This window comes from Methylobacterium sp. WSM2598 (genome assembly GCF_000379105.1).
Taxonomy (GTDB): domain Bacteria; phylum Pseudomonadota; class Alphaproteobacteria; order Rhizobiales; family Beijerinckiaceae; genus Methylobacterium.
Genome location: NZ_KB900609.1, coordinates 3407100 through 3460710, shown reverse-complemented (window position 1 = coordinate 3460710; position 53611 = coordinate 3407100). Strand labels below are relative to the sequence as shown.

Sequence of the window (53611 nt, the reverse complement as noted above, 5' to 3'; positions counted from 1 at the left end):
CTGTGCAAGGTGGTGAAGGGCACGCCCGAGAGCCAGCCTGCCAGGCGCCACTGCAGGCCCCCGAAGCTCAGGGTCCAGATCAGCCCGATCAAGCGCCGCCGGAGGGCGAGATCGGGTTTGCGCCCACGGCGATGCACGCCGACCCGCTCGTGCTCCATGGCCTCCAACTCGGCCTCGACGGCGAAGACGAACACCTTGATGTCGGCCAGGGCGTCCCAGCCCTTGCCGCGGCAGGACCGGGGGACACGGCGGGGACAAGGTGCGAGTGGACTGGTGGTGTTCGGAGTGGGGGTGGGAGGCATCAGCCCGATATGGTGAGCCGGATCTCGACCACGTTCTCCTATGGATCGGAGCCGCCCCTACCGCTCAGCTTCATTTCGCGTACAGCCTCTAACTGGGAGCGCCTTCTGGTGAGTTTTACTTATCAGTTGCTACGTAGCCAATTCGGTGACGACCCACTCAACCAGCCAAGACCACTTTCAGGGTGCGACATTAGTGCTGCCAAGGCAATGGCGCGCGAGCTGTTCGTTGGTGCGCTGATTGAGGCGCGACAGCGAAATGGTTGCGACGTGCCTTTAGCCATCAGAGTTCTGGATGGACATAAAGAGGTATACCGCTGGACCTACCGCGAGGAAGCGGACAGGCCGGAAAGGCGAACGTCATGATCATTCACCACAAATTTACCCTCTTTGTGTGTGCGATACGGCCTTACGCTTGATATCTGCCGCGGCTTCGCTGAACTATACTGAGACCAGGGAACAGCGGACCGGAGCCAAAATCAATTCCGAATTGACCCCGGCCCGCTGGCGCCGTCCAACAGTCAGTTTGAAGGAAGGCGAAAGGCGACGCGGGCGCGCTACCTTCGAACCTTCGTGCGACCCTCATGACAGTGCCGCTCCCGGTCTATTGCGTACCCCAGGCGGTATGGCGGCCTGCGGCGTAGGTTTGGTGGCGGGGTAGACGCCAGTCACAGTCTGGCGCCGTGGTGTCGAGGCGTCCGTTCAATCGGCGGAAGCCCACGCCATGGAGTTCGTTGGAACTTTGGGGACCGAAGACCTTCGACGATTAACACAGGATAAGTCCGCAGAACCTCTTGCGCAGAAACCGGCGTAATCGGGAACTTACCTCCAGCCTCAGCTTTTACGGTCAATCGCGGGGGACCTGCCCCGGCCAGCGAGTGAGGCCTTCGTGAAGAGGCTCGCACTAAGGACCTGCTTCCTCCTCAGCTTCACGCTTCCGATCCTGGCGCACGCGCAGGAGCCCACCCCTTCGACGATGCGGGTTCCGGCGGGCTCTCCGGCCCAGGAGCATCCCAGCCCTCCTGCGGCTGCAGCACCCGCGGACGATGGCCAATGGACAATGCCGGCCAAGAACTTCGCCAGCACGCGCTACAGCGAACTGGCGGAGATCACGCCGGAGAACGTCAAGAACCTGCGTGTCGCCTTCACTTTCTCAGTCGGCGTGAACCGCGGGCAGGAGTCCTCGCCTCTGGTGGTGGGCGGCACGATGTACGTGCTCTCGCCCTATCCCAACATCCTCTACGCGCTCGACCTCGCGAAACCCGGCGCGCCGCTCAAGTGGCAATACAATCCTAAGCCCGAGGCTGCCGCACAAGGGGTCGCCTGCTGCGATGTCGTGAATCGCGGGCCGACCTACGCAGACGGGCACGTCTTCTTCAACACGCTCGACGGCAACGTCGTCTCGGTCGACGCTGCAACCGGCCAGGAGGCCTGGAAGACCAAGGTCGGCAACATCCACGTGGGCGAGACCATGACGATGGCGCCCCTCGTCGCCCACGGCAAGGTCTTCGTCGGCAATGCGGGCGGCGAGATGGGGGTGCGTGGCTGGATCCAGGCCCTTGACCAGCAGTCTGGCAAAGTCGTCTGGAAGGCCTTCAACACCGGGCCCGACAAGGATGTGCTGATCGGATCCGACTTCAAGCCGTTCTACGAGTCCGACAAGGGACAGGACCTTGGTGTGAAGTCGTGGCCACCCAATGCCTGGGAACAGGGCGGCGGCACGGTCTGGGGCTGGCTGTCTTACGATCCGGACCTCAACCTGATCTACCACGGTACCGGCAATCCCGGACCCTGGAACGCCGACCAGCGCCCCGGCGACAACAAGTGGACCTCCGGCATCTTCGCGCGCGACGCCGACACCGGGCAGGCGCGCTGGTTCTACCAGTGGAGCCCGCACGACCTCTACGACTGGGACGGCATCAACGAGCAGATCCTGCTCGACATGACCTGGAAGGGACAGCCCCGGAAGGTGCTCGTGCGGCCGGAGCGCAACGGCTACGTCTACGTCCTCGATCGGACCAGCGGCGAAGTGCTCTCGGCCAAGCCCTTCCACCCGATCACCACCACCACCGGCGTCGACCTGAAGACCGGGCGTTTGCAGTACATCCCCGAGAAGAAGCCGCAGGTGGGCAAGGTGATGCGCGACATTTGCCCGAACGCGTCTGGGGCCAAGGACTGGAGCCCCTCCGCCTATTCGCCGAAGACCGGCCTCCTTTACCTGCCGCATACCAATCTCTGTATGGACGAGGAGCACATGCAGGCGAACTACATCGCCGGCACGCCATATCTGGGGTCGGAGACGCGGATGAAGGCGGGGCCGGGCGGGAATCGCGGCGTCTACACCGCCTGGGACGTCGCGGGCGAGCACGCCGCGTGGTCGATCAAGGAGGAATTCCCGGTCTGGAGCGGCACCCTCGTCACCGCCGGTGACGTCACCTTCTACGGCACCATGGACGGCTGGTTCAAAGCCGTGAACGCCCGCACGGGCGAGGTGGTGTGGCAGTTCAAGACCGGCTCGGGGATCATCGGCCAGCCGACGACCTACCGCGGTCCCGACGGGCACCAGCACGTCGCCATCCTGTCGGGCGTCGGCGGCTGGCCCGGCGTCATCGTCTCGGCGGACCTCGACCCACGCGATGGCACCGGGGCGTTGGGATTCCTTAACGCCATGCGCGACCTGAAGCAGGTCACGACCAAGGGGGGCATGCTCTATGATTTCGCCCTTCCGTAGGCTTGCCTGGTTGGCCTGCGGCTGGGCCGCAGCCCTTTCCTGTTCTGGTGCCGATGCCCGCGAGCTGCGCGTCTGTGCGGACCCGAACAATATGCCATTCTCGAACCTGAACGGGGAGGGTTTCGAGAATCGGATCGTGGAAATCGTCGCCCGCGATCTCGGCGCCATCGTGACTTACACGTGGTGGGCCCAACGCCGCGGCTTCCTGCGCAACACCATCCTCGCTGGCCGCTGCGACCTCGTTCCCGCGGTTCCGGTCGGGCTCGAAGCCTTGCGGCCGACTCGGCCCTACTACCGTTCTACCTACGTGTTCGTATCGCGTCCGAATGGCCCCTCGGTCGGATCCCTCGATGACTCGAACCTGACGCGCATGACCGTCGGCGTGCAGCTCGCCGGCAATGATGCAGCCAGCACGCCGCCCGCACAGGCGCTCGCCCGTCGGGGCATGACCGAGAACGTGCGCGGGTACCTCCTGACGGGTGACTACGCGAGGCCGAACCCGCCCGCCCGGATCATCGACGCGGTCGCGAGGGGCGAGATCGATCTCGCCCTCGCGTGGGGACCGATGGCTGGCTACTTCGCGGCGCGCGCGAACCCGCCGCTCCGGGTGACACCGATCGAGCCTGTCATCGATGGGCCGAAAGGTCCGATGGTCTTCGACGTTGCCATGGGAGTGCGGCGGGAGGACGAGGACCTTCGCCGAGAAATCGGCGCAGCGCTCGAACGCCACCGGGCCGAGATCGACGCGATCCTCCTCCAGTACGACGTGCCCCGTCCGGACGGCGGGCATCGAATCGAGGCGGGCGGGCCATGAAGCGGCGCATGTCCACGTTGGCGCTCGCCGTGCTCTCCCTCTCAGCCTGCCAGAGGGAGGATCGCGAAGCGCGCCCGAGCCCCATCGGATCGGAATCGCGGGAGCAGGTTGCCCTCGTCGATTTGTCGCCGGGCGAAGCGCACCCGACAACCCGCACGAGCGGCAAGGCCCAGGAGTTCGAGGGCAACGCCTACCACCTGAGCCAGGGCAAGAAGCTCTTCACCTGGTTCAACTGTAGCGGCTGCCACGCCCAGGGCGGCGGCGGCATGGGACCCGCTCTGATCGACGACCTCTGGATTTACGGCGGGTCGATCGAAAACATCGTGCAGACTATCCGTGAGGGGCGCCCGAACGGGATGCCGTCATTCCGCGGGCGCATCCCTGACGATCAGATCTGGGAACTCGCCGCCTACGTGCGCTCGATGAGCGGTAATGTGCCGTCGAGCGCGGCGCCTTCCCGCAGCGACAGCATGCATCCGCATCCGTCCGAGAACCGGACCAGCCCGAGCCCACCGGTCTCGGGCGGGATCGTTCCGCCTTCAGGGCAGATGCCGCAATGATCCCGCGGAGGAGTGCTCGGCGCATCCTGGCCCTCGGCCTCGCCGCACCGCTCGCGAGCTGTAACTTCGTGCAGTCCCCCCTGAGCCCGGTCAGCCCGCAGGCGCGGGACCTGCTGTGGCTGTTCTGGCTGTTCACCGCCGTGCTGGCGGCAATCTGGCTGGCCGTGATGCTCGCCCTCGTCGCGAGCTTCCGGGCGAGGCGGGCGGAGGGAACCGACCCGCTGGCAGCCGATCCGCAGCGCGAGCGGCGCGCGACCGCGCTCGTGACGGGGCTGACGGTCGCGACGGGTCTCGTCGTGCTGGTTCTGACCGGTCTGAGCTACGCCGGGCAGCGCCGGCTGTTCGACGATGAGGCGGCCCAGGTGACGATCCGTGTCATCGGGCACCAGTGGTGGTGGGAGGTGCAGTACGAGGACCCCGAGCCGAGCCGCGGCTTCACCACCGCCAACGAGATCCACGTGCCGGTCGGGGTGCCGGTTCAGGTGAAGCTCGAATCGACCGACGTGATCCACTCCTTCTGGGTCCCGAGCCTGATGGGCAAGCAGGACCTGATCCCGGGGCGGAACAACGCGATCCACTTCACCGTCGAGCGTCCCGGGATTTACCGTGGCCAATGCGCCGAGTTCTGCGGGATGCAGCACGCCAAGATGGGCTTGCTCGTGATTGCCGAAGACGAGGCGGCGTTCGCGCATTGGCGGGACGGTCAAGTCGCGCCGCGTCCGGAGCCCGCGAGTGATGAGACCCGGGCGGGCGAGGCGGCGTTCGTCGCCGCGCCCTGCTCCATGTGCCACCAGGTGCGCGGCACCGCCGCGGCCGGCCGCAACGGTCCGGAACTCACTCACGTGGGCTCGCGCCGCACGCTGGCCGCCGGCACCCTGCCGATGAGCCGGGGCAACCTGGCCGCCTGGATCGTGGATCCACACGGCATCAAGCCCGGGGTGAACATGCCTCTCGTGAAACTCGACCCCGACCAGTTGAACACCATCTCGGCCTACCTCGAGGGGCTCAAATGAGCGATGCGGCGTCCGCGACTAGCGACCTGCGCGACACGAACCTCGACGGATCGACACTCAGCTCGCGGCTCAGTCGTGTTTGGGGCACCCGGCGCGGTCTCCTTGGCGCCCTCAGCACGGTCGACCACAAGATCATCGGCCGCCGATACATCGCCACCGCCTTCCTGTTCCTGTTCCTCGGCGGCCTCACCGCCCTGGTCATGCGCCTGCAGCTCGCGCGGCCGGAGAGCGGGCTCGTCGGCCCCGACACCTACAACCAGCTCTTCACGATGCACGGCTCGACCATGATGTTCCTGTTCGGCGTGCCGATCGGGGAGGCCATGGCGGTCTACCTCGTGCCGCTGATGGTCGGCACCCGCAACATCGCGTTCCCGCGCCTCAACGCCTTCTCCTACTGGGTCTATGTGTCGGGCGGGCTGTTCCTCTGGATCTCGTTCCTGCTCAACATCGGCCCCGACGTCGGCTGGTTCGCCTACGTGCCGCTCTCCGGCCCGGAATACTCGCCCGGCAAGCGCGCCGACACCTGGGCGCAGATGATCACCTTCACCGAACTCTCCGGCCTCGCCGTGGCCATCGAAATCATCGTGACGGTGCTCAAGCAGCGAGCGCCCGGCATGACGCTCGACCGCATCCCACTCTTCGTCTGGGCGCTGTTCGTCAACTCCTTCATCATCGTGTTCGCGCTGCCGGCGGTGATGATCGCCTCGACCTTCCTGATTCTCGACCGGCTGGTCGGCACGCACCTGTTCAACCCCGCGGAAGGCGGCGACGCGCTGCTCTACCAGCACCTGTTCTGGTTCTTCGGGCACCCGGAAGTCTACATCATCTTCCTGCCGGGCACCGCCTTCGTGTCGGCGATCATCCCGACCTTCGCCCGGCGCGAGATCTTCGGCTATCTCGCCCTGGTCCTGTCCCTGATCGCCACCGGCTTCCTGTCATTCGGCCTGTGGGTGCACCACATGTTCGTGACCGGGCTGCCCCAGCTCGGGGCGGCCTTCTTCACCGCCTCCAGCATGATGATCGCGATCCCGAACGGGCTGCAGATCTTCTGCTGGATCGTCACGCTCTGGGACGGGCGGCCGCTCTGGCGCACCCCGCTTCTGTTCGTCTGCGGCTTCTTCTTCGTCTTCGTGGCGGGCGGGCTCTCCGGCATCATGCTCGCCTCGGTGCCGATCGACACGCAGGTCCACGACACCTACTTCGTCGTCGCGCATTTCCACTACGTGCTGATCGGCGGCAATGTCTTCCCGCTCCTCGGCGCGATCTACTACTGGTTCCCCAAGTTCACCGGACGCCTGCTGAGCGAGCGGCTCGGCGCCTGGAACTTCTGGCTCGTCTTCGTGGGCTTCAATGTCGCGTTCTTCCCCATGCACATCAGCGGCCTGTTGGGCATGCCGCGGCGCGTCTACACCTACGGGCCCGAGATGGGCTGGGGCGACCTGCAGCTCCTGTCGACGGTGGGGGCGCTCATCCTGTTCGCGGGTTTCCTGGTCTTCCTCTGGAACGTCGTAGCGAGCCTGCGCGGCGGCGACATCGCCGGCCCGAACCCCTGGGGGGCCGGCACCCTCGAATGGGCGACGGCGTCCCCGCCTCCTCCTCAGAACTTCGACCGCATCCCGCTCGTCACGCACCGCGAGCCCCTCTGGGCGGAGCGCGGCCGCCTCCCCGTTGTGACAGGCCTGAGCGTTGGCCACCGCGAACTGGTGGTCAGCAGCGTGGCCGAGGCGGAGCCCCAGTTGCGCGAGACCTCGCCCACTCCCTCGATCTGGCCGCTCGTGGCGGCGCTCGCGGTGGGAGCGACCTTCATCGCCTCGATCTTCACACCCTACGCGGTGCTCTGGGGGGCGCTGCCGATCGCGGCGGCACTCACCGGCTGGTTCTGGCCCAAGAACACGCCGGAGGACGAGGAATGAGTACACTGCGGACCGAGGCAAGACCGGTCCAGACTGACGCTCCGCGGGTGACCCGGGACATCTCGGCGCTCCCAACCTACGGCTTCGGCCCGACGAGTCCTATGTGGTGGGGCACGCTCGGGTTCTTCGTCGTCGAGGGCACCGGGTTCGCGCTTGCGCTCGGCACCTACTTCTACCTCGTGCAGCAGAACCAGCAGTGGCCCCTGGCGCCGGCGCCGCCCGACCACTGGGCCGGAACCCTCAACACCCTGCTGCTGCTCGCGAGCCTGTGGCCGAACCGGGTGGCCGACCGCAACGCCCACGCGCAGGACCTTCGGCGCGTGCGGCGCGACCTCGTGGTCATGTCGCTTGTCGCGCTCGCAGCGACCGCCCTCCGGATCTACGAATTCACGGGCCTCGGCGTGAACTGGGACCAGAACGCCTACGGCTCGATCACGTGGGTGCTGCTCGGCCTGCACCTGACACATCTGATCACGGATGCGGGCGACACTCTGGTGCTCACCGCCCTGATGTTCACGCGCCACGCGACGGGCAAGCGCTTCAGCGACGTCAGCGACAACGCCTTCTACTGGTACTTCGTCGTGCTGTCCTGGTTGCCAATCTACTTGGCCGTGTACTGGCTTCCACGCTGGTGAGGGTGCAATGCAGAGCTGGCTGACGAGAGGATTGCCCTCCGCCGGAATCTTCGCCGGCCCGGCGGCGTGGCTGGTGAGCACGCAGGCGAACTACGCGCTCGCTCCCTGGAGCTGCGCACACCGGTTCCCGGTCATCACACTCCTCGCGGCGGTGCTGGTCGCGGTCAGCCTGGCCGGCAGCTTCTCCTCTTGGTGCGCCTATCGTTGGTCGCCCGAAGCCGACGAGACCACCGTGCCAGCCCCGGACGGGTCGCGCGCGGCCTCCCTCGATTCGCCCGAAGGCGGGCGTCCTCACCGGCTGATTGCCGCGATCGGCGTATTGGTCTCACTCTTGTTCGCCGTTGTTGTTGCGCTGCACGGTGTCGCCGGCTTGGTGTTCAGCGGGTGCGAGCGGTGACCCGGTCCGCAGCCTGCGGCACGAAGGATGGGCGCGCCCACGCAGCAGGCGTCGCCGTGTTCACCGCGGCGCTCATCCTGCCGACCGGCGCCTCGGCCCACGGCGGTGATCTGGGCGAGCTGTGGCTGAGCGGTCCCGCCTGGACGAGCGACCTGAGGGTGATCGTCCCGCTCTACTGCAGCGCCATCCTGTTCCTGGTCGGCACGGCGCGCCTGTGGCGGCGGGCCGGTCACGGCCGCGGCGTGCGTCGCTGGCAGGTCGTCTGCTTCTGGAGCGGATGGACCGTCCTGGCGCTGGCCCTGTTGTCGCCGCTGCACTGGCTGGGCGAGCGCCTGTTCACCGCTCACATGGTCGAGCACGAACTCCTGATGGTCATCGCTGCCCCTCTCCTCGTACTCGCCCGTCCGGGAAGCACGATGCTGTGGGCCCTTCCTGCGCCCTGGCGGCCCTACGCTGGCGGGGTCATCCGCCTGCCGGTACTCGGTACCGGGTGGCGGCTCGTGCGGACGCCATTCGCGGCGACGCTGCTCCACGGGGTGGCGCTCTGGGCCTGGCACATGCCTGGCCTCTACGATCTCGTGCTGGTGAGCGCCCTCGCGCATTGGCTTCAGCACCTCAGCTTCCTGCTCTCCGCGCTCCTGTTCTGGTGGGCCCTGCTGCTGGGGCACGTCCGAAGCCGCGGCTATGGGGCGTCCTTCCTCTACCTTTTCCTGACGAGCCTCCACACGGGCCTGCTCGGGGTCCTGCTGACGGTCTCGCCGCGGCTCTGGTACCCGCGTCAGGTCGCGGCGGCAGCCGAGTGGGGTCTGAGTCCCCTCGAGGATCAGCAACTCGCTGGTCTGGTCATGTGGGTGCCGGCCGGGCTGGTCTACGCAGTGGCCGCCCTGACCTTGGCAGGGCTTTGGATCCGGCGCTCAGGACTGGAAGCAGCGAGGCAAGCCCATGCGGCTTAGATGGATCGCGCTCCTCGCCTCGGCGGCGGTTCTCGCCACTGGTGGCATCGTCACTCACCGGATCGAGCAGCATCGTCAGCGGGTCGAGCTTGCCAGGAACCTGACCGGGGGAAACCCCGACCGCGCGCCGGAGCTGATGATCACCTACGGCTGCGCTGGCTGCCACGAGATTCCGGGACTTGCGGGCCCTCGGGGGCGGATCGGCCCACCCTTGGGCACTGTAGCCGAGCGCGTCTACATTGGCGGGGTCGTGGCGAACACGCCCGAGAACCTCGTGCATTGGATCGTCGATCCGAAAGCCCTCGCCCCCCGGACAGCCATGCCGGTCACGGGTGTTTCAGAGGTGCAGGCTCGGGATATCGCAGCCTATCTATACACTCACCGATAGATGGATGCCTGTGGCACAGGTGGGCAGCCAGGCCTGCATCCTGTGCTCGTCATCCCTGCGTTCCGAGAGCGAGCGTCCGCATAGCACTCGAAAGCGGTCGTCCCAAACGCAATGGCTGAAGGTCTGGAAGGGGTCACTCTCACCCGTTGGAATTCAGCTTGGCGGTTGACCCGTCAGATGTCCGTGCCGGCGGCTCCCGCCACGTAGATGAAGAAACGGAGCGGGTCGGCGGAGAAACGGAACGGCACGCCGATGGAGCCATCTAAGCAGTTGACTAGACATCGTTATTTAGGAGGCCGAGGAAGGCCCGCGGACTGCGCCCCTCCAGGTGGATTAGAGGACACCGAGGCGGCGCAGCCAGGAGGGATGACCGTGCTGGCAGGTGCCATCGGGCAGGACCGAGCAGCCGTCAGTTGCCGCAGCGAGCCAGCCGATGAGGTAGCTGGCGAAGGGTGACGAAGTCGGGCTCAGGCACCGCTGGTGCGGGCCAGGGTAGGCCCGTTGTGGGGTCGTGCGTCAGATGCGGGACGAGTTCATCGTCGGCGTCGGTCTGAAGCTGATCCGGAAAGGGATGGAGCGTCATATAGTGATCCTCCCGGCGGCTTGGGCTTCAGCGGCGTAGGCGGAGAGGGGACGGTTGGCACGGAAATGAATGTCACGTCCGACGGGTAGGCGAAGGCGGCCCCGGAGAGCCGCGAGTTCAAGCAGGTCGACGTAGCCGAGTTCGGGACAGCCCAGGCCGAGGTCAGAGGCCAAAGGCCCGAGTGGGCTCAGTAGGGTCGAGTTCGGTCAGGAGCCAGGTGCCGGGGCCGTCCGGCATGAAGAGCTTCAGGACCGGAGGCGGATCGGTCTCCTCATCTCGGGCGGTACGACGGCCGTTGGCGAGGAGTTGCTGACGAAGGCCAGCGGTGAGGAGTGGCCGGACCATCAGCGCACCTCCTGGGTCGGATGGCGAGGCGCCGATGAACGGGCTTTTGTTCGAGGCGAGGAAACAGGAGCCTTGCCCTTGGACCTCCGCACCGGGCGCACTTCTGCCACGCCTGATGAAGGTGCTGTCGCGGGTGCAGCAGGTCGTCGTTGCTGCCGAGCCGCGGGTCCGACCTTGTCCGATGAAGTGATGACAGTAGGCGGCACCGCCTCACCGGCCGGCGTTGCTGATGAACGGGGTGGCAGCAGAGCCAGCGGTGCCCCGGCAGGCGGCGGATCCCGATCGGGTGTGGGGGGCTCAGCCAAGACGAGGTCCAGGACAGGCCGGAGATTGAGGTAGCGGTGCCAGAGATAGCCTGCTTCCGCGCCGCCGCCCGCCTGCGCCAGGGCGGAGACGAAGGCCTCGAGCGTGAGGGCGGAGAAGCCGGTGATGGCCGGCGATGTACCGGCGCGATCGATGAGCTGGGTCGCGTAAATGCTGGTGGCGGCCGACACGCGCCGGTTCAGCCGGGGAGCGAGGGCGAGGAGGTGCGCCCTCGGCGTGACGCCGTGACGAACGGCGAGTTGCGCGAGGAGGTGCAGGCGCCAGAACTGCTCCAGCAGCGTGGAGCGGAGCGCCGGACTGTCGGGGTTATGATGAAGGGCAGCCTCGCGGCTGGCCTCGTCGTAGCGGGGGCGGTGCGTAGCGGCCGCCCCGGTGCAGCCTTCGCCGTATTTGACCTCGATGAAGATGGTGGCCCTCTCCCCTTCCGGCGTGATCACCGCGACCGCGGCGTCGAAGGCGGTGCCGTCGTCGAGGTAGCGGGGGTCGTGTCGGCCTGGTGAGGTTTCGAAGCGGATCGCGGTGACGCGATCGACGAAGTCCGGCAGGAGCTGCCGAAAGACGGCGGTCGCGAGGTCGAGGTTGAGGGCCAGCGGGGCGAACAGATTGTACGTGAGCGCCTCGGAGCTGAGCAGGTTCCGATGAAGCCGGTCGTAGTGGACGAGGGCGCCTTCTTCCCTGAGAACGAGAGTGCGGCGGACGAAGGCGTGCACGACAGGGCTAATGAAGTTCAGGCCGCGGGCGGCATCGGTCGGCTGGAGGGCGGAGCCGAGGACGATGGGAGGGAGGTTGCGGTTGCCGCCGGGGCGATGAAGGCCGGCAGGGAGGCCCAGCTCAGCTTCTCGCCAGACTGACTGGCGCAGGCGGGCGGCGGCGCGGAAGCGGGTGTCGCCGACGATGAAGCAGGTGTGCTGACGAAGGAGCGGCTCCGGAACGAGGGGGGCGCGGATGAGCGAGCTTGTGCTGGCGGGCGATGGGCTGGCAACGTTAGGAGAAGTGCTGTGGTCCATGAGACTGGCCTCGGGCTGCAGGTAGGTACAGCCGGAGGTTCAGCGCGGCAGGAGCGAACTTGCGGGCGCCGAGACGAAGGTCGACGCCGGCGGCGCACAGGTATTCAGGCGGTAGGAGGACGCTGGGAGTGGAGGTTGGGAAGTACGTCGGCAACTGGAGCGTGGCGGCGTATGGACGGAGTGGCTGTGGAGGAGAGTGCTTCCCTATGGCTCGCTCGGCTACCGAGACAGGGGCTCCGTGGTCACCTTCCGCCCGATCATCTCACCCACCGGGGCTACAGGGGTTGTGGATGTATGTAGCTCGCCAACCAGCGGGCGCGTAGGCCGTTATAGACCTACACCCCCAGCGTTTTGTCTGGCTGCGTGCGAAGTTCGCGCTCGGGGTTAGGCTACGAATTGTCCTCCGTGTGCGAGGAGTCCGAGATAACAGGCTCAAACTCTGTGATCATTTGATCGCGTTTAGGGCGCTTTCGCAGGTGTCCGCGCACCTTGACTAAGGCACCATTCAGTATGCGGCCGTCGGCGTTTAGGCGGCCAAACATATCTGCAGGAATATGGCAGGCCACCTGTTTGCCCCTTGTGGAGCGGTACACGAAATACTTGCTTGGGACGTTGACGATTTCGATGCGGCCCGTTTCGGTGACTACCTGACGCTCAACGCGCTTGAATGCCCGGTGAATCGTAGTTCCAGCCTTTTCGTCTACGACCAGTGCACGGGTGATAGATGTTGATCTTCCGGAAAACTCGACTTGCTTGATCCGGTTCTCGTCCGACGGAATGATATGCTGGATGTTGTCGAGAAGGGAAAATCTCTCTTCCGCTAAACTGTCCGCGACTTGGCCAGTCGAAGCCTGGACAACCAGTTCTTCCACTTCATCGAAAAAACTCTCGCGCTGACGAGCAAAAGACGAGCGAGCCGCTTCGACAGATACTGGCGCGTCAGATGTTCTTTGTTTGAGGCGATTGGCATTGATAATTGGCTCGTCTAAAGTCAGAACCAAACTGCCTGGAACGGTTTTTGCGGGAAAATCGAAGGTTACGCTCTTTGCTCCCGATAAAAAGACCGGGCTGAGGAAGCGTCTAGCAGCATCATACGACTCGTTTATGAGCTTTTTGAGTAGAGAGAATGGAACACTGCTGGACTTTAGATCTGGTCCTACAAACGCCATTGAGAAAAATGCGTTAACTTGCTCAACGCTATTTGGACTTTGCCCGAGATAAGAGTATAGCGACACCCCTCGCCTGGGGAGCAGCCTCTCCGGCATGTTGTCGTTCGAGCACTGCCAGTAACGAACTACTGAGAGATCGCTCAGCGTCTCTATTATCCACGCGTGTTGCCGATTTAACGCTCCTCGGACAGATATCCTGCCAGATTTAAGTGCGCTGATGATGTCTACTGACGTTTCGACGGCTATATAGAAATGCGATCCTCGCCGTTGTCCAACTTTATGGAAAAGTGCGTTAAAGAAGCCAAATTTTGCTGTAAACGTTAGAGGGCCGTCGAATTCATAGAGAATTTCCTCCGGATCCAGAGGGAAGGTTGTCCAAGCAGGAAGCGCCGGTTCCTCGACAGACCACATGGTTAAGTCTCCGGCCCCAGCGGGTCGTCATCCTCTCCCGGTTCCGGTTCCAGAACCATGACGAATTTACCCGAGATATCGAGCTGATGCACCTTCCAGAAGGTGGAATGCTGTGGCTGCTTCTTGGAGGGCGTCGTCAGAATCTCGCCGTCGGCTGGGGCGAGATTCCCCATGACGATATAGCTTTCGCGGAAGTGTGCGTACGTTGCACGGCCGTGCTCTGCGGCTTCGATGCTTTGCCAGACAGAGCAGCCCCAGTTCTTGCACCTGTTAGACTTGGCACCACTCTTATTAGTCTCGATGTCTGATTCGAAGTCTGCTGCAGTGGCGGGAAAATTGCTGACTGCCTTGTAGATGGTGCCTGCAGGTTCTGCTCCATCCAGCGGGCACCCGTCAGGCATGTCGGGATGGTAGGCGTAGGGGGATGAACTCATTCTTCGTCGCCTGTGAGGCCATTGGCGCGGCCATACAGGAGCGCACGTCCGGCAGCAACCTAGCCGCTCTGGAGCTTTTGTTCGTGACCGAGTGAGTTCACAGCGAACGGCTCTTTGACCGACTTACGATGCATCCTGAAGGCCTCCGACTGGTTCAGGACACTGCGCTTGAAGCCGAACTCACCAGGCAGAATGGCCGCAGCTGGTCAGCTATCCGAGTGATTCGGTCCCTCCAGGCCAGGGGCTGAAGCCAGCGCTCCGGAATGGCGGCGGCGCCGTATAGAGCGCCAGCGAGTTGACCAGCGACTGCGCCGACCGTGTCGGCGTCCTCGCCGAGGTTTACGGCAAGGATCAGCGCGTCCTCGAAGCTGGTGGTGGTGCCCACGGCCCAGAGCGCGGCTTCGAGTGTGTCGATGACGTAACCGGATGAACGGAGCTGGTCGCGTGACTTCTGGCGCCAAGACCCGGCGGCGATGGCGGCGACGGCCGAGTCGCTGGACCAGGTGCGGGAGCGGAGTACGTCGGGCTGGCCGAGGATGGCTTCGCGCAGGAGCTGGACGAAGTAGGCACAAGCCTCGACGGCCTGCGGGGCGGCATGTGTGACCCGACTCTGATCACGGGCGAGCTGATCGGCGCGCTCGGGGTCATTAAGGGAGAAGAGCGCGACGGGTGCTAGGCGCATGAGGCTGCCGTTGCCGGCGGAGCGCGGGTGAGTGGAGCCGGCGTAGGGCTGGCCGGTGCGGACGAAGCGGGCGAGTGCCTCACTGGTGGTGATGCCTATGTCGAAGCAGGTGTCGGTGCAGCTGTAGGCGCCGTTTTGCCACCAGCGGACGAAGCGAGTGGCGAGATCGTGCGGGTCGAGGCCCGAGCAGTCGATGAGGCTGTCGGCGAGGGCAAGCGCCATGGCGGTGTCGTCGGTCCACTGCCCCGGTTCGAGGTCGAAGGGGCCGCCGCCGAGCATCTCGGTGTGCAGGGGCTGGGTGTCGCGCTCGACGAACTCCAGCGTACTGCCGAGGGCGTCACCGACTGCGAGGCCGAGGAGTGTGCCTTGGGCACGGCCGAGGACTGCGGGGGATGTGTCAGCGGCTTGGGTCACAGGCTGCGTCCTTTCGAGCGGGGGCAGCGAGAGCTTCACGGCCATGGCTGGGAAGTTGCGCGCTAGCCGCCGTTGATGAAACGGAACAGAGTGCCTTAGAAACGGAGCGGCCTGTGAGTAAGTTGCTGAGCTAGATGATGTAACGGGCGCGCCGAACACCGGAGCGCTTGAGGTTGGGTGGTCGTCCCTCAGAATGATGGTGTCCGAAGTCAACGGCGTCAGGTTTGGGCCTGCGCCAAGCATCATCGAGGAACGACCATGAAGCAGTATGCCGGGATCGACGTGTCTCTGGAAGCCTCATACGTCTGTGTCGTCGATGCTGAGGGGAAGATCGTCCGCGAAGCGAAGGTGCTGAGTGAGCCTGACGCCCTGATCAGCTGGTTCGCCGAGCATCCCGTGGCCATGGAGCGGATCGGATTGGAAGCCGGGCCGCTGTCGCAGTGGCTCTACGCGTCCATGAGCAGGGCCGGCTTGGCGGTGGAGTTGCTGGAGACCCGCCACGTGCGCGCAGCCTTCAAGACCATGCCGGTGAAGACCGACAAGAAGGACGCCCGCGGCATCGCTCAGCTGATGCGGCTGGGTTGGTTCCGCCCGGTGCACTGCAAGTCGGTCCCGGCGCAGGAGGTCCGTGCGATGCTGACGGCGCGCAAGCTGGTGCAGGGCAAGCTGCACGATATGGAGATGAGCCTGCGCGGGATCCTGCGGGGTTTCGGGCTGAAGGTCGGCGCCACGACGCCGAAGACCTATCCGGCCCGGATACGGACACTGGTCGACGGCCATCCCGCTCTGGAGATGATCGCGACCGCGCTGCTGAAGGCGCGAGAGGTGCTCGCTGAGGAGCTCCGCGGTTTTGAGCGTCGGGTGCGGGCTATGGCGCGCCAGGACGAGAGGGCGCATCGCTTGATGACAACACCCGGCGTGGGCGTCGTGGTGGCGCTGACCTTCGTGGCGGCGGTGGACGATCCGCAGCGGTTTCGCTCATCACGAGCGGTTGGACCCCACTTTGGCCTGACGCCCAAGAAGTATCAGTCCGGCGAGACGGACTACACGGGGCGGATCTCCAAGGTCGGCGACGCTGGAGTGCGCACCGCCCTCTATGAGGCGGCCAATGTCATCCTGATGCGGCCGGTGAAGGGATCCGACCTGAAGACCTGGGCCTTGAGCGTCGCCAAGCGTGCAGGTCTGCGCAAGGCCAAGGTCGCCCTCGCACGCAAGCTCGCGGTCGTGCTGCACCGGATGCTGCGCGACCAGACCTCTTTCGTCACTCACAAAGCTGCGCCTCTGGCCGCCGCTTAGACCAGGAGAGACGACACACTCTTCGGGTGGGCTCATCACCATCAGCCCCCCCGAGGCCGAGTCCCTTCGCCGGGACGATGGATCCGGTCAGGCCGTTCAGTGCACAGCAGCGCCGACGAGGTGACTGCGCGACCCTAGATAGGCCAACCGATCCTCAGCAGACATCATCAAGCAGCAGCCCTGCGCTGACTGCGGACAGAAGCAAGCCTCCGGCGAAGAGATGACGCTCAGAAGGGATTGACACCAATGCCCGTTACAGAAGTGCACTGACGCCTTCAAAAGGTACACCGCACGGAGCGATTTTCTCTGCAGCTTCAGCCGGTTAGCAGCCGGGCATCTGATGCGAATGTCGGCGTTTATGCACTAGCCGACGAAGTTGATGGCGCCGCTTACGCGGCGCACCACTGCGCTTATGGCCAACCTGAATAAGGTGATCGGCAGCGATCCTGGCGTGAGATGAAATAATCTTGGCATTATTGCTGGTTTGAGTCCGATAGACTGGATATTGATGCGCGCTATGAGAAAGAAAGCTGCGAACTCGAGATAAATTCAGGACTGCATGAGTCTTTTTTCGGCCCGTTTGGCTCCGCAGCTCTGTACCGATTTAGGGAACGTACGGTTCCCGCTGCCAGCGCGAGGCGACCTCGCCGAGTTGAGCCGGCGTTACGGGCTTGCCCAGGAACACGGCGTTTCCGGGCAGATCGTCAGGCCCAGGCGGCGCCGCGGCTGAGACCAAGACGATGCCCGTCGCAGGCCAGCGCCGAGCGACTTCGTGAGCCAGAGCGATGCCGTCCATGTCGCCCGGCATGCGCACGTCGGTGACCAGGAGTGCCACCTTCGCCCCGTCCTCCAGGTACCTCAGGGCGTCCCTCGCCGAGGAGCCCTCCAGCACCTCGTAGCCGCGCTCCTCTAGCTGCGCGGTGAGGTCGAGCCGGAACAGGGGTTCGTCCTCGATTACAAGCGCGATGGCTAGGGGCGGGTGACTGACCCGATGTTCAGCCATCCTGCTGGAACCCTCGCAGAGGCGCCTCGACGGTACAGAGAACGCCCGCGGGCAGGTAGTCGAGCCGGACCGACCCGCCGACCTGACCCGACAGGCCCCGCTGGATCAGGCGCGAGCCGAACCCCTTGCTCGTCGGGGGCGAGACCGGGGGTCCCCCCTGCTCGCCCCAGGTGATGAGCAGCCAGGGCTCGCCCTCGACCTCGTCGACGGACCAGTTCACGTCAACCCGCCCCCCGGGAGCCGAGAGAGCGCCGTATTTGGCTGCGTTGGTCGCGAGTTCGTGCACCATCATGGCCAGCGACAGCGCCGCCTTGCCGGAGATCTCGACCTCGGGACCGGCGTAACTGACCCGGCCCGAGCCGTCGTCCTGCACGCCGACGCCGTTGCGAATGACTGGCCCGATGGGCGTGCTCTCGGCCGCTCCTTCCAGGAGCATGTCGTGCGCCTTGCCCAGCGTGATCAGACGGTTGACGAGCACCTCGCGCACCGTGGGCAGGTCCGTCGCCCCGCGCATCGTCTGCACGGTGATGGCCTGCACCATCGCCAGCAGGTTCTTCATGCGGTGGCTCAACTCTCGATTCAGGAAGTCCTGCCGCGCCTCGGCCTGCTTGCGCTCGGTGATGTCGCGCGTGACCGTGGCGTAGCCCTCGAAGGCACCGGTCGGACCGAGAAGCGCGAACAGGTTGCAGTGGACCGGCACAGTCGCGCCTGTGACGTGGTTGCGGAAGCGATAATCGTCGACCCAGGCGCCGTGCTCGGCTACCGTCGGCAGAATAGTCTCCTCGACGAAAGGCCAGTCCTCCTCCGCGAAGTAGTCGCGCAGACTGGTGCGCCGGGTGGCGTCGAGGTGGGTGAGGCCAACCATCCGGCGCCCGGCCTCGTTGACGTACTCGACGCGGCCGTCCGCCCGCGCGATGCCGATGAAGTCGGTCGATTGCTCGACGATGGCGGCCAAGCGCCGGATCTCCGCCTCCGCCCGACGCTGGTCCTCGACGTCGGCGAGGAGGGTCACCGCCGCCCGGATCTCGCCGGCCTCGTCACGGACCGGTGCGCTCGACACCTCCAGGCGCCGCACCTCGCCCGTGCGCGCGTTGCGGTAGCGAACCTCCTCGGCCCGGATGACCTCGCCCTGCCGCAGCGCCCGCAGGGTGGGGTAATCGCCTAGGGCGTAGGGCCGGCCGTCAGCATGGATGGCGCCGTAGCTGGCGTAGCGTTCGTCTCCCGGCTCGCCGGGGCCGTGCCCGAGCATCTCCTGCGCCCGTGCGTTGAGGGTCGCGGGCACGTCGGGAGTCGCACCGGCGATCGAGATGCCCAGCGGGGCCTGCTGGAAGATGGCGCGCAGGAACCCGCGCTCGTTGCTCAGTTGCCGCTCACTCTTCCGCAGCGCCGCCTCGGCGCGCTTCTGCTCGGAGAGGTCCAGCATGGCGCCGATCATGCGCGTCGCGCGCCCGTCCGCCCTGCGGATGACGTAGCCGCGGTCGTAGACGTGGGCGTAGGAGCCGTCGCTGCGCAGGAAGCGGTACTCGGCCGACCAGGCGGTGCCGGTGCCGTCGATCACCGCCTGCATGCTCGCGGTCACCCGCTCGCGGTCCCCCGGGTGGATGTGGCCGATCCTCCACTCGCCCGAGTGGTCGACCCTCGCCGGGTTGTAGCCGTAGGAGGTTTGGAGGGCCTCGTTCCAGAGGATGCGGTCGGCGGCGAAGTCCCAGTCCCAGATCGCGTCGTTGGTGGCGCGCGCGGCCAGCCGGTAGCGCTCGGCGGTCTCGTTCAGGCTGCGCTCGGCGCGGCGTTTGGCGGTGATGTCGCGCAGGGCCCCGGTCAGCCGCACGGGCACGCCACCTTCGAACATGCAGCGGCCACGGGCAGAGATCACGCGCTCGACGACGTCCTCGAGGCCGACGGTGCGGTACTCGGTCTCGTAGATGCCCGGCCCCGCCGGGTCGAGCGCCGCCTGCAGGTCGCTGCGCACCTGCTCGAAGTCCTGTGGGTGGATGGCCCCCCGCAGGGTCTCGCGGGTGGACGGCGCGTTAGGGCCAACGCCGAACAGCGTCCTGGCGCGCGCGTCCCAGGTGATCTCGCCGGTGCGCAGGTCGTGGTCGAAGATGCCGAGGTTCGCCGCCTCGATCGCCAGCCGCAACTGGTCCTCGGCCTCGCGCAGAGCCTCCTCGGCCTGCCGGCGGTCGTGGATATCGGTATCGGTGCCGATCCAGCCGAGCACTTCACCGCGCTCGTCCCGGAGCGGCTCGGCCCGGACCAGGAACCAGCGGTAGGCGCCGTCGCGGCCGCGGAAGCGGGCCTCGCCCTCGTAGAACTCGTTGCGGACGCGCGCCCTGGCCCAGACCCCCTGCAAGGGCTCGACGTCATCCGGGTGCAGCGCGCCGGCCCAGCCGAACGGCATCGCCTGCTCGGGCGTCTGGCCGGTGTAGGCGTACCAACGGTCGTTCAGGTAACTGATGCGCCCGTCCGGGTCGCTGAACCAGATGATCGAGGGCGCGAGTTCGGTCAGGGCGCGGAAGCGCTGCTCGGCGAGCTTGCGCTCGTGGATGTCGATCGAGACTCCGATCCAGCTCTGGATACCGCCGGCCTCGTCGCGGACCGGGCGCCCGCGCGAGAGGAACCAGCGGTACTGGCCGTCGGCACCCCGCCGTAGTGGGAACTCCACTTCGTATGTGTCACCCTCCCGGGCGGCCGCGAGCCAGGCGTCGCGTACGCGCTGCCGGTAGTCGGGGTGGATGGCCTCCGTCCAACTCGCCTCGGCGACCTCGTCCGGCGGCAGGCCGGTGTAGTCGTACCAGTAGGAGTTGCAGTAGGTGATGTTGCCCTCCGCATCGCCGAACCAGACCACCTGCGGGCTGACTTCGACGAGCGAGCGGTAGCGCAGCTCGCTCTCCTCCAGGGCCACGCCTGCCTCGCGCTGCTGGGTGCGGTCGCGCAGGATCTTGACGAAGCCGGTGGCCACGCCGGCCTCGTCGCGCAGCGGCATCATCTGGCCGCTGGCCCAGAAGCGGCTCCCGTCCCTGCGCAGGTGCCAGCGCTCGTCGATGCCGCGCCCGGCCGTCAGGGCGCTCTGGAGTTCGTGGTCGAGGATGCCAGCCTCGCGGTCCTCGGGCGTGAAGAAAGTCTCGGCGTGCCGCCCGAGCATCTCTTCTGGCGACCAGCCGAGGATGCGGGTGGCGCCCTCGTTCCAGTCGGTAATGCGGCCTTCGAGGTCGAGCACGATCACCGCGAAGTCGACCGCGTTCTCGAACACCGCGCGGTAGCGTTCCTCGCTGCGCCGGCTCTCGCGGCGGGCCTCGGCCTCACCGGCCTCGGCCAGACCTGCGACCACCGTGCCGGCGAACAGCCGGACCACCTCGAGGTCCGCCGGGGTGAAGGCACCCGGCCGGCCGGAATGCAGGCGCACCACACCGAGCACGCCGCCCGCCCGCGCGACTGGCACCAGCAGGCAGGACCGCGTCCTGAACCGCTCGGCCGCCTCGGGGTTGACGCGCGGGTCCTGCAGCGCGTCGGTGCAGATCACCGGCTCGCCCGAGAGCAGGCAGTCGCCCGCGAGGCTGCCCTGCACGGGGATGCGCAGCCCCACGTGCTCGGCCAGGCTGCCCCGGGCCGAGCGTAACGCGAGTTCGTCGCCCTCGCGCAACTCGACTGCGGCGCCCTCGGCCTGGGGTACCGCCCGTATGACGCCAGCCACCACGGCATCAAGGATGGCGTCGAGGTCGCCTGCCGCGTCCTGGATCGCACGCTGCGCCTCGAGCACCGCCTCGTGAGCCTTGGCGCGGGACCGGAACTCCAGCTGGATCATGACCTGCCGGGCGAGCGCTTGAAGCGCGCCCGCCTGCTCCGGGGTCAGTCCACTCGGGCGCGGCTCGTGCCCCATCACGCACAGGGCGCCGAGGTGCTCGCCGCCCGGCGCCCGCAGTGGTGCGCCGGCGTAGAAGCGCAGGTGCGGATCGCCCGCGACCAGCGGGTTGTCGCGCGTGCGAGGGTCCTTGCTCAGGTCCGGAATGACGAGCAGGCCCGGCCCGGTCAGGGTGTGGGTGCAGACCGATTGGTCGAGCGGGACCTCGCAGCGCTCGAAGCCGGCGCGCGCCTTGAACCACTGGCGGTCCTCGCCGACGAGACTGACGAGCCCCACCGGCATGCCGCAGATCTGGCGGGCGAGGTTGACGATGTCGTCGAAGCCGGGCTCGGGCAGGGTGTCGAGGATGCCGTACCCCGCGAGGCTATTGAGCCGGGACGGGTCGCGCAGCGGATTGGTGGGACGGGACGGGGCGGCGATCATGGTGTTGGTGCGAGGGGTTGGTGCGACGGAGCGGTAAGCGGATTGGGCACGCCGTTCGGTTGAGAAGTGACGTCGATGGCGACAATGCGGCCGCTGGAAGCGTAGGTGGCGCCCAGGCTCGTGCGGAAGTGGTCGCGTACGCGAGCGTGGCACTCGCAGCAGGCCCGTTCAGCGGCGTTCCGGTCCGGAAGTGTCACGCGGCCGTGACCGATCCGGATGAGGCCGCGGCGCTGCAGGTCGCCGAGGATGCGGGTGAGGTAGCTTCGGCGCACGCCGAGCATGTCGGCGAGCAGCTCGTGGGTGACTGGAAGGATCGGCGTCCCGAGCCGGTCCTGGAGGGTGAGGAGCCAGCGCAGGCAGCGCTCCTCGATGGGATGGACGAGGGTGCATGTCACCGACTGCAGCACCTGGGCGAGCAGGCAGTCGGCGTAGCGAACGAACAGGTCGCGCAGCGTCGGCGAGGCGAGCTTGGCCTCCTGCAGGCGGGATGCCTCGATGTGCAGGACGGGCCCGGCGATCTGGACGACGGCCTGGCTGAAGGCTGGCAGGTAGCCTTCGCTGACAACCCCGCCGACGGCGCCCTCGTACCCGACCGTAGCGGTTTCGATGAAGCGCCCGTCGCGCACAGGCACGAGTAGCGTCACGACAGTGCCCTGGAGGGGGAAGATGACATGCGAGACGTCGTGACCGGCGCGGAACACTATGTCGCCACGTGATCGCTCGCCCGCCTGCAGGTGCGTGGCGACGAGGGCGTGATCGCCCACGTCGAGAGTCTCCAACAGGAGATTGCCTCGCGGCGCGGGTGAGCAGGCGGCGGGAGTGGGTCGGTGAGGGGGCACGGTGGGTCTCTTCCACGGTGCCATACACGATCTGGTGCCCACGCGATTGTTCACAAGTTAACAGAATCGCGGGAGTTTTTCGGGTCCGCCATCATCACACGGGGGTATGCGAGAATATGGCGGGGAAAGCAGCTCGCTGACAGGGCCGCGTCCGCTCTTCTCACGCCAGGGGTGGAGCGTTTCGCAGCCGCAGTGTGCGGGTCAGAGCCGATCTGTGTAGCGGCTCAGATCAGCGAGGATGAGCCGCAGCTCACGCCAGGGCGAGCTGTCGCGGAAGGCTTCGCCGGGTTCCTGCACGGCGAGGAGGACGAGGAGCTTGGTGCGTATGCTGCCGAGAGTGTGAGCCGGCGCGGCGATGAGCGTCACGGCGGCGTCTCGAATGGCAGCATCGAGGGTGGCCTCCTGTTCCTGCGCGCGAGTGACGCCGCAGGCACGGGCACCGCGCGCCCAGGTTTGCTGCCGACGAAGCAGGAGCTGCTGCAGGCGGTAGCAGCGCCGGCTGGGCTACAACGTGCACGATGACGGACGGTAGGGTCACGTCCGTCAATGAGGTGGACTTTCGGGGTGGAGTTGGAGCGGCCATCGGTCAGGCGGCTTGCGGTGGAAGAGTGATCGCCTCCTCGATCAACGCCGACGTGAGGCCGGCCATGCCCTCGACCTGCATGTAGCGGTGCTGCAGCTGCCACTCGTCGTTGGCTTCCAGCAACACCGCGCCGATCAGGCGCTGGATCGAGTCGGTATTGGGAAAGATCCCGACCACATCAGCGCGTCGCTTGATCTCCTTGTTCAGGCGTTCAAGCGGGTTTGTCGAATGCAATTTACTGCGATGCTGGGCCGGGAAGGTCATGTAGGCTAGAACGTCCTCGCAGGTTTCGGCGATGAAGCCGTGAAGCTTCGGCCAGCGGGTGTGCAGCTGCTCGGCGAGTTGGTGGAGCGCAGCGCGGGCCGCGGCCTGATCCGTCTGTTGGAAGGCGTGACGCAGGCCCGCCGCGACCATCGTCTGCTGGGCGCGCGGCACATACGCCAGGGCATTGCGGGTCCAATGAACACGACACCGCTGCCACGTCGCCTTGAGCACCCGGCGGATCGCGGCCTTGAGACCCTCGTGGGCATCCGAGATCACGAGTTGCACGCCCGACAGCCCGCGCTTGACCAAGCTGCGCAGGAAGTCGGTCCAGAACACCTCGGCCTCGGATGGGCCGATGTGCAGCCCGACGATCTCCCGCCGGCCCTCGGTGTCCACCGCTACGGCGACTATGGCGGCCACCGACACGATGCGCCCGCCCTCACGCACCTTCAGGTAGGTGGCGTCGAGCCACAGATAGGGCCACGCGCCAGAGAGCGGACGCGTCAGGAACGCCGTGACGCGCTCATCGATGTCCTTGCACAGCTTGGACACGCTCGACTTCGAGATGCCCGACAGGCCCATGGCCTGCACAAGCTCGTCCACGCGCCGGGTCGAGACGCCGGCGATCCACGCCTCCTGGATCACCGCCACCAGCGCCTTCTCGACCGTCTTCCTCGGCTCCAGGAAGCCTGGGAAGTAGCTGCCGGTGCGCAGCTTGGGGATCTTGAGGTTGAGCGAGCCCAGCCGCGTGTCGAGGCTGCGCTCGCGGTAGCCGTTGCGGTAGGTGCTGCGCTCGCCCGTGCGCTCGTAGCGGCCCGCCCCGATCAGGCCCTCCACGTCTGCCTCCATCAGGATCTGCAGGACGGTCTCGGCGAGGCTGCGCAGGAAGTTGCCGTCGTCGGCCTTCTGCAGCGCCTCGATCAGTGCCACTCTGTCGTCGGTCATCGGGTGCTCCTGGCTCGGGTTGAAGTCCGCAAACTCCACCTTAGCCGCCAGCTCCGATGGCCACTCCAAGCCCCACCCCGGACCCCCTGAAAATTACACCTCGTCCGTGGACGCTACCGACGGTAGACCAGCGGGTCACCTTTCGAGCCAGGGTCACAGGGGTTGTCTTTGTATGTAGCAATCCGACCAGCGAGCCGAGATTGCCTTGTGGCCGCACACCCCGAGCGTTTTGTGGGTAATGAGTTCGCTTTACAGCTGATGAGTCAGAAGCAGGCTGCGGACTTCCCAGTCCTCTCCGCCGTCGGTAACGAGCAGGCCGCCGTCGCTAAGATGCAAGTCGAGACGGTCACGCCGTGACCACCGGATCAAACGCTCGAGATGGACAAAATCGACTAGCCAGGGCGTCGAAGCGGCAGATTGTGCTTGCGAGTCGAGCAGGCAAACCGATGGAACGACCAGCATCCGCTGCTTGGGCTCGACTTCAGACTCGAAGCGGGACTTCGCTGACAGAATTAGCTCCACCTTCTCGCCCTTCCGACCAGGGTCGTGCTGCAGGTCAGGGAAACTGATGCTCCCGAGCCTTTCGTCTTGCCGGATACGCAGAAAGTAGAGAAACGGAGTGAGTATCTGCCAGAGACGCTCACGGTCAGCAGAAACTCTGGCGAGAGCATCCTCATCAGCTTCCATTATCGTGCGGTCTATGCGTGAGACGATTGGATGGCCAGGCCGTCTGATGAGCAGTGTCAGCGTGCCGTCCTCCAGACGATGCCAGTTGTCCGAGCTAGACAGTGTCGTATTTTCGGAACGAAATCGCTGTAGGACGTCGGCGAGTTGGAACGCGTCGCCCGCGTGAAGGGTGAGGGACAGACCTTCGAGCGCGGGGTGGGTGTAAACCGAACAGGTATCCTGCGCGGCGGCCCGCATGCGCCCGCCCGAGACCTCGACTACTTGGTACCGAGGATCTTTGTCGTGTCTCCCAAGGCTGATGAAGATGGCCTGGAGGCCTTGCACCAGAACGTCAGGCCTGATGCGGTGGGGAGGCGAGAAGGTCTCGGTGCTCCAGGGTTCGTCCATGGGAGATGCCGCGGCCGTCGCGAGGGGAATTTCCCCGGTTTCAAGATAGACGGCAAGGTACTGCTCGATTGGATGAAAGCCGAGCATCAGTGTTGATGCGAAGGTGATCGGATGCTTGGGATGCGCGAAGGCGTCGCGCATCTTGGCGTATAGAAGCCTGAAACTGAGACCCTCCTCGATCAAAGCACCTGGCGCGAACGCCAGCGGGATTTCCGTGGTGCAGAAGAGGGTCTTGCTGTGCGTCGTGAGGCGCAACCTGTCCTGCGAGAACGTGCACTGGACCTGATTGGCCAGCCGCTGCTCCTTCTTAAGACCCTTGGGTTGTACGAAACCGGTAGCAATGAGAGCTGCCCGGAGTTCGTCTCCATTGACCGAGAATCGGTAGACCTGATCCTCGATGAAGGCCTGCGTGGCCTCGATGCCGGCGAACACGGCGTGCAGCGCGGCTAACAGGGTGGCAGCGTGCTTTTTCTGCTCCCGTAGCGCCGCGAGAGCCTGCGTGACCGGTGGCGAAAGCTCCTGCTGCGGCTCGATGTCGTCGTCCAGTTCGACCGTGTCGGCAGCGTCCATGGGCCGGGCATCGTGTCCGTTGAGTGTCACCGGGGGAAACGACTAAAGGCGAAGCTGAGCCAGCACAAGCTGACCGGCGGTCCGGTTGGTGTCGACAAGCGAGGATGCGCGGAGGCATGTCGGATTCACCAGGACCGAGGAGCTGGGACGAGAAATACCGTCCACGCGTGTTCGCGGACATCGTCGGGCAGGACGGGGCCATCGCGTGGTGCAAGGAGCGTGTCAGAGAGCGCCAGGTTAAGACCCTGCTGCTGCACGGACCGTCGGGATGCGGGAAGACGACGATAGCCCGCGTGCTCGGAAATGCCTTGAACTGCCGGGCACCGGTAGATGGCTCCCCGTGCCTGAGTTGTGACATCTGCCGAGAGTTCAACCCGAAGAACGACTTTTACTACAAAGAGCACCCCTGTGCATCGCAGGGCGGCATTGAAGACGCGCGTCAGCTGGTGCGCGCCTCAAGCACTTCGGGGAGCCGCAGGTACCGGAAGATCTTCGCGCTGGATGAAGCGCACCGCATGACGGGTGCCGCCTTCGACGCGCTGCTGTCGCGTCTTGAGGAGCCAAACAGCACCACCGTATTTATGCTGCTGACGACGGACCTAGAGGCGATCCCGGAGGCGGTGCTGACGCGCAGCCTGCGAATCGAGATCCGCCCGATCTCCGACGAAGATGCGCTGACATACCTGAACAAGGTCTGCCACCACGAAGGACTGAAGCCGGAGGCGGCCGCGCTGCAGTTGCTGGTCGAGACGGGACGTGGGTCGCCGCGCCGGCTGATCCGCGACTTGGAGAGGGTGAAGGACTTCGGCAGCCTGACGTATGACGGCGTGCGCCGCGCCCTCGATCTGGATCATGCCGACGTGGTGCCAGCCTATCTGAAGGTTGCCCTGACAGGTGGCCCGCTGGAGCAGCAGCTACACTTGTTGGAAGGGTGGGTGGCGGCCCCGGAGCGGAAGATCCGCCTGGTCGAAGAGCTGCTGATCTACCTGCTGTTTAATGAGGTGCACAGGGTCGAGCGACCGCACGCGATTCACGACCGCGTGAGCGTGACAGACCGCCGAGTGCTGGTGGAGGCGTTGACGGCGAGGGCGGCCGCGGCGCGGACGGACGTGCCGAGCTTCACTGAACGGCTGGCGGAGCTGTGGCGGTCGAGCACGGCGCGGCAGGCGAGCGCGTCAGACCTAGCGTTACTGATCAGCCGCTTTCACGGGTACCTCGGCCCTTTGCCGGTGCCCAGCGAAGCGCGGGGCGCTACCGGGCCTGGGGATACGGCAGATAGATCGATGAAGCGCCCCCGGCGTCCGCGTGCTCAGACGCCTGCGAAGGCGATCGGTGCGGGAACGGTGGCTGAGCATCTCACCTACGCGCAGGCCTGTGTACTTTGGGATGCAGCATCCTTCATGGGGCAGGAATTTGGCGTTTGGTTCAACATGAGGGTGACGATCCGACATGTGGAGGGATGGGTCGGCGACAGGACAGCCGCAGAGATCGTCGGCACCTTGCTCCAGCGACTGAGCATGAAGCTGCGAGGCCGCGGTGCTTGGCACTGGATCTACGTGCACGAGTTCGGGCCGCGTGGCCGGACGGACATCCTCCTGCACGCCCCGGACGAGCAGCGCGTGGAAGTTCGGCGTTGGCTGCTGCACAACTTCCGGCGAGGGCATCTGCCACCCGGTCACAGCCGAACTCTGCGCGTCGGGCGTCTGATGAACTTGCCGGAAGCACGCCACCACCGACTACACTTCCGCTACATGCGGTACCTCTGCCGCGGCCTGGATCCGGATTGCAGGGCTCGCGACGAACATGGCCGAGAAGGGGTGGTGCTGGATCTATTGCGGGTACCGTCACGATGGCGGCGACCGATCGGGGCCGTCCCGCCGGGTGGCCGACGTTTCTGGGTGTCGCAGGGGATCGGCGAGGGCGCACAGCGTCGTTGCCACGAGGAGCGGATGACGTTCCTGTCGGCGCTGCGCGACCATGCCTGGCGCTACGTCGCCTCCGGTTGGGAGGAGCGCGAGCACCAAGATCGCGAGAGGGAGAGGGAACGGCGCGCGGCTTCGTTGGCACGTCTGGCGATTGATAAGGCTGCCGCACCGGGGGCGATTCTCGCCAAGGCACGGGACGAACTGCGGGACTCGTGGCCGCTGGATGCTCGAGCGCGGAAGCGGCGTTGGCGGGGATGGTGGACGCGAGGTGCGGCGGGGGCTAAGAGCTGAAGCGGCCACGCGCCCTATAAAAAAATGAGCCAGAACAGATACTTAGCCGCACAGCGAGATGCCGGATCGGCTTAGTTCAGCATGCTGTTTCTTAGAACTAGATTGCCCATGGCTCAGATCTAGGTGTGAATTACGCCTAAATCTAACGGGAGACGAAGGCTGACACGCTGCCGGCATGAGGGCGCGGCGGATGTTAGGGTATGGATATCAGGCGCGCCGGTAGGATCAGTGTGGGTCGCCGGTAGACCTCTTTGCCGATCTCTCTTGATTGAGAGATCGGAGATTGCCTTGTCTCCTCCCCGGAGGGGAGGCCCGAGGTGCCGTTGTGCCCGACAGGGCACAGCTTCGCCGGTAACCGGCAAAAGCTAGTGCTCGCGGGGATCTCCCAAGAGGGAGGCCGTCGGAGCCGGGGCCGGAGGTGAAACCTTGTGACAGGCAGGCCGGGGTTGGGCTATCGGCCTTTACTCACCGCTTCCCGCCCAACCGGGCGGCCAACGCGGACGGATGCCTGCTCTCCGGACCCTTGGAGCAGGCGGTCGTCTTGGGGGCTTGGATGCTGACCGTTCCCCCGATCCTGAGCAGCCCGGCAGACCGGACCGCCGTTGGGTGCCGATGCCCTTCGGCGCTTGATCCGGCGATCCCCATCCCGCCTGACTAACGGTGGAGGCTCGGAGCCCGTGAGGGGCCTGGCATATCCACCGATATGGCGAAATGACGTGCGTACGAGGAGCGCGACGCGATGAAGGTCCGCTAGCGTTTGCGGGTCTTACGGACCGGATTTTGTGCTGGCCCTTTGGTGCGCGTGCTCGGGTGCGGCTTACGGCCTGGACCCGTGGTGACTTTCAGCCCGTCCGCGGCGGCGAGGGTGGTGACTTCGAAATAGAGGTCGATGCGGTTGATGGCATCCTGCAGCTGCGCGAGGGTCGACCCCTTGGTGTAGCGGCTGGTCTCGCCCGGGGTGGTGTGCCCCGTGACGTGGTCGACAACGGAGTCGGCGACGCCGGCCTGGTGCATGAGCGTCGAAGCCGTATGGCGCAGTGCGTGGAAATCGAGGCCGGGTCGGTACAGGCCCTTCTCTTGGCGGTAGCGCGTGAACCATTTCGAGAAGGCGTGACCGAGTCGCGCATCGGCCCCGCCGCGGGTGAGGTTTGGGAAGAGCAGCGCCTCCCCGGCCCGGCGACAGGCCGCGACATGATCCAGCAGACCGAGGCGCACCAGCTCCTTGTGGACCGGCACCCGGCGCACTGCGGTCGCGTTTTTAAGCTTCCGCGGAGGGCGCTCATTCAGATCGAAGAAGGTGATGCCGTCCTCTTCGCGCACGTCTTCCACGTGCAGCTGACAGATCTCCTCCTGGCGCATCCCGGAGAAGATGCCGATGAGTGGGATCCAGTAGTACTCGTCGCGGAGCACCAGGGAACCCGGCTCCCCGCGCCGCACGTCCGACTTGCAGCCCGTCCACACTGGCGTTGAGAGCAGCTGTTTCAGTTCGGGCCGCGTCCACATGGGACGCTGATCCTTAGCCCGCTTGGCTGCGACGAAGCGGAAGCCCGAAAAGATGTTCTCCCTGACTGTGCCGGCCGAGAGCGCCGAGGACCACAGCGCCGAAAGAGCGGAGAAGTGCCGTTTGACGGTGCGCTGATTGAGGCGCGTGATCGGGCGCGTCGCTGCCTCGGCCTCAGCCTTCTCAACGATCTGCGGCACGCTGAGACCGCGGTACTGCACGGCCTTGCTGTAGTCGAAGGGCAGCAGCGACACCTGCTTGCGGAACCGGTCAGCGTCGAGCCGACCGTAGGCTGACAGGGGCCGGTCCTCGCAGACCTCGATGAAGAGCCGATAGGTGGCGCCGGCCTGATTCGCCGTCTGAGCATCCCACGTCTTCGTCGCCTGCTGGTCGCGGCGGAACTCTTGACCCACGACCGACAGCAGGGGCCCGGTCGACGATGTCGATGCCTCAACCCTCGGCAGGGAGGGCGTGACCCTGACCGGATGCAGGAACGGCGACAGTGCCGTGATCGCGGTCGTTGCTGTCGCGATCGTGAGGGAGGGTCCGTGCTCCGACGCAGTCAGTCGTGAGGTTTGGAGAAGCTTGTCCTTCGGCTGGTAGTTGAAGTCGCCGTCGCAGCGGGCCCGCAGCTCCTGAGCGAGGTCGATACCCGCGCGCAGGAAGGCTTGCTTAATTTGGTTATGCTCCCCCGGACCCAGAGTTTTTGGGTCGATTCCCTGCCGCAATAGGATGATCGAGGTTGCGCACTCTATATCCCGAAACTGGTTGCGGGCGAGCGCGCCACGATGCTCGACGATGAGATCGTCGAGGTAGGCCGCGTGGGCGGCGTGGTCCTCATCGGACAAGGCTCCCCCGAGGAGGCGCCAGTGGTCGTCTATAACGAGAACGAGTTCGTAGAAATCTTGGACGAGGCGGGCGATCTGGTCCTGTGGCAGCATGATTCGAGCCGCGACGAAAAGGCGTTCGGATGCGCGGTATAGCAGGTCGGCCCGTAGCTTGGCAGCTGAGCGGATCGTCGTACCGAGCGAGCGGACGAGTTCGCGTCGCTGGAGGCGCGCACGCAGGTCGGGTGGGACGACTCGCCGGAAATGGAAGATCCCGGCGCGACGAGTGACATTGGCGAGGCGGGCCATGCTGCTCCACGCCACCCGAGGCGGCGATTGTAGCAGCGGATTGTAGCAACGAGGCCGATCCGCTGCGGCGGACGACCCGAATGTGAGCCCTGTCAGTGCTTTAGCGGGAAGTTGGCTGGGGCGCCAGGATTCGAACCTGGGAATGGCGGTACCAAAACACGCAATACTGATGTTCTAGCGCTTTGATTTCGCTTGTTTTTCCAGATCAAACCGCCGCCCCTGTGCCGGCTTTTGTGCGACGAGGGGCTTTCCGGTGACCGGGTCGAGATCGACCATAGGCGCCGCGCCAGCCCCGTGCGCCGCTGCGCGCCGGGCTTCCACCTCGAGAAACGCGTAGGCCTTCTCCGTCTGCACGACGCTTCGGTGGCCGAGCTGGTCGCGGACCATCTCCATCGACCAGCGCTCCTCCTGCAGGAGCCGGCACCCGTGGGTGCGCCGCAGGTCGTGCCAGCGGAGGTCCTGCACCTTCGCCCGTGCGGCCGCGTTGCGCAGCCCGCGGTCGAGATTGTTAAACCGCTCGCCGTCGTTCCGGTCCGGGCGGGGGAGGGCGGCTCGCCGCGTCGCGCCCCGCGTCGTGGTGGCCGCGCCATGGTGGAAGACGTAGGGGCTGGTCAGGTGCCGCGGCATCCGCTCGAGCACTCCGACAGCCGGGGCCAGCATGATCACGGTCCGCTCGCGCTTCCCTTTCGCCGTCTCGGCCGAGATGGTGAGGTGCTTACGGGCGAGGTCGACCTGCGCCCAAGTGAGGGAGAATTGCTCCTCCATGCGCAGGCCCGTGTAGATCGCGAACAGGATGGCGTCGCGCACGTAGGGCAGGGCGCCGTCGAGCAGGCGCGCCTCCTCGGCCCGGGACAAGTAGCGGGTGCGAGGCGGGCTCTCGCGCAGACCGCGGCGCGCCCGCTGCCTGATGAAGGGCGTGACCGGGTTGAGGTCAGCGTACTCCTTCTCGATCGCGAACGCGAAGATGGTCGAGAGGCAGGCGAGATCGCGCCGAACCGTCGGCGCGGAGGCGCCCGCCGTCCGGCGCGCGGTCTCGAAGGCGCGCAGGTCGGCCGGCTTGATCTCGAGGAGGAGCTTGCCGCGGAAGTGCTCGTCGAGCCAAGCGATGGACACGCCGTAGCGGCGGAGCGTGGATGGGCGCAGCGTCGGGCCGTGCTCGCGGATGAACTCCGCCATCACGGTGTTGAGAGTCAGCCGCGGCTTGGCGCCCCACGCTTGGGCTTCGAGTTCGCCGAGCCAGATTGCAAGACGCTGCCGAGCAACGCCTTCAGATCGTGTTCCGAGGGACGCGCGGAGGTCCTTGCCGTCCTTCTGGACTCGGCCCCACCACGTTTGCCCACGGAGGTAGATGTCGGCCATTCGAGCACCGTCCTCCGGCTCGTTTCCCACCACTGACGCACGGCGCGCAAATCGAACACCCAGCTTGAGCGAGGTCCGAAGGGCTGTCGAGCGCCAGGCACGCGGCCGGCCGCCGCCATTCGAATCCAGTGCCGCTCGGTGAACCCGAACTCTTCGACGAGACGCGCCGCGGTTACGTGCTGAGACACCGCTACACCTCCCCCTTCCACCACAGCGCCAGCGCCGCCCCGTCCGGCACGCGGCAGCGCCCGCGGGCCACCGGGTGGATTGGGCTGCCGTCGGCCGTGGTCCCGAAGCAGTGCAGGTCCGGCCAGGGCGCCTCGCCCGTCGTGATCTCCTCGACGACGTGGTCGGTCCACATCGGGTCCCACGTGCCGGCACCCCAGCACGCCACGACGCGCGCCGCGGCCTTGGCCTCGCGCACGATGGTGCTGAGGTTCTCCTGGATGACGTCCCGGGCGTACCAGTCCGGGCCGTTCTCCTGCCACCGCGACCACGCCCGGCACTCGGCCGGCGAGGGTGATCGGAAGGGGTAGAGATTGACAGCCGTGAACCCGCCGTAGCCCCAGGCGCGGGCGAAGTGGATCCACCGCCGCACGGCCGGATCGTCGACGCGGTGGTCCGCCGTCGAGGGGTTCAGCCCTACGAAGCAGACGTACGCGCCCTCGGCCCAGGTGCGGGTGAGCGTGAAGCGGTAGGCGCCGCAGCGCGAGAGCGTGGCGGAGCGCGCGATGGTGTCGGTGAAGCGGACGCCGAAGAGGTCCTTGGCGTGCAGGTCAGCCTGCATTGTCGGGCTCCGAGCTATGGGCTGCCGGCGCATTCTCGGCCGCGCACGTCGAGCACTGATCGGGGCCCGCCCAGCCGCATCCGCCCGGGCAGGCGTCCTCCTCGGTGCAGCCGCAATCCCGGGACACGTCGCCCAGGAGCGAGGGGATGCGGGCCGTCACGCCGTCCTCGGCTTCGAGCGCGCCGTCCGGCAGCACGTCACCGACCGCGAGGTCGAGCTCGCGCGTCAGCAGCTGGTCGGCGGCCTCGGCGGCCCGGGCGAGAATGTCGCCTAACTGGTCCTCGTAGACCCGGCGCTGTAGCCGCCACGACACGACGAGCTCGACGGCGATGGCGCCGATCTCGTCCTGCTCCTCGCGGGTGAGGCCGGTCCAGATATCGACGCCGTCGAGACGGGGGAAGGCGGGAGTGCCCGCGGCCTGGGCGGTTAGACGGGCGGAAGTCATGACCGCGCCTCCGGGGTAGAATTTTGCCCGAGCAAAAGGCGAATCGCATGCACCGGACCCCCATGGCGCTCAGCCAAGCCGAGGAACAGATCCTCAGCGTGGCCAGAACGATTCCCGGCGGCCAATACGTAACGTCCATCAACCTCACAACGGCGAACCAGGGAGCCAGCTTTTCCGGCGTTCTCATTGACGTTCAGAGAGACAGGGAAGAAGACGCAGCGGATGCGGTCAGAGCAATTCTGCGCCTGGTGGAAATGATCTTGACCACTTATGAGGTCGAGGCAGGCTCGGTTCATTAAGCGGATGCCCGTCATCTTGCAGACATTGTCGGGGATGTATATCACGAATCGACAGCCCGAGCGTGCGCTGGGCCATGCCTTGGAGAGCTTACGGTGCAGCGCTTGTCGATATCGCGAGCGCAATTTGAAGAATTCATATTCGAGGAAGCGCGAGCAATTCCCGGAGGAGAGTGGATTACTGCAGTTAGGGTCGCTCCGAATTCTTACGATGCAGAATTTTTCGGATTCGAAATCGATTTCACGGACGGGTACATCGACGTGGATGACCAAATAGCGCAAATGGTCGCCGAACTGATAATAAAAGCCTTCGAGATTTACGTAATTGGTGGCCATGCGTTTCATTAGATATAGATTACCGCTTGCAAGACTGTCGATCACGAGGGAGCGCGTCATGTCGCCCTCCCGACTGCTGCCCGCCCAGCCTCGGTGAGCGTCAGCAGCCCGAGCCAGCGCTGGTGATGGGGGTCGAGGGTGCCGAGGCCGAGAGCCACGACCTGATCGGCCCGCCGCCAGGACAGGTCGCTCGGCACGAGGCACTGGCCGGTGCGGGTCAGGATGGGAGGCGGGTCCCACGAGAAGGGCCAAGGCATCAGGCGGCGCTCCCCGCGTCGAGCGCTTCGAGGCTCAGGCCAACCGCCGATCGCAAAATATCGCATCCGCACTTGCAAATATCGCGGCACTCTGCGATATTATCGCAATGAAGCCGATCGCCTATACCCTCTCCGCGACCCGCGAACTGTCCCGGCTCCCCAAGCCGGCGCGCCTCGCGATCGTGGAGAAGCTCGCGCGCTACGCGGCAACGGGGGCCGGCGACGTCCGCGCCCTCACCGGGCGCCCGGGCGCGCGACTGCGGGTTGGTGACTACCGGGTAGTGTTCGTCGAGACGGACGCACAGATAGAGGTCCGCGCCATCGGCCACCGCCGTGATATCTACGACTGAGAGGACAACCCCATGACCGTGCAGATCATCACCACGCCCGGCGGCGAGGAGCTCGTGATCCTCCCGCGCCGCGACTACGACGCGCTGCTCGCGCGCCTGGGCGACGAGGCCGCCGAGGATCGCGCCGCCGCTCGCCTGCTCGACGCCCGAGCGGACGAGAAGGCCTCGGTCGAGCACTGGTTCGTCGCCCTGATCGCGGAGCACGGCTCGCCGGTCACGGCCGCGCGCAAGCACCACGGCTGCACCCAGGCCCAGCTGGCCGAGGCGCTCGGAATCTCGCAGGGCCACCTCAGCGACATCGAGCGCGGGCGCCGGCAGCTCACGCCGACGCAGCGCCATCAGATCGCTGCCGAGACGGGGGTTATAGCCGATTGGCTGGAGTGAAGGCGCGGTCATTACCGCCCGCCCTCCGCGTCGACGAGCGCCACCGCCCCCGCCGACGGGACCGCGATCGGCCCAGGCTGCGGCGCAGAAGCTGGGTCCGGCGCGGGCACATCGTTCGCCCAGTCGCCCTCCGCCGCCTTCAGCCGAGCGGTCTCCAGCGGCACCTGGTTGTGCAGGGGTCTGCATCGCGGCAACGGTCTCGACGGTCATCAGGCCGCCCTTCGACTCGTCGATGTTGAAGAAGCGGACGGCGCGGCGAGCGGCCGACAACAGGGTCTCTTCGCTCATCGTGGTGCCCTCTCTCGGTGAGCCCGCGCCGCAGCGATGGTGCGTGCAACGATCTCTTCGGCGGTGAGGACGATGCGGCCCTGGCCCGCGCACTCGTTGCAGCCGCGGCGCGAGCGGCGGCGGATGAAGACGACCGGGGGCCCGCCTGGGAAGCAGCAGGAGCACCAGCGGCCGTTGCCGATCAGGTATGGGTCGAACGGGACGGTGACGCGGAGGCTCATACCGAGTCCTCCGAAGGCGCGCACGCCTCTGCCCAACTCGCCGCCCGCCGCAGGTTGTCCGCCAGCTCGCGCGCCTCGGCGGGGCTGAGCGCCGCCCAGGCGTCTGCCGACATCGACCCGAAGTTGCGCATCACGCCGAGTTCGAGGGTAACCTCGCCGCCGTATGTGCTGACCTGGATGGCGCTGCCCTGCGCGGGGTCCTCGCCGGTGCGGTCGTGGTAGATGCTGGCGGCGCTCACAGCGCACCCCGAGCAGCCACCGGGTGGTGCCCGCGAAGACGAGCGCCGCGACCAGCGCGGGGAAGGTGCAAACGAGCGCGCCGATCCGCTCGCCGCGCGGTCTTGTGTCCTTCGTGGCCTCCAGGAAAAAGGACGCGCCCAGGCACAGGCAGACTGCGGCAAGACCGTAGCCGATCACGGCGACGAGGATGGTCCCGACCATCACCGCCCCTCCGCGCTCTGCATAACGACCATCGGCCCCAGCATCGAGCCGGGCCGGCGCATGGCGAGTGGCGTCGCCCGGGCCGCCTTCACCGCTTGCGGTCGGCCTGACCCTTCATCCGCCAGGAACCGTCCGAGCAGTGCGACGAGCCGCTCCGCCGAGCTCAAAGCCGCAACGGTGACGTCGATGTTCGCCGCAGCTCGCCGGGTCTCCGGGCAGTCCGCCGGGATCGCGATCCGCTCGGCGTGGCGCCGGCAGCGGTCTTGGTGGAGCGAGGCCGTCTGCAGGTCGCGCCCGAGAGCGCCGAGGTCGAAATCCGCGAGCGCGTCGGTGAGCCGGATCATCGGGCGATCCTCCCGGCGGCAGCTTCGACCACGAGGCCACGGACGTAGGCCCGGCCCTCGTCCGGCAGCGCGCGGTAGGCGATGAGGAGATCGTGCTCCTCGCCGGCCGGCGCGATCACGGCGTCGGCGGCGGTCAGGTCCCGCGGGTGAAGCCCGAGCGCTTCGGCGAGGCGCGGGAGCAGGGGGGCCAGGCGCGCGGCCGCCGCGCTCGATAGCAGAGATCGCCTTGGGGCCGAGGCAGACGGCGGCGGCGAGCTCGGCCTGAGTGACGCTGATGCGGCGACGGCGGTGGCTGATGCGCTCGCCGAGCGAGCGGAGAGGGATGTTGGAGTGCATCGCTCAGCCCTCCCGCCTCGCCGACCGGCGGCCTGCGGCGATCGCGTCGTTGCCCGGGAAGTCGTCGGCGGGATCGGGCTGCGCAGCGCCCGGCTGATCGCCGGCCTCGTCATTGTCGGAGCCCTGTGCGTCCGCCTCGGGCTCGGCGGCGATCGCCTCGCCGGACTCGCCGGGCTGCTCGGCATAGGCTGGGCGCTGAGCAATTTGGTCCAGCATCGCAGCGAGGCGAGGGCGCTTCTGCTCCTGCTGCTCCGCGTCCTGGGCGCCCTTGAAATCGTAGAGCTCGTCATCGCGGCGGATCAGATCATCAAGATCGGTGCTCATCGGAAGCACCTTCGAGTGACGCCGCGCGACCGTCTTACGGATCATCTCGCCTTCATCGCTCGCCCACGGCGTCGATTTAATCTTGTTGGCCTTGAAAGCCTTCCAGCCGTCCGAACGATCGCGGATCCGGTACACGTCGTCGATCGACATCACCTCGCGGCTTTTCTCGCCGCTCTTCAGCGTCGCGACGCTGTAGGCGGCGATCGGCTTGCCGGGATTCGTCAGGGCGGGCCTGTGCTTGATGAATGGGTCGTCGCCGAGCTCGAACTCGAAGTGGTCATTCTCGTAGACGACCTGGGCGTCCCAGGTGGCGATCTCTCCGGAATTGCGAACCTTCTTTCGCAGGCCCGCGATCATCACCTGCCAGTTCGCGACCTTGCCCTTTCGGTAGTCCATGCGGACCACCATCGCGCCTTCCCGACCGTCCGGCAGGAGGCCGTCCTGGGCCGCCCGCACCGCGGCGTTGAAGACGGACTGCCGGTCGCATTCCAGGAGTTCCGGGTTCGTCTGCACCGCCGTGAGGACGACGCGCTTGAAGCGCTCCGGCGGGATGTGCGCGGGCAGCGCGGCGCGAAATTGCGCCATTCGGGCGTCGAGCTGCTCGTTGAAGACGACGATCGGGTGGGCGGCGCGCTCCTGGCGCTCGGCGATGGCCGTGCTCATGCGGCGGCATCCTTCTGCTGAAGCCGGGTGATGCGGATGGGGCGGGTGACACGCGCCGCGACCTGGTAGGCCTTGGTCTCGACGGCGCGCAGGCTGATCTTCCAGCCGGGCAGCATGGCGAGCGCGGCGAGGCCGACCTTGCTGCGGATCTCGGTATCGATCTCGGCGACCCGGGCCTCGTCGGCCTTGATGCGCGCCTTCAGCTCGGTCCGCTCGTCGAGGAGCGCCGGCAGAGCGTTGTCACCCGAGAGGTCGAGCGCGGAGCCGTCGCCGCCGTGCAGGCTCGCCGCGAGCGCGGCGTCGCGGCGCCAGTCAGGATCGGGCCGGTCGCCGCTCTCGACCATCGCCCAGAACTCGGCGACGGCCTCGCGGACGCGTGCGACGACGCCGGGATGGACCGGCACGTCGAGGATCGCGAGTTCGATGTCATGGCTCACCACCAGCGCCGCGACCGCTGCCCACGATGCGCCGAGCAGATGCGCCTCGGTGATGGCCTGGATCGCGTAGGCGAGCGGGACTTCGACCTCGCGGGTGTCCGCGTCCCGCCACTTCGCGGCGAAGACGGACCGCTCGACGCTCTTGATCTGGACCGTGCCGAGCCCGCGCTCCGGGCACCTCACGATCGTGTCCGGCGTCGCGCCCAGCCGGGCGATCCGGTCGCGGAAATAGTCCCGGTTCGAGTGGATGCACCAACCCGGGCGCTCGTCAGCGAGAAGTTGAACCGCGACCGGCTCGAGCAAGCGTCCGCGCCGCAGCGGGCCCGAGTCCGCGGCTTCGTCGCTGATGCGGCCCGTCTTCTCGGCCCAGAGCGCATAGGCGGATGTGAACGGGTGACACCCGAGCAGCGCGGCAGCGGCCGAAGCCGTTACGTCCTGCCGGCGCGCGGCGAGCCACGCCTCGCGGGTGGTGAAGGGGATCCGCTCGACCTTCACCGCCGTCACTCCGCCGCCCGGGCGCCCACGCGCCGCAGGAAGTGCGCGGTCTCGGCGCGCGCAGCCTCCGCGTGCTCGAGCGCGGTCATGTCCGCGCCCGCGGCCTCGTTGAGGATCCGGCAGATGACCAGCGCCAGGGCGTGGTCCTCGGCCTCACGTCCCGGGCCGCTCCAGAGGATCTGAATCCGGGGACGCCCATTGGCGTCGGCGATGCACCGGCTGTTCGCCGAGCGCGGCCAGAGCGGCGTCGGCGCCTCGAGCATGTAGAGAGCGGCCGCCGTGACGGCCTGGGAGGCGGTGAGCGTCACGAGCGGGCCCTCCGGAGGTGCGACGCCGCAGCGTCGAGTTCGGGGACGATCACGCCCGCTGCGTGCGACAGGACGTCGAGCAGCTGCTCGGCAAGCTTCGGGTCCGCCTGGGCGGCGAGTGCCTCGAGGCGGGCGAGGTCGTCAGCGATCACCACGAGCGCACACGCCTGCTCGGCGGCGGCCGCGGCGCGCAGCTGCTGCTGGAATCCCGCGAAAGCGGGGAGGGCGGCCGGGTCGACGGGACGGCGCGTGTCGAGGCGGATGACGGAGGCGACCATCACAGGGCACCCCGCACCTGCAGGATGAACTGCTCCCGGCTCTCAGCCAGGAAATCGAGACCACGGCAGTCCCGCGGCGCCTTCTCGGCGCAGGCCTTCACGCCATGCCGCCGCGCCGCCTCCTGTAGGCTGGCCGGCAGCTCGTCGCGCTCGTCGTCCTGGTCGATCATGTCGACCACCCGGCCGAGCACGGCCGCGGTCATGTTGCGGGCGGCCGGCGTGAGCGGGTCGGTCAGGTCGAGTTCGTAGACTGCCTGGAGGACGAAGCCCTGCAACTCGTCGGCGGCCAGTCGTTCGGCGATTGCAGGGAAGCCGTTGTCCACGGCCGTCTCGCTCAACCAGCGCTGACCATCCGCGTCCACGAACTCGGCCACGTAGGTGCGCGGCGGCGGTTTGCTTGCCGGCGCTTGGTCTCCGGCGGGGTAGAGGTCGGGCCGAAGCTCGCAGCGCGAGATGCCCGTGACCGACTCGACCGCCAGCACCCGGAGCGCCGGCACGCGATCCCACTGGCTGATGGCCGGATACCGGACCCCGATCCGGTCTGCGAGGCGGACCACTCCGCCTGCCGCGGTAATGGCGCGCTGAAGCGCCTCGGACTGTGGGGACGACCGGGGGCGCGTCACAGCACGCCCCCATCGATCCGACGGGCCCGCAGGCCGCTCGCCGCCACCAACAGGATCAGCATCGCGACGGCGAGCACCAGGAGCGCCATCCGGAGCCAGTCCCGCTCCCGTGCCGCCGGCAGCGGGTCGTTGGCCGGCTCCTCCTCCTCAGGCCACTTGGTCAGGCGCTCCCGGAGCGTGCGCAGGTAGGCCGGCTCGTCGAGGTGGCTGGGGGCGACGTGCTCGCGACTCGTGAGGGCGCGGCGGCGGATCGCGATCAGGTCGGGTTGGGGGCGGGTGAGCACTGCGGGTCTCCATCGCTTCGGGGAGAGGCGATGGAGGCAACTTGCCAAACGGCAAATTAGGCGTCAAGCAGTATTTGCCATATGGCAAGTTTCACCCGCACGACCGGCCGCAACATCGTTCAGCGGCACCTGCTGAACGCTGACCAGCGTGGCGACCGGGTTCTCGCACTCCGCGCAGCTGAAGCTCTGTCGGTGCAGCCAAGCGCTCTGCAGCAGCTCCTCGACGCAGGCGGGCGCGTCCTCGAGGTCGGGCGACTCGATGGTTCGTTTCGTCACGTGGTGACAGTTGTGACAGCGCAGGCGCATCAGGAAGCGTGCGCGGATCGTGGGAACCTCATCGAACATCCGGTCGACCCTCTCAACACGAATGTTCATATTCTGTTCTCAGACTGCCCCTGGTTGTCCAGCCCCGCCGGGCCGATTGTGAGTTGTGGTGGAAAGCGGGGAAAAGGCCGTACGTGCAGAAACTTACCGCTTGCGCGCAGTCTTGATGCGTACGCTTCGCGAGACTTCGCGAACAAGTCCAATGACCTCCAGCGAAGTCCAGCCCTTGTCAGAGGGGTCATTCATTATCTTGATCGGCTTATGTCGCAGGTTCGTCGAGCGCGGGCAGAACCATACCTCATCATCATGCAGCTCGACTTCCTTGATTGACCATTCGCGAAGGTGGCCGCCCTCGCGCGTCCGCTCAATGACGACGATCATGCCGTCCGTGAAGGGCTGGCCAGTCGCCTCGAAGTCCACACATACGACCCGCGAACCGTCCGGTATCGGTGGATCAGAGGCGTTCATGCTGTCCCCCTCGACCAACAACGCGAATCGGCGGGCCTTGGGATAGTCCTCGTCCTCCGGCTCAAACACATATTCCGGTTCAGCGTCCTCGAACTCGACAACTTCGCGGAACACCCCGGCCGCAGTGCGGCCAATGATTGGAACAGGCAACAGACCCACCCTGATGACGGGAGACGCCGCGGCGGAGGGATTTACTATATCCTGAACTGCAACGCCGAAAAACGCGGCCATTTTTTCCAAATCGGTCAAGCCGGGATCGCGCTTCCCGCTCTCGATACGCGAGATCTGTGACACGGACAGCCCGACGGCGGTCGCCACCGCCTCCTGCGACAAGCCCCGCTGCTCACGCAGCCGTTTCAATTCCGGAAGCGCCATACGGCAAGAGTGCGGAGAGCGCGCGCGGGCCTCCAGAGCCTTTTGGCAAATCACGCTTGACTTTCCTTGCCATATGGCAAATTGATGAGGCATGGATCTCGCGACCTACCTCTCTGCGCACGACCTCAAGCCCGCAAATTTCGCGGCGCGGATTGGCGTGCCGGCATCCACCATCACGCGCATCCTTCGCGGCGAGCGAGACCCGCGCGGCGCCACGATTAGGAAGATCGTGGCCGGGACAGACGGCGCAGTCACGGCTGCGGACCTGTTGCGCGACCGAGCGGTGCCACCTGGCGCCGAGATGAATCCGGGTGCAGCGGAGGCGCGGCCGTGATGCGCGCGCATCGCTCAGTTCTGGCCACCTTAGGGCGGCGACCCGGTGTTCAACCGGCGCAGTTCGATCTCGGCCGGCAGCGTGACGGCGTAGCGCAGCACGGCATCCGTGAACTCCCGCATCGCGGTCATATCCCGTTCGCTCAGCGAGTCGTCCTCATGGGCCGCATCGTTGCCGATGATCCTCACCTCGTGCGCCCATTCGCCGATCGCGGGCGGGAGGTCGTGCGAATCCACGAGCGCCTTGATCCGCGCGTAGAGCGTGCCAGTGACGTTGGGAAACTTGGCCTTCAGCGCCGTTTCGAGAGCGCGCCGATACATCATCCCGGCCGCATCGGTGTCTTTGCGGTAGAACGCGCGCTCGGCCTGCTGGAGTGCGCGTTCAGTGCCGGGTGGCAGGTGGTCCGGGACGCGTGGCTTCGGTGGATCGGGCCAAGTCGCGATCACGAAAAGATCGTACGTATCAGATGCGTGAGGGGAAGCGAGGAAATTTGTTACGAGGGATTTAGCTTCTGTGTAAGGCATTTCTTTAGCAAATTGCGCAAGAAAAGCTACACTAAAATGGCATGCTGGACATATCGCTCCGGCACTTACGCGACGGACATCTTGAATATTGACTGCGCCGGCGCGCAATGGCGGCACTTCGGCGAAAACAACTCTAAAGGAGACGTGATCGGCGCTGCAATGAGGGCAGGAACTTAAGAATATGCCCACTGAAATGTCCTCCGTCCGTGCAGACATAGCGACAGCTGAGCGCCATGTCACAGAAGCATTGTCTTATCACACGCCAGGCGAGCGACTCGCGGAGCTTCTCCGCGTGTGGCGCATCTCGCCGGAGGACCGACGCGACGCCCTCTTCGCCGTACTCGCCTTCCGCCTCACGCTCATCCCGCCCGAGTTCCGCCGCGGCACGGGAGCCGCAGCATGATCCGCCGCGCCCTCCTCGCTTGGCTGGACCGGCGGATCGACGCGCGCATTGAGGCGCGTGAGGATGCGCTTCGGGCCGCCACCGACGCTCGCCGGTCGGCCATTACCGCGGAGATCAGCCGCATTCTCGCCGCCGGCGGCCGCCCAGGCACCTGCCTGGAGACCGGCCGCGTTCGCGACCTCGGGCCCCGGCGCTACAGCAAGGAATCGAACGCCGCCCCGAACGTGTCGTCGAGGAACCCCTCGGCGTCCGACGAGACCTGTTTGGTGACCTCGGCCTCCCGCCAGTCGCGATCCTCGCAGGACATCCGATGAATTGCGGCGTCTACTCGCTCGTCCGTTGCAGTGCGGAGGCGCCTCAGGGCCGCCTCGCCCTGCTCGCGTCCTATCTTGGAAAGAAGTGTCTGCAGAAGACTGCGGATCGCGATGAGCGATCCTCGCGCCATCTCCGAATCCACTTCGCGGCCGCTCATGATCGCCTCCCTCGGCATGGGCAGTTGCGAGAGGGGCCGGGCCGCTACCCGGCCCCTCACCTGACTATGCTCGCGTCATCTCAGGCCACCCGCAAGGGAGACGCCGCATGACCCGCCCAGTGCAGGACATCGGACCCATCCGACTCTCCTGGGCCGGCAACACGCCGGTCCTCGCCATCCCCGAGGCAGGCCCCGCCGCCACGGTCGTGCTCACGCCTGAGCAGAAGGCGCAGCTGATCGCCGCGCTCGCGACCGGCCCCGGCGACGGCGCGCCGCTCTCGCACGGCATCCGTCCCGGTCCCCGTCCGCTCCGCGGCATGGCCGCCGTCCACGCGCCCGGCGAGCGGAGGCTCTCCGCCGACGGCGACCGCCCGCGCCTCGTCGAGGTGCCCTGACATGCGCGCCTCCGACCTCCCGCCCATCCTCGCCGCCCACATCGTCGTGTTCGCTGCGCTCGGCTGGTTCGTCATGGCCGTCCGGCCCGAGATGGTCGTCCCGGTCGAGCGGCACGGGCCGAGCGTGATCCTGTTCCGGGTGGCGCCATGACTGCCGCCGCTCACAATGGGGCCAGCCTCACGCCAGCTGGATATGCGCACCTGCGCGTCCGCGGCGTGGCGGGCATTGCCGTCGCCACCATGAATCGCCGGTCCAGCAATCCTGGCCCATCCGGCGGTGCGCCCGGTCCGGCAGCGACCGGCCCCTATCCGCTCCGGACCGGGCGCAACACCGCCGACTCCTGCGATCTTGGTTCGACCTTTCGCGCTGGCATGGCCGGCGCTGCGAAGCCCTGCCCGGCATGCAACTCCCCGGGCGGAGCACTGCCCTCCTTGGGCGTCGTCCCAGCGACTGCCCCCTCTCTCAACCGGGAGAGGGGGCTTCTTGGGACCGATTTCCACGCTCGCCCGCTCCGGCCGGCCCGAAGCGCGGCCGAGGCGCCCCGCTGGTCGAGCCTGCATGTCTCCCAGCGGGATCTGCTGTTCCTGCGCGACCGTCATCAGCCGGCAAGCAAAGCCGGTCGCGCCGTAGTATCTGCGTATCCGATCCACCTCCATCTACAAGCTCCTCTCACCTGTTCCAAGATGAACAGGAACGGATTTGCAGATGTGCAAAACATGTTCACGGGTTAGGCCAATGTCGACTGCGCAGGTCGCAGAAGCCCGGACTTGGCTGGACCGCATGGTCCAGTGGGAGAGCCGCGGGCCGGGCGACACGGACAACGCCCTCCGCCGCGTCGCGCGGCTTGCGGGCGTCAACTACGGCTCGGTGTGGTCGCTCCGCTACCGCGCCCCGAAGCGGATCTGGGCGGACGTCTACGTGTCGCTCGCCGCCGCCTACGAGACCGCCCGGCACCGTCAGCTTCAGGCGCTCCAGCATGACATCGAGATCACCGCGGCGATCACCGGGCCTCGCCACCCTGTTGTTGTGGCGGCTCGCTCTGCTGCTGGTGCGGCTGATCCCGATCCCGCGGGAGTGGTGGCCGAGGCTCTGGGAGCGCGAGAGGCGGCCGGACCGCGTCGACCCGCGGGGGCGATGAGCCGTGACTGACCTCGCCGCCATCCCGCTCGCCGATGTCGAGGCGGTCGGCGCCGGCCTGAGGATCACCACCGCCGGCGGCACCGCGACCGTGTCGCTCGGAGCCGAGGCCGGCGCCGTCGTGCTGGCGGTGGCCGCCCCGCGGCTCGGCGAGGACTGGCGCCTTCCGCTCTGGGCCGTCGAGCACCTCGCGCAGCAGTGCGCGCGGGCGCGGGCGGAAGCCGCCGAAATGGCGGCCGGCTGCGCGGCCCTGCCCGCCGGTGCCCTCACCGATCCCTGACTAACCTCGGCGGCCCGGCGCCGCCCAACGTGGAGCAGTGCTGTGGCCGAGAAGATGGGCAAGGCGAGTCGGGGGGACACCGGCATCAATCCGAAGGTCCTCGATTCGCTCGTGCGCAAGTGCGAGGGCATCAAGGGCGAGATGGACGAGTGCCGGGGCGAGCTCGGCGCCGCCATCAAGGATGCGGAGGAGGCGCACGGCGTCCACCGCAAGGCCTTCAAGCAGATGATCGCTCTGCGGAAGATGGACGAGGCCGCCCGGGCCGACTACCTGCGCGCGTTCGACGACTACCGCGAGAAGCTCGGGCTGAACGCCCAGGCCGACATGTTCGACGAGCCGCCGCGGGCTTCGGCGGATCCGGGCGCGAAGCAGGCCGCCGAGAACGTCGAGCGGCTTAAGGGGATGAAAACGGCCGAGCCGGTGCACTGAGGCCGGCCGATGCGCAAGATCCTGGCCCTCGACCTCGCGACGCGCTGCGGCTGGGCCTGCGGCGCGCCCGGGTCCGAGCCGACCTACGGGACGAAGGTCCTTCCCTCGACGGGCGAGGACATCGGCCGCTTCGCCGACGCCTTCAACACCTGGCTCCTCGACATGATCACGCTGGAGGATCCCGGCGTGGTCGTCTTCGAGGCGCCGGTGATGAGCGGCACCACCTCGCTCGCGGCGGCGCGCAAGCTCTACGGCCTCGCCTGGCACACCGAGTTCGCCTGCCGGCTGCGGCAGGTGCGCGTGATGGAGCACCACCTGCAGTCGGTGAAGAAGTTCTTCGCCGGCAGCGGCCGCGCCGACAAGGCGGCGATGATCGCCGCGGCGGAGCGACAGGGCTGGGCGCCGAAGGACGACAACGCGGCTGACGCGCTGGGTCTGTGGGCCTGCGCAGTGCACCAGCTCGCGCCGCAGCATGCTGGTCGCTTCCAGCTCGGTCCGCTCGGGGCGGGGAGGGCCGCATGATCGCCGCCCGCCTCCACCCGCTCACCCCGGCCGAGGAGGGGCCCTGCCTGCGGCGCCTGGCGGCCGCGGGCTACCTGCTCGTCGCGAAGGCCGGGCGCGCCGGAATCGGCTTCGTGTGGCCGTCCCCGCCCGAGCCGCCGCCCGGCGTGCCGGCCGAGCGCGCCGTGTCGATCGAGCGGGTGCAGGCGGCGGAGGCGGCGGGCGTCATCGTGCCGTGCACGGTCATGATGGGCGCGGATCTGCTCGGGCCGCAGCCGGTGCCGGCGTGGCGGGCGCGGGGGCGGTCATGAGCTGGCCGTTCGACCCTCTGCCGCCCCTGTCGTTCGACCTGATCATGGTCGATCCGCCTTGGGCCTTCTCCCTGCGGTCGGCGAAGGGCGAGGCGAAGAGCGCGCAGGCGCAGTACGGCTGCATGTCGCTCGACGCGATCAAGGCTCTGCCGGTGGCGCACCTCGCCCGGCAGGACGCGCTTCTGTGGCTCTGGGCGACGCATCCGATGCTGCCGCAAGCTCTCGCCGTCATGGCGGCCTGGGGCTTCTCCTTCACCACCTCCGGCGTGTGGGTGAAGACCACCTCCGGCGGCAAGCTCGCGTTTGGCACCGGCTACGTGCTGCGCTCGGCCTCCGAGCCCTTCCTGATCGGCAAGTTCGGGCGGCCCCGCACGGCGCGCGATGTCCGCACCGTCATCGTGGCGCCTGCCCGGGAGCAAAGCCGCAAGCCCGACCAGCCGTACGAAGCGGCCGAGGCGCTGGCGACCGGCGCGACGCGGCGGGCAGACCTGTTCTCCCGGGAGACGCGGGCCGGATGGGAGGCCTGGGGCGCGGAGGCAGGACTCTTCGACCCGCCGGCCGTGCAGGCCGCGGAGTAGCGCCATGGCGAGCTTCCGCAGCCTCCCCGTCTTCTCTCCCGCGATCATCGGCGTGTTCCGCCGCGGCGAGGACGCCTTCCGGCTGACGCACGCGATCGGCGCCGTGCCGGACGCGGCGGCCGCCGCGCGGGCGCTCGGCGATCCCTTCAATCGCGAGCGGCACGCCCAGGCGCTCGCATTCCTCGAAGGCCTGCAGCCGCGCCAGCAGGAGCGGATCCTGGCCGCCTACGACCGGGAGGCTCGCTGATCATGGGTGACCTGGTCCACCTCCGTCCCCCACCCGACCAACGCGAGATCGTTGCGTTCGAGGCCTTCCGGTCCGCGCTCCTGATCGCGCGCGGCACGGGGCGCCTCAGCGACATGCGCACCGCCGTCGAGGCCTACGACGCCTGGGTGGCGCTGAGCCGGCAGCTTGAGTGCGAGCGGGGGCGCCGATGAGCGGACGCGTCGTTCCCTTCGCGGCGCCGGCCCTCGATGAGACGCTGCCGCACAGCGTGGAGACCGAGCAGGCCCTGCTCGGCGCCATCTTGAACAACAACGATGCGCTGTCGCTCGTCACGGCGCTCGTCGCCCCCGAGCACTTCTTCGTGCCGGAGCACGCCACGATCTTCCAGCAGATCGCGGCGATGGTCGGCGCAGGGCTGCAGGCCAGCCCAATCACGCTGAAGCCCTACCTGGGCGACGCCGACCTCGGCGGACTGACGGTGGGCGAGTACCTCGCCCGGCTCGCCGCGGAAGCGACCACGGTGTCGGGTGCGCCCGGCTACGCGCAGATCATCCGCTCGCTCGCCACGCGTCGCGACCTCGTCAGGGCCGCGCAACGGCTGCAGGAGCGCGCGCGGTTCAGCGGTGCCGAGGTCACCTCCGACGAGATCATCGACGGGATCGAGGGCGACCTTCTCGACGCGCGCGCCGCGTCGCCGAAGGCCCACCTCGCCGGCATGTCGGCCGGGGAGGGCGCCGCGTGGATGCTGGAGCGCATCGAGGCGATGCGGGCCGGCCAGCTGGCGGTTCCGGCCATCCCGACCGGGATCCCCGATCTCGACCGCGCCACGGCGGGCGGCTTCGGACGCGGCCAGCTCTGGCTGCTCGCCGGTCGTCCGGGCATGGGCAAGACGGTCTCGATGACCGCGCTGTCGCGCTACGCCGCGCGCAACGACGGGGTGCTGGTGTTCCAGCTGGAGGTCACCCGCGACCAGATGATGGCGCGGTACTTCGCGGATCTCGCCTACGCCTCGCACAAGCCGCTGACCTTCGGCGCGATCATGCACGCCGTCGACCTCGACGACGAGGACATGTGGCGGTTGCGCGATGCGCAGAAGCGGTTGGACCGGCTGCACCTGCGGATCGAGTGCGAGCCCGGCATATCGCTCGCTCAGATCGCCGCTTCAGTGAAGGCGCAGAAGAAGCGCCTGGAGCGCGTCGGCCAGCGGCTCGGCGTGGTGTTCATCGACTATCTCAAGTTCATCAAGACGACCGACCGCTACAAGAGCAACCGCGTGCTCGAGATCGGCGAGATCTCCGGCGGCCTGAAGACGCTCGCCAAGGCCGAGGACATCTGCGTGGTGCTGCTCACGCAGCTGAACCGCGGCGTCGAGGCTGAGGGACGCGCCGATCGCCGCCCGTCGCTCGCCGACCTGCGCGATTCCGGCGAGCTCGAACAGGATGCCGACGTCGTCCTCTTCCTCTACCGCGAGGCCTACTACCTCGAGAAGAAGCTCAAGGCCTCCTCCGATCCCGAGATCGGCGCCCGATTCATCGAGAAGCGCAACGCGCTCGAGATGGCGCTGGGTAAGAACCGCATGGGGCCGACGCCCACGCTCGACCTGTGGGTCGACGTCGCCTCCTCCACCATCGCATCTCACGCCAGGGGGCCGGCCTGATGGCTCGCATTCGCACGATCAAGCCGGAGTTCTGGACCTCCGCCCAGGTGATGGAGTGTTCGCCGAACGCTCGCCTCCTGTTCATCGGCCTCTGGAACTTCGCCGACGACGCCGGCCGGATGGCGCTCTCGCCGAAGCGCATCAAGGCGCAGATCTACCCGTCCGACGATTTCACGGCTGCGGACGTTCGTCGAATGATCGACGAATTGGCGGCGAACGACCTCGTCAGCGTCTATGTCGTTGACGATGAAGAGTTTCTAGCCGTCACGGGGTGGCATCATCAGAAGATCGATCGGCCGCAGGATCCTCGAACGCCCGAACCGCCAGACGGTCATTCGCCGAATGGACGTCGAACGTTCGGCGTAGGAAGGGAAGGGAAGGGAAAGGATCTTAAGGCGGCGGCCAATGGCGCACACCCCCCGCGCGAGGGTCGGACGCTCAACGCCGCGGCGCCCGCTGCGCTCTACCCGGAACCCGCCGATGCGCGGCGACAGCCGCCGCCTGCCGAGCCCGATCACGAGGAGGCCGCCCCGCCGCCCGCCGCCACGCCGCCGCCGGTCCGGGAGTGCGACACCGCCGCGGGCTTCGACCGGATCGCCGCCCGCTGCCGCGAGGTGCTGCCCGCGACCTGGGGCCTGCGCGTCGAGGCCGACGCCAGGCCCGTCGTCCAGCTCGTCCGGGAGGGCCTCGACCTCGAGACCGAGATCGTGCCGGCGCTGCGCGAAGTCGCCTGCCGCCGCACGCCGATCCGAACGTGGCCGCTGCTCGCCAACGCCGTCGCCGAGCGGGTGATGGCGCAGCGCTCCGCCCGCACTGCGCAGGGCCTTTCGCCGAAGCCGCCCGCGCCGCCGAGGCCGGAGGAGATGATCGACCTCGGTTCGCCCTACGGCGCCTACGGCGAGGCCGTGCTGAGGGTGTTCGTCGAGAAGTTTCGAGCCGACCCGACAGCCTGGATCGAGCACCTCGTCGGCCCGGCGCCTGGCCGCCCCGGCTGCCGCATCCCCGCCCGCCTGCTGCTCACCGAGGCCGCCTGATCCCGAATCCCGCCCTGCGGGCCACCCGCGGCCGCCGTGCCGCCCCACCCGGAGATCCCCGATGCCCGACCTCAAGACCCGAGACCTCGTCGCCCTGACCGCCCAGACGGTCGCCGCCTACGTCGCCCACAACCCCATCCGGCCGGCCGACCTGCCGGGGCTGATCCGCGACACCCACGCGGCGCTGGTAGCGCTCACGGCCCCGGCGCCGGCACCCGAGGCCGGGAGGCCCGTCCCGCCGGTGCCGATCCGCAAGACCGTGACCCCGGACGCGATCTTCAGCCTGGAGGACGGCAAGCCCTACAAGTCGCTGAAACGGCACCTGAATTCGCGCGGGCTGACCCCCGAGGCCTACCGCGCGAAATGGGGCCTGCCGGCCGACTACCCGATGACCTGCGCGTCCTACTCGGCGGCCCGGTCCGAGCTCGCCAAAGTGCTTGGGCTCGGACGCAAGGCGGCGCCGCGGCTCGTGGATGGGACCGAGGCGGCGTAACGAACCCGGCCGGCGCTGCGGTGCCGGCCTTGATCCACCTGGCGGGATGCGACATGAGCCGACCCTCACGCAAGCAGCGGACCCGGGCGAAGAAGCACCGCAAGGACGACCGGAAGGCCGTGCCGGAGGGACTGATCCGACCCGAGGAGATCGAGACGGCGGCCCAGCGCAAGGCCCTGGAGCCGGCCGAGCGCGCGGCGCAGATCGCCGACCCGACCTTCCTTGAAGTGCAGGGGAGGGTGGCGTGAAGGCCCACACTGAGAGGACCCGCCAGCGCGGGACCGCCCTCCACGACCCCTGTCTCGTCGGCAACGGTGCGTGGTGCTCGTCCTACTGTGAGGGCAAACCACCGCCGATTCTCGATCTCGAGCGCTTTCGCCGGGGCCGCAACGAGTGCGGCGGCAATGGGCGAGTCGTGTTCGCGGCCGAAACAATCGTTGCGAACGCGATCACCGAAGCACGGGTGCTGCGGAGGCGCTCACGGTGAACGCACCGGCCGCCATGCCCTTGACGTGCGCCGCACGTGAAGCCCCGGACCGGTCCGGGCCGGCAGGGGCCGGCACCGCGCGACCGTCCCGCCGCCTCGTCCGCCGGGCGAAAATGCCGTCCGGCCGGCGCATCACCGTCGACACGCGGTCCGGCCTCGTCTCGGTCGGCGCTGAGGCCGCGCGTGTCTCCCCTCTCCAGGCCAAGCTCCTCGTGATCCTGATCAAAGCTTCCCCACGCCCGGTTGACCGTAGCCGGGCCATCGAACTGCTGTTCAAGGGGCGGCGCTTGCAGGATCGCACCGACTATTTCCGCCGGATCCTCCACGAGACGCGCGCCGTCCTGCAGGGGCTCGGCGCCACCATCCTCTACGAACCGAACCCGGCGGGCTCAGACCTGCCCGGTTACCTGTCGCTCCTTGAGGCGCGGGCCGCGACCCGGGGGCGGTCATGAAGCATGCCGTGACCCGCCTTGCGCTCCCCCTCGACGCCAGGGCCGCCCTTGTGGCGGCCCGCCGCGTGCCCCAGCACCTGCTTGAGGATCCGATCGGCCGGGCATGGCTCGCCGTCCACATGCTGGATCACCCGACCCGCGGGTGGGACAGTGCCGATGTCGATTTCGCGCTGGAGCACGCGCACGAAATCCTGCGCGCGATCGGCGGCCGGATCGGCCCACGCAGCGACCGTGGGTTCTGGCCGGTGATGAGCTGCGATGCCGTCGCCCGCGGTCGGGTGACAGCGGAGCAGGTATCGTTCGTCGAGGCCGCGCTCTCGTGGCTGTCGCTCTACGTCGACAGGGAGCCCGAGGCCCGGGCGCTGCAGCTCTGGTGCGAGTGCGTCGAGCAGCGCCGGAGCTTCAGCGGCGCCTGCAAACGCCTTGGGCGGAACATCAATACCGAGAAGACGCGCCGTCGTCGGGGCTCGCTGCTGATTGCCGCCGGCCTGTGTCGCGACGACGTGCCGATCCCCGCCCACGTGATAGATGCCCGTAAGGCCCAGGAAGGCGCCGAGCGTCTCGCGGAGACAGAAGCCGCCCTCGCTCGCGCGCCGGCAGGGCAGGGGGTGCCGCAGGCTCCTCGTGAGCCTGCGGCCGCTCCCGTCCTCGACCCGGCCACCACCGAAGCCCCGCCTGAACTTTGGGACCGGATCCGTGCCGCCCTTTCCCAGCGCCGTCGCGGCGAGAGCCTGCGGGGGATCGTGAGGGCGATCCTCTTCGCGCACGTGAGGGTCGAGTTCGCCGGTCAGAGCACGGCCGTCGCTGAGAAGCGCCGCCAGTACCTTTTCCGGCTCGCCCGGCGCGAGGGGATGCTGGACGACGGGGGGCCGCGTTGATGTGCCCCGAGGCCCGCGCCGACATCGCGAAGCTGATCTCTCTCCTGGGCTCGGACCAGGACGGCGAGGCGCTGGGCGCCGCCCGGGCGATCGGGCGCAAGCTCGCGCGGTTCGGCCTTGGCTTCTCGGACCTCGCGCTGGCGATCCGCCCCGCGGTGGTCGTCCCGGCAGGCCAAGCCGGCCCCGGAGGCCGCCGCGATCGAAACCGCCCGCCTGCGGGGCGCGGACGCGGCGCGCAAGGGCAAGCGCCGCATGGCGGTCCCCGTCTCCTACCGGCCCGAGAGCCCGAACGGGCACCCGGAACTGGTGACCGCCTACCTCGACGCATTCGACACGACCAAGGCCGAGCTGGCCGGTGGAGAGGAGCACTGACCTATGAGCAACGCGACGACCTGGACCCTGGTCGAAGGGGACATTATCACCATCGAGGCTGAAGTCCGCTGGCTGCACCAGGCGGATCAGAACCAGATCGCCGTCAGGCTCGGCGGGCAGGCCAACTACATCAACCGGAGCGCCATCGTCGGCGTCCGCCCCGCCCTCCGGGACGGTGATCTGGTCCGGCACCTCGACCACCCCGCCGAGGGGATCATCCGGGGCGTCTACGGCCGGCAGGCGTGGGTGTCCTGGCGCGATCACGAGCCGGACACGATCGTCACCACCGACCGCGTGGTCAGGCTTAAGACCGCCGAAGAGCTGGCCGTCGGCGCCCTTGCGGCCAGCCTCGTCGGGGACGCCCCCGCCGACCCGGCCGAGGGCTGATCCGATGACGGGTCTACCCATCACCAGCTCGACCCCCGACAGGTCTATGACGCGCACACGCTGGAGCTGGCCGTCTGCGGCTGAAAGGAGCCGGCCTGCCGGCAGATGTACTTCCTGCTCGGAGACGCCCAGGGGCGGATCTTCGCCCGCGTGCCGCTGATGGCCGCGGCTCTGGGCGACTGGACCATCGAATCCTCCGCGACGGTCGCGGAGGTCATGGAGCGCAGCCGCGGCGCGATGCTCGCGCGCGGCCCAGCCGCGGGGAGGACGTAGCCATGTCCCGCGCCCGGAAGCGCGTCGCGATCGGCGGGGCCCGGCCGCCGAGCCACCAGACCTACCGCGTCGTCCGCGGCGAGTGCGGCGACACGGCCGACGTCGGTAAGCAGGACTATTCCCCCGATGCCGCGGCCGAGATCGCCCCCCAGAGGCCGCGAGGCGGCCCCACGGCTCCGGCCACGAGCCCCGCCGACGCCGCCTGATGGCCCCCGCGAGGGCATCCTGTTCGAGACGCTCGGCGTCCCCAGGAGGCGCTGCGGGGGGAAGTCCTCATCCCGGGTGATCCGCGAGCCCGTCTGTGAGGAGTGCCGCGCGCCAGCGCCCTTCGGCTACGGCCCGCCCGGCCCCGACCAGCTCCACGAGCCTCGGCGCTGGTTCTGCCGTGAGCACCGAGCCGAGGGAATCGCTGCCTGGAAGTCGATGGGCGGCCGATCCGCCGCCGCGCGAGCGTGGAGGAGCTGTGAGATGACGACGATCCGCACCTGCGCCGGCATGGACGAGGACTGCCCGCCGGAGCGCCGGTGGATCGCCCGGCTGGGGAAGGAGATCCCGGCGGTGGCCGGCAGGGCGTTCGCGCCGTCCGCCATCGTCGTGTTCGCCGCCGACCCGGAGGAGCTGCTCGCCAAGGCGCGGGCGGCCGTTGCTGAGGAGGCGATGCTGGCCCGCCGGCAGGCTGCCCGCGAGGCGGCGAAATTCCCTCCCAGGCTTCCGCCCGGGCAACTGCCAAGCTAAAGCCAGCCCCGTCTGACCCCGCGCTACCCAAGGAGATTCGCGTGAACC

66 protein-coding genes and 2 pseudogenes (1 of these 68 running past the window's edge) are annotated in these 53611 nt (G+C 67.5%); 37 read left to right on the top strand and 31 right to left on the bottom strand.

What is annotated here, in order from left to right; genetic code table 11:
- Nucleotides 1-194: the 5' end (the start) of an IS5 family transposase gene (locus MET2598_RS0116535; protein WP_018261600.1), read on the bottom strand. The gene continues 601 nt to the left of window position 1, outside the view; only the first 194 of its 795 coding nucleotides appear in the window; it begins with the start codon at nucleotides 192-194; the stop codon falls past the left edge of the window.
- 216 nt (nucleotides 195-410) lie between these two features.
- On the opposite strand from MET2598_RS0116535, the gene MET2598_RS41165 reads away from it, so the two are divergent.
- From MET2598_RS41165 to MET2598_RS0116490, 10 genes are all read left to right on the top strand, one after another.
- Nucleotides 411-665, top strand: a complete 255-nt coding sequence (locus MET2598_RS41165; protein WP_157182176.1) for a hypothetical protein — start codon at nucleotides 411-413, stop codon at nucleotides 663-665.
- A 610-nt stretch (nucleotides 666-1275) separates the two neighbouring features.
- Entirely contained in the window at nucleotides 1276-3030 is a 1755-nt protein-coding gene (locus MET2598_RS0116530; RefSeq protein ID WP_269083042.1) for a methanol/ethanol family PQQ-dependent dehydrogenase, read from the top strand.
- The gene (locus MET2598_RS0116525) at nucleotides 3011-3844 is read left to right on the top strand and encodes a substrate-binding domain-containing protein (RefSeq protein WP_026190769.1); all 834 of its coding nucleotides are present in this window, start codon (nucleotides 3011-3013) and stop codon (nucleotides 3842-3844) included. The genes MET2598_RS0116530 and MET2598_RS0116525 overlap by 20 nt, the downstream gene beginning before the upstream one ends.
- On the top strand, nucleotides 3841-4404 hold the full coding sequence (locus tag MET2598_RS0116520) for a c-type cytochrome (protein WP_026190768.1): 564 nt from the start codon (nucleotides 3841-3843) through the stop codon (nucleotides 4402-4404). Before MET2598_RS0116525 ends, MET2598_RS0116520 begins: the two co-directional genes overlap by 4 nt.
- Complete coding sequence (coxB, locus tag MET2598_RS0116515; RefSeq protein ID WP_018261596.1) at nucleotides 4401-5417, top strand: cytochrome c oxidase subunit II; 1017 nt, start codon at nucleotides 4401-4403, stop codon at nucleotides 5415-5417. Before MET2598_RS0116520 ends, coxB begins: the two co-directional genes overlap by 4 nt.
- Entirely contained in the window at nucleotides 5414-7330 is a 1917-nt protein-coding gene (ctaD, locus tag MET2598_RS0116510; protein ID WP_018261595.1) for a cytochrome c oxidase subunit I, read from the top strand. The genes coxB and ctaD overlap by 4 nt, the downstream gene beginning before the upstream one ends.
- Entirely contained in the window at nucleotides 7327-7965 is a 639-nt protein-coding gene (locus tag MET2598_RS0116505; RefSeq protein ID WP_026190767.1) for a cytochrome c oxidase subunit 3, read from the top strand. Before ctaD ends, MET2598_RS0116505 begins: the two co-directional genes overlap by 4 nt.
- Before the next feature lie 7 nt (nucleotides 7966-7972).
- On the top strand, nucleotides 7973-8362 hold the full coding sequence (locus tag MET2598_RS0116500; RefSeq protein WP_018261593.1) for a hypothetical protein: 390 nt from the start codon (nucleotides 7973-7975) through the stop codon (nucleotides 8360-8362).
- Between the two features lie 56 nt (nucleotides 8363-8418).
- Complete coding sequence (locus MET2598_RS0116495; protein ID WP_018261592.1) at nucleotides 8419-9315, top strand: cytochrome c oxidase assembly protein; 897 nt, start codon at nucleotides 8419-8421, stop codon at nucleotides 9313-9315.
- Nucleotides 9305-9703, top strand: a complete 399-nt coding sequence (locus MET2598_RS0116490) for a c-type cytochrome (RefSeq protein ID WP_018261591.1) — start codon at nucleotides 9305-9307, stop codon at nucleotides 9701-9703. Before MET2598_RS0116495 ends, MET2598_RS0116490 begins: the two co-directional genes overlap by 11 nt.
- A gap of 579 nt (nucleotides 9704-10282) precedes the next feature.
- Here MET2598_RS0116490 and MET2598_RS36685 read toward each other — a convergent pair.
- The 5 genes and pseudogenes from MET2598_RS36685 to MET2598_RS36680 form a co-directional block, all read right to left on the bottom strand.
- Nucleotides 10283-10631, bottom strand: a pseudogene (locus MET2598_RS36685) (DUF2958 domain-containing protein).
- Nucleotides 10631-11962: a PGN_0703 family putative restriction endonuclease gene (locus tag MET2598_RS0116480; RefSeq protein WP_018261589.1), complete on the bottom strand. Its 1332-nt coding sequence runs from the start codon at nucleotides 11960-11962 to the stop codon at nucleotides 10631-10633. Before MET2598_RS0116480 ends, MET2598_RS36685 begins: the two are co-directional and overlap by 1 nt.
- A gap of 389 nt (nucleotides 11963-12351) precedes the next feature.
- Complete coding sequence (locus MET2598_RS41160) at nucleotides 12352-13542, bottom strand: hypothetical protein (protein ID WP_157182175.1); 1191 nt, start codon at nucleotides 13540-13542, stop codon at nucleotides 12352-12354.
- Between the two features lie 2 nt (nucleotides 13543-13544).
- The gene (locus MET2598_RS41155) at nucleotides 13545-13976 is read right to left on the bottom strand and encodes a hypothetical protein (protein ID WP_157182174.1); all 432 of its coding nucleotides are present in this window, start codon (nucleotides 13974-13976) and stop codon (nucleotides 13545-13547) included.
- A 154-nt stretch (nucleotides 13977-14130) separates the two neighbouring features.
- Entirely contained in the window at nucleotides 14131-15117 is a 987-nt protein-coding gene (locus tag MET2598_RS36680; RefSeq protein WP_018261586.1) for an ADP-ribosylglycohydrolase family protein, read from the bottom strand.
- 213 nt (nucleotides 15118-15330) lie between these two features.
- Between MET2598_RS36680 and MET2598_RS0116460 the strand changes: the two genes are divergently transcribed.
- Entirely contained in the window at nucleotides 15331-16368 is a 1038-nt protein-coding gene (locus MET2598_RS0116460; RefSeq protein ID WP_018260697.1) for an IS110 family transposase, read from the top strand.
- Between the two features lie 604 nt (nucleotides 16369-16972).
- On the opposite strand, the gene MET2598_RS36675 is transcribed toward MET2598_RS0116460, so the two are convergent.
- From MET2598_RS36675 to MET2598_RS0116430, 6 genes are all read right to left on the bottom strand, one after another.
- A complete protein-coding gene (locus MET2598_RS36675; protein ID WP_018261585.1) occupies nucleotides 16973-17371 on the bottom strand; it encodes a response regulator in 399 nt (132 codons plus the stop codon).
- The gene (locus tag MET2598_RS38160) at nucleotides 17364-21653 is read right to left on the bottom strand and encodes a PAS domain S-box protein (protein WP_018261584.1); all 4290 of its coding nucleotides are present in this window, start codon (nucleotides 21651-21653) and stop codon (nucleotides 17364-17366) included. Before MET2598_RS38160 ends, MET2598_RS36675 begins: the two co-directional genes overlap by 8 nt.
- The gene (locus MET2598_RS0116445) at nucleotides 21650-22516 is read right to left on the bottom strand and encodes a Crp/Fnr family transcriptional regulator (protein ID WP_084673856.1); all 867 of its coding nucleotides are present in this window, start codon (nucleotides 22514-22516) and stop codon (nucleotides 21650-21652) included. Before MET2598_RS0116445 ends, MET2598_RS38160 begins: the two co-directional genes overlap by 4 nt.
- Nucleotides 22517-22693: 177 nt before the next feature.
- Nucleotides 22694-22858 (bottom strand): hypothetical protein, encoded by a 165-nt coding sequence (locus MET2598_RS41150; protein ID WP_018261582.1) that lies wholly within the window; start codon nucleotides 22856-22858, stop codon nucleotides 22694-22696.
- A 220-nt stretch (nucleotides 22859-23078) separates the two neighbouring features.
- Nucleotides 23079-24284: an IS256 family transposase gene (locus MET2598_RS0116435; RefSeq protein ID WP_018261581.1), complete on the bottom strand. Its 1206-nt coding sequence runs from the start codon at nucleotides 24282-24284 to the stop codon at nucleotides 23079-23081.
- 249 nt (nucleotides 24285-24533) lie between these two features.
- Nucleotides 24534-25928, bottom strand: a complete 1395-nt coding sequence (locus MET2598_RS0116430; RefSeq protein WP_018261580.1) for a hypothetical protein — start codon at nucleotides 25926-25928, stop codon at nucleotides 24534-24536.
- 104 nt (nucleotides 25929-26032) lie between these two features.
- On the opposite strand from MET2598_RS0116430, the gene MET2598_RS0116425 reads away from it, so the two are divergent.
- Nucleotides 26033-28144, top strand: a complete 2112-nt coding sequence (locus MET2598_RS0116425) for a DNA polymerase III subunit (protein WP_330218348.1) — start codon at nucleotides 26033-26035, stop codon at nucleotides 28142-28144.
- 750 nt (nucleotides 28145-28894) lie between these two features.
- Here MET2598_RS0116425 and MET2598_RS36660 read toward each other — a convergent pair.
- From MET2598_RS36660 to MET2598_RS0116395, 6 genes are all read right to left on the bottom strand, one after another.
- Nucleotides 28895-30781 (bottom strand): site-specific integrase, encoded by a 1887-nt coding sequence (locus MET2598_RS36660; RefSeq protein ID WP_018261578.1) that lies wholly within the window; start codon nucleotides 30779-30781, stop codon nucleotides 28895-28897.
- A 174-nt stretch (nucleotides 30782-30955) separates the two neighbouring features.
- The gene (locus MET2598_RS0116415; protein ID WP_026190765.1) at nucleotides 30956-32140 is read right to left on the bottom strand and encodes a tyrosine-type recombinase/integrase; all 1185 of its coding nucleotides are present in this window, start codon (nucleotides 32138-32140) and stop codon (nucleotides 30956-30958) included.
- Nucleotides 32141-32330: 190 nt separating this feature from the next.
- Nucleotides 32331-32927 (bottom strand): DUF1643 domain-containing protein, encoded by a 597-nt coding sequence (locus MET2598_RS0116410; RefSeq protein WP_018261576.1) that lies wholly within the window; start codon nucleotides 32925-32927, stop codon nucleotides 32331-32333.
- Nucleotides 32917-33372 carry a hypothetical protein gene (locus MET2598_RS0116405; protein WP_012333817.1) on the bottom strand — a complete coding sequence of 152 codons (456 nt, stop codon included), beginning with the start codon at nucleotides 33370-33372 and terminating at the stop codon, nucleotides 32917-32919. The genes MET2598_RS0116410 and MET2598_RS0116405 overlap by 11 nt, the downstream gene beginning before the upstream one ends.
- Nucleotides 33369-34064: a hypothetical protein gene (locus MET2598_RS41145; RefSeq protein WP_157182173.1), complete on the bottom strand. Its 696-nt coding sequence runs from the start codon at nucleotides 34062-34064 to the stop codon at nucleotides 33369-33371. The genes MET2598_RS0116405 and MET2598_RS41145 overlap by 4 nt, the downstream gene beginning before the upstream one ends.
- Nucleotides 34061-34261 (bottom strand): hypothetical protein, encoded by a 201-nt coding sequence (locus tag MET2598_RS0116395; protein WP_012333819.1) that lies wholly within the window; start codon nucleotides 34259-34261, stop codon nucleotides 34061-34063. Before MET2598_RS0116395 ends, MET2598_RS41145 begins: the two co-directional genes overlap by 4 nt.
- A gap of 107 nt (nucleotides 34262-34368) precedes the next feature.
- Between MET2598_RS0116395 and MET2598_RS0116390 the strand changes: the two genes are divergently transcribed.
- The gene (locus MET2598_RS0116390; protein ID WP_012333820.1) at nucleotides 34369-34611 is read left to right on the top strand and encodes a type II toxin-antitoxin system RelE family toxin; all 243 of its coding nucleotides are present in this window, start codon (nucleotides 34369-34371) and stop codon (nucleotides 34609-34611) included.
- A gap of 12 nt (nucleotides 34612-34623) precedes the next feature.
- Complete coding sequence (locus tag MET2598_RS0116385; RefSeq protein WP_012333821.1) at nucleotides 34624-34995, top strand: helix-turn-helix domain-containing protein; 372 nt, start codon at nucleotides 34624-34626, stop codon at nucleotides 34993-34995.
- Nucleotides 34996-35500: 505 nt separating this feature from the next.
- Here MET2598_RS0116385 and MET2598_RS0116375 read toward each other — a convergent pair.
- From MET2598_RS0116375 to MET2598_RS0116315, 12 genes and pseudogenes are all read right to left on the bottom strand, one after another.
- Nucleotides 35501-35743, bottom strand: coding sequence for a hypothetical protein (locus tag MET2598_RS0116375; RefSeq protein WP_012333822.1), 243 nt, complete (start codon nucleotides 35741-35743; stop codon nucleotides 35501-35503).
- Nucleotides 35744-35944: 201 nt separating this feature from the next.
- Nucleotides 35945-36289, bottom strand: coding sequence for a hypothetical protein (locus tag MET2598_RS0116370; protein WP_018261573.1), 345 nt, complete (start codon nucleotides 36287-36289; stop codon nucleotides 35945-35947).
- Complete coding sequence (locus MET2598_RS43400) at nucleotides 36286-36408, bottom strand: hypothetical protein (protein WP_018261572.1); 123 nt, start codon at nucleotides 36406-36408, stop codon at nucleotides 36286-36288. Before MET2598_RS43400 ends, MET2598_RS0116370 begins: the two co-directional genes overlap by 4 nt.
- A 109-nt stretch (nucleotides 36409-36517) precedes the next feature.
- Nucleotides 36518-36625, bottom strand: a pseudogene (locus tag MET2598_RS42835) (hypothetical protein); the annotation flags it as partial.
- A gap of 3 nt (nucleotides 36626-36628) precedes the next feature.
- A complete protein-coding gene (locus MET2598_RS0116355) occupies nucleotides 36629-37612 on the bottom strand; it encodes a recombinase RecT (protein ID WP_018261570.1) in 984 nt (327 codons plus the stop codon).
- The gene (locus MET2598_RS0116350) at nucleotides 37609-38544 is read right to left on the bottom strand and encodes a YqaJ viral recombinase family nuclease (RefSeq protein WP_018261569.1); all 936 of its coding nucleotides are present in this window, start codon (nucleotides 38542-38544) and stop codon (nucleotides 37609-37611) included. Before MET2598_RS0116350 ends, MET2598_RS0116355 begins: the two co-directional genes overlap by 4 nt.
- Before the next feature lie 5 nt (nucleotides 38545-38549).
- Nucleotides 38550-38852 (bottom strand): hypothetical protein, encoded by a 303-nt coding sequence (locus MET2598_RS0116345; protein ID WP_018261568.1) that lies wholly within the window; start codon nucleotides 38850-38852, stop codon nucleotides 38550-38552.
- On the bottom strand, nucleotides 38849-39130 hold the full coding sequence (locus tag MET2598_RS0116340) for a hypothetical protein (protein ID WP_018261567.1): 282 nt from the start codon (nucleotides 39128-39130) through the stop codon (nucleotides 38849-38851). The genes MET2598_RS0116345 and MET2598_RS0116340 overlap by 4 nt, the downstream gene beginning before the upstream one ends.
- The gene (locus tag MET2598_RS0116335; protein WP_269083007.1) at nucleotides 39130-39753 is read right to left on the bottom strand and encodes a transcriptional regulator; all 624 of its coding nucleotides are present in this window, start codon (nucleotides 39751-39753) and stop codon (nucleotides 39130-39132) included. Before MET2598_RS0116335 ends, MET2598_RS0116340 begins: the two co-directional genes overlap by 1 nt.
- A complete protein-coding gene (locus MET2598_RS0116325; RefSeq protein ID WP_018261565.1) occupies nucleotides 39750-40037 on the bottom strand; it encodes a hypothetical protein in 288 nt (95 codons plus the stop codon). Before MET2598_RS0116325 ends, MET2598_RS0116335 begins: the two co-directional genes overlap by 4 nt.
- Nucleotides 40038-40100: 63 nt before the next feature.
- On the bottom strand, nucleotides 40101-40412 hold the full coding sequence (locus MET2598_RS0116320) for a hypothetical protein (RefSeq protein ID WP_018261564.1): 312 nt from the start codon (nucleotides 40410-40412) through the stop codon (nucleotides 40101-40103).
- Between the two features lie 93 nt (nucleotides 40413-40505).
- Nucleotides 40506-41204, bottom strand: coding sequence for a helix-turn-helix domain-containing protein (locus tag MET2598_RS0116315; protein WP_018261563.1), 699 nt, complete (start codon nucleotides 41202-41204; stop codon nucleotides 40506-40508).
- 91 nt (nucleotides 41205-41295) lie between these two features.
- On the opposite strand from MET2598_RS0116315, the gene MET2598_RS36650 reads away from it, so the two are divergent.
- Nucleotides 41296-41538 (top strand): helix-turn-helix domain-containing protein, encoded by a 243-nt coding sequence (locus MET2598_RS36650; RefSeq protein ID WP_018261562.1) that lies wholly within the window; start codon nucleotides 41296-41298, stop codon nucleotides 41536-41538.
- A gap of 29 nt (nucleotides 41539-41567) precedes the next feature.
- Here MET2598_RS36650 and MET2598_RS41140 read toward each other — a convergent pair whose 3' ends face one another.
- Nucleotides 41568-41984 carry a DUF4145 domain-containing protein gene (locus MET2598_RS41140; protein WP_157182172.1) on the bottom strand — a complete coding sequence of 139 codons (417 nt, stop codon included), beginning with the start codon at nucleotides 41982-41984 and terminating at the stop codon, nucleotides 41568-41570.
- A gap of 477 nt (nucleotides 41985-42461) precedes the next feature.
- On the opposite strand from MET2598_RS41140, the gene MET2598_RS42175 reads away from it, so the two are divergent.
- The 22 genes from MET2598_RS42175 to MET2598_RS0116190 all read left to right on the top strand — a co-directional run bounded on the left by MET2598_RS42175 (nucleotide 42462) and on the right by MET2598_RS0116190 (nucleotide 53563).
- Nucleotides 42462-42779, top strand: coding sequence for a hypothetical protein (locus tag MET2598_RS42175; RefSeq protein WP_198293020.1), 318 nt, complete (start codon nucleotides 42462-42464; stop codon nucleotides 42777-42779).
- Nucleotides 42780-43044: 265 nt separating this feature from the next.
- On the top strand, nucleotides 43045-43332 hold the full coding sequence (locus MET2598_RS0116290; RefSeq protein WP_012333835.1) for a hypothetical protein: 288 nt from the start codon (nucleotides 43045-43047) through the stop codon (nucleotides 43330-43332).
- Nucleotide 43333: 1 nt separating this feature from the next.
- Nucleotides 43334-43483, top strand: coding sequence for a hypothetical protein (locus MET2598_RS42170; protein WP_012333836.1), 150 nt, complete (start codon nucleotides 43334-43336; stop codon nucleotides 43481-43483).
- A gap of 585 nt (nucleotides 43484-44068) precedes the next feature.
- Nucleotides 44069-44482, top strand: coding sequence for a hypothetical protein (locus tag MET2598_RS0116280; protein ID WP_018261559.1), 414 nt, complete (start codon nucleotides 44069-44071; stop codon nucleotides 44480-44482).
- Nucleotides 44475-44750, top strand: coding sequence for a hypothetical protein (locus tag MET2598_RS0116275; protein WP_018261558.1), 276 nt, complete (start codon nucleotides 44475-44477; stop codon nucleotides 44748-44750). Before MET2598_RS0116280 ends, MET2598_RS0116275 begins: the two co-directional genes overlap by 8 nt.
- Nucleotides 44751-44792: 42 nt before the next feature.
- Nucleotides 44793-45179 carry a hypothetical protein gene (locus tag MET2598_RS0116270; protein WP_012333839.1) on the top strand — a complete coding sequence of 129 codons (387 nt, stop codon included), beginning with the start codon at nucleotides 44793-44795 and terminating at the stop codon, nucleotides 45177-45179.
- Nucleotides 45180-45188: 9 nt separating this feature from the next.
- Complete coding sequence (locus MET2598_RS0116265) at nucleotides 45189-45701, top strand: hypothetical protein (RefSeq protein ID WP_012333840.1); 513 nt, start codon at nucleotides 45189-45191, stop codon at nucleotides 45699-45701.
- Nucleotides 45698-45991 (top strand): hypothetical protein, encoded by a 294-nt coding sequence (locus MET2598_RS0116260; RefSeq protein WP_012333841.1) that lies wholly within the window; start codon nucleotides 45698-45700, stop codon nucleotides 45989-45991. The genes MET2598_RS0116265 and MET2598_RS0116260 overlap by 4 nt, the downstream gene beginning before the upstream one ends.
- On the top strand, nucleotides 45988-46569 hold the full coding sequence (locus MET2598_RS0116255; RefSeq protein ID WP_026190762.1) for an MT-A70 family methyltransferase: 582 nt from the start codon (nucleotides 45988-45990) through the stop codon (nucleotides 46567-46569). The genes MET2598_RS0116260 and MET2598_RS0116255 overlap by 4 nt, the downstream gene beginning before the upstream one ends.
- 4 nt (nucleotides 46570-46573) lie before the next feature.
- Entirely contained in the window at nucleotides 46574-46816 is a 243-nt protein-coding gene (locus MET2598_RS0116250) for a hypothetical protein (protein ID WP_012333843.1), read from the top strand.
- A 2-nt stretch (nucleotides 46817-46818) separates the two neighbouring features.
- Entirely contained in the window at nucleotides 46819-47007 is a 189-nt protein-coding gene (locus MET2598_RS0116245) for a hypothetical protein (RefSeq protein WP_012333844.1), read from the top strand.
- Entirely contained in the window at nucleotides 47004-48452 is a 1449-nt protein-coding gene (locus tag MET2598_RS0116240) for a replicative DNA helicase (RefSeq protein WP_018261556.1), read from the top strand. Before MET2598_RS0116245 ends, MET2598_RS0116240 begins: the two co-directional genes overlap by 4 nt.
- A complete protein-coding gene (locus tag MET2598_RS0116235) occupies nucleotides 48452-49486 on the top strand; it encodes a hypothetical protein (protein WP_018261555.1) in 1035 nt (344 codons plus the stop codon). The genes MET2598_RS0116240 and MET2598_RS0116235 overlap by 1 nt, the downstream gene beginning before the upstream one ends.
- A gap of 61 nt (nucleotides 49487-49547) precedes the next feature.
- A complete protein-coding gene (locus MET2598_RS0116230) occupies nucleotides 49548-49979 on the top strand; it encodes a MucR family transcriptional regulator (protein WP_012333847.1) in 432 nt (143 codons plus the stop codon).
- 53 nt (nucleotides 49980-50032) lie between these two features.
- On the top strand, nucleotides 50033-50227 hold the full coding sequence (locus MET2598_RS0116225; protein WP_018261554.1) for a hypothetical protein: 195 nt from the start codon (nucleotides 50033-50035) through the stop codon (nucleotides 50225-50227).
- A gap of 235 nt (nucleotides 50228-50462) precedes the next feature.
- Nucleotides 50463-50918 carry a hypothetical protein gene (locus MET2598_RS36645; RefSeq protein WP_012333850.1) on the top strand — a complete coding sequence of 152 codons (456 nt, stop codon included), beginning with the start codon at nucleotides 50463-50465 and terminating at the stop codon, nucleotides 50916-50918.
- Entirely contained in the window at nucleotides 50915-51796 is an 882-nt protein-coding gene (locus tag MET2598_RS0116215) for a hypothetical protein (protein WP_236728731.1), read from the top strand. The genes MET2598_RS36645 and MET2598_RS0116215 overlap by 4 nt, the downstream gene beginning before the upstream one ends.
- Before the next feature lie 117 nt (nucleotides 51797-51913).
- The gene (locus MET2598_RS0116210; RefSeq protein ID WP_018261551.1) at nucleotides 51914-52168 is read left to right on the top strand and encodes a hypothetical protein; all 255 of its coding nucleotides are present in this window, start codon (nucleotides 51914-51916) and stop codon (nucleotides 52166-52168) included.
- A gap of 3 nt (nucleotides 52169-52171) precedes the next feature.
- The gene (locus MET2598_RS0116205; protein ID WP_018261550.1) at nucleotides 52172-52555 is read left to right on the top strand and encodes a hypothetical protein; all 384 of its coding nucleotides are present in this window, start codon (nucleotides 52172-52174) and stop codon (nucleotides 52553-52555) included.
- Between the two features lie 105 nt (nucleotides 52556-52660).
- The gene (locus tag MET2598_RS42165) at nucleotides 52661-52828 is read left to right on the top strand and encodes a hypothetical protein (protein ID WP_012333854.1); all 168 of its coding nucleotides are present in this window, start codon (nucleotides 52661-52663) and stop codon (nucleotides 52826-52828) included.
- A gap of 2 nt (nucleotides 52829-52830) precedes the next feature.
- A complete protein-coding gene (locus tag MET2598_RS0116195) occupies nucleotides 52831-53034 on the top strand; it encodes a hypothetical protein (RefSeq protein ID WP_018261549.1) in 204 nt (67 codons plus the stop codon).
- Nucleotides 53035-53296: 262 nt separating this feature from the next.
- Nucleotides 53297-53563, top strand: a complete 267-nt coding sequence (locus MET2598_RS0116190) for a hypothetical protein (RefSeq protein WP_018261548.1) — start codon at nucleotides 53297-53299, stop codon at nucleotides 53561-53563.
- Nucleotides 53564-53611: the final 48 nt, after the last annotated feature.

Bases quoted from the DNA above. Each gene is read 5' to 3' on its own strand.
- MET2598_RS0116530 (WP_269083042.1), top strand. From the start codon at position 1,276: ATGCGGGTTCCGGCGGGCTCTCCGGCCCAGGAGCATCCCAGCCCTCCT.
- MET2598_RS0116525 (WP_026190769.1), top strand. From the start codon at position 3,011: ATGATTTCGCCCTTCCGTAGGCTTGCCTGGTTGGCCTGCGGCTGGGCC.
- MET2598_RS0116520 (WP_026190768.1), top strand. From the start codon at position 3,841: ATGAAGCGGCGCATGTCCACGTTGGCGCTCGCCGTGCTCTCCCTCTCA.
- coxB (WP_018261596.1), top strand. From the start codon at position 4,401: ATGATCCCGCGGAGGAGTGCTCGGCGCATCCTGGCCCTCGGCCTCGCC.
- ctaD (WP_018261595.1), top strand. From the start codon at position 5,414: ATGAGCGATGCGGCGTCCGCGACTAGCGACCTGCGCGACACGAACCTC.
- MET2598_RS0116505 (WP_026190767.1), top strand. From the start codon at position 7,327: ATGAGTACACTGCGGACCGAGGCAAGACCGGTCCAGACTGACGCTCCG.
- MET2598_RS0116500 (WP_018261593.1), top strand. From the start codon at position 7,973: ATGCAGAGCTGGCTGACGAGAGGATTGCCCTCCGCCGGAATCTTCGCC.
- MET2598_RS0116490 (WP_018261591.1), top strand. From the start codon at position 9,305: ATGCGGCTTAGATGGATCGCGCTCCTCGCCTCGGCGGCGGTTCTCGCC.
- MET2598_RS0116480 (WP_018261589.1), bottom strand. From the start codon at position 11,962: ATGGACCACAGCACTTCTCCTAACGTTGCCAGCCCATCGCCCGCCAGC.
- MET2598_RS41160 (WP_157182175.1), bottom strand. From the start codon at position 13,542: ATGTGGTCTGTCGAGGAACCGGCGCTTCCTGCTTGGACAACCTTCCCT.
- MET2598_RS41155 (WP_157182174.1), bottom strand. From the start codon at position 13,976: ATGAGTTCATCCCCCTACGCCTACCATCCCGACATGCCTGACGGGTGC.
- MET2598_RS36680 (WP_018261586.1), bottom strand. From the start codon at position 15,117: ATGGCCGTGAAGCTCTCGCTGCCCCCGCTCGAAAGGACGCAGCCTGTG.
- MET2598_RS0116460 (WP_018260697.1), top strand. From the start codon at position 15,331: ATGAAGCAGTATGCCGGGATCGACGTGTCTCTGGAAGCCTCATACGTC.
- MET2598_RS36675 (WP_018261585.1), bottom strand. From the start codon at position 17,371: ATGGCTGAACATCGGGTCAGTCACCCGCCCCTAGCCATCGCGCTTGTA.
- MET2598_RS38160 (WP_018261584.1), bottom strand. From the start codon at position 21,653: ATGATCGCCGCCCCGTCCCGTCCCACCAATCCGCTGCGCGACCCGTCC.
- MET2598_RS0116445 (WP_084673856.1), bottom strand. From the start codon at position 22,516: ATGGCACCGTGGAAGAGACCCACCGTGCCCCCTCACCGACCCACTCCC.
- MET2598_RS0116435 (WP_018261581.1), bottom strand. From the start codon at position 24,284: ATGACCGACGACAGAGTGGCACTGATCGAGGCGCTGCAGAAGGCCGAC.
- MET2598_RS0116430 (WP_018261580.1), bottom strand. From the start codon at position 25,928: ATGGACGCTGCCGACACGGTCGAACTGGACGACGACATCGAGCCGCAG.
- MET2598_RS0116425 (WP_330218348.1), top strand. From the start codon at position 26,033: ATGCGCGGAGGCATGTCGGATTCACCAGGACCGAGGAGCTGGGACGAG.
- MET2598_RS36660 (WP_018261578.1), bottom strand. From the start codon at position 30,781: ATGGCCCGCCTCGCCAATGTCACTCGTCGCGCCGGGATCTTCCATTTC.
- MET2598_RS0116415 (WP_026190765.1), bottom strand. From the start codon at position 32,140: ATGGCCGACATCTACCTCCGTGGGCAAACGTGGTGGGGCCGAGTCCAG.
- MET2598_RS0116410 (WP_018261576.1), bottom strand. From the start codon at position 32,927: ATGCAGGCTGACCTGCACGCCAAGGACCTCTTCGGCGTCCGCTTCACC.
- MET2598_RS0116405 (WP_012333817.1), bottom strand. From the start codon at position 33,372: ATGACTTCCGCCCGTCTAACCGCCCAGGCCGCGGGCACTCCCGCCTTC.
- MET2598_RS41145 (WP_157182173.1), bottom strand. From the start codon at position 34,064: ATGACGCGCTCCCTCGTGATCGACAGTCTTGCAAGCGGTAATCTATAT.
- MET2598_RS0116395 (WP_012333819.1), bottom strand. From the start codon at position 34,261: ATGCCTTGGCCCTTCTCGTGGGACCCGCCTCCCATCCTGACCCGCACC.
- MET2598_RS0116390 (WP_012333820.1), top strand. From the start codon at position 34,369: ATGAAGCCGATCGCCTATACCCTCTCCGCGACCCGCGAACTGTCCCGG.
- MET2598_RS0116385 (WP_012333821.1), top strand. From the start codon at position 34,624: ATGACCGTGCAGATCATCACCACGCCCGGCGGCGAGGAGCTCGTGATC.
- MET2598_RS0116370 (WP_018261573.1), bottom strand. From the start codon at position 36,289: ATGATCCGGCTCACCGACGCGCTCGCGGATTTCGACCTCGGCGCTCTC.
- MET2598_RS0116355 (WP_018261570.1), bottom strand. From the start codon at position 37,612: ATGAGCACGGCCATCGCCGAGCGCCAGGAGCGCGCCGCCCACCCGATC.
- MET2598_RS0116340 (WP_018261567.1), bottom strand. From the start codon at position 39,130: ATGGTCGCCTCCGTCATCCGCCTCGACACGCGCCGTCCCGTCGACCCG.
- MET2598_RS0116320 (WP_018261564.1), bottom strand. From the start codon at position 40,412: ATGAACATTCGTGTTGAGAGGGTCGACCGGATGTTCGATGAGGTTCCC.
- MET2598_RS0116315 (WP_018261563.1), bottom strand. From the start codon at position 41,204: ATGGCGCTTCCGGAATTGAAACGGCTGCGTGAGCAGCGGGGCTTGTCG.
- MET2598_RS36650 (WP_018261562.1), top strand. From the start codon at position 41,296: ATGGATCTCGCGACCTACCTCTCTGCGCACGACCTCAAGCCCGCAAAT.
- MET2598_RS42175 (WP_198293020.1), top strand. From the start codon at position 42,462: ATGATCCGCCGCGCCCTCCTCGCTTGGCTGGACCGGCGGATCGACGCG.
- MET2598_RS0116290 (WP_012333835.1), top strand. From the start codon at position 43,045: ATGACCCGCCCAGTGCAGGACATCGGACCCATCCGACTCTCCTGGGCC.
- MET2598_RS42170 (WP_012333836.1), top strand. From the start codon at position 43,334: ATGCGCGCCTCCGACCTCCCGCCCATCCTCGCCGCCCACATCGTCGTG.
- MET2598_RS0116280 (WP_018261559.1), top strand. From the start codon at position 44,069: ATGTCGACTGCGCAGGTCGCAGAAGCCCGGACTTGGCTGGACCGCATG.
- MET2598_RS0116265 (WP_012333840.1), top strand. From the start codon at position 45,189: ATGCGCAAGATCCTGGCCCTCGACCTCGCGACGCGCTGCGGCTGGGCC.
- MET2598_RS0116260 (WP_012333841.1), top strand. From the start codon at position 45,698: ATGATCGCCGCCCGCCTCCACCCGCTCACCCCGGCCGAGGAGGGGCCC.
- MET2598_RS0116255 (WP_026190762.1), top strand. From the start codon at position 45,988: ATGAGCTGGCCGTTCGACCCTCTGCCGCCCCTGTCGTTCGACCTGATC.
- MET2598_RS0116250 (WP_012333843.1), top strand. From the start codon at position 46,574: ATGGCGAGCTTCCGCAGCCTCCCCGTCTTCTCTCCCGCGATCATCGGC.
- MET2598_RS0116245 (WP_012333844.1), top strand. From the start codon at position 46,819: ATGGGTGACCTGGTCCACCTCCGTCCCCCACCCGACCAACGCGAGATC.
- MET2598_RS0116240 (WP_018261556.1), top strand. From the start codon at position 47,004: ATGAGCGGACGCGTCGTTCCCTTCGCGGCGCCGGCCCTCGATGAGACG.
- MET2598_RS0116235 (WP_018261555.1), top strand. From the start codon at position 48,452: ATGGCTCGCATTCGCACGATCAAGCCGGAGTTCTGGACCTCCGCCCAG.
- MET2598_RS0116230 (WP_012333847.1), top strand. From the start codon at position 49,548: ATGCCCGACCTCAAGACCCGAGACCTCGTCGCCCTGACCGCCCAGACG.
- MET2598_RS0116225 (WP_018261554.1), top strand. From the start codon at position 50,033: ATGAGCCGACCCTCACGCAAGCAGCGGACCCGGGCGAAGAAGCACCGC.
- MET2598_RS0116215 (WP_236728731.1), top strand. From the start codon at position 50,915: ATGAAGCATGCCGTGACCCGCCTTGCGCTCCCCCTCGACGCCAGGGCC.
- MET2598_RS0116205 (WP_018261550.1), top strand. From the start codon at position 52,172: ATGAGCAACGCGACGACCTGGACCCTGGTCGAAGGGGACATTATCACC.
- MET2598_RS42165 (WP_012333854.1), top strand. From the start codon at position 52,661: ATGTACTTCCTGCTCGGAGACGCCCAGGGGCGGATCTTCGCCCGCGTG.
- MET2598_RS0116195 (WP_018261549.1), top strand. From the start codon at position 52,831: ATGTCCCGCGCCCGGAAGCGCGTCGCGATCGGCGGGGCCCGGCCGCCG.
- MET2598_RS0116190 (WP_018261548.1), top strand. From the start codon at position 53,297: ATGACGACGATCCGCACCTGCGCCGGCATGGACGAGGACTGCCCGCCG.